The sequence below is a fragment of the Burkholderia sp. 8Y genome (assembly GCF_902506145.1).
Lineage (GTDB): Bacteria > Pseudomonadota > Gammaproteobacteria > Burkholderiales > Burkholderiaceae > Caballeronia.
Window position 1 is genome coordinate 2580 of the sequence record NZ_LR733520.1, and the last position, 55621, is coordinate 58200.

At 63.1% G+C, this 55621-nt stretch carries 56 protein-coding genes and 3 pseudogenes (1 of these 59 running past the window's edge); 40 read left to right on the forward strand and 19 right to left on the reverse strand.

The annotated features are described in order from the left end of the window. Positions 1-146 precede the first annotated feature (146 nt). From GV035_RS10625 to GV035_RS10650, 5 genes are all read left to right on the forward strand, one after another. The gene (locus tag GV035_RS10625; protein WP_159835077.1) at positions 147-476 is read left to right on the forward strand and encodes a (2Fe-2S) ferredoxin domain-containing protein; all 330 of its coding nucleotides are present in this window, start codon (positions 147-149) and stop codon (positions 474-476) included. An 11-nt stretch (positions 477-487) separates the two neighbouring features. Then, positions 488-1114 (forward strand): alpha/beta hydrolase, encoded by a 627-nt coding sequence (locus GV035_RS10630; protein WP_159835078.1) that lies wholly within the window; start codon positions 488-490, stop codon positions 1112-1114. Between the two features lie 420 nt (positions 1115-1534). Continuing rightward, a complete protein-coding gene (locus GV035_RS10640) occupies positions 1535-2767 on the forward strand; it encodes a D-alanyl-D-alanine carboxypeptidase family protein (RefSeq protein ID WP_159835080.1) in 1233 nt (410 codons plus the stop codon). 32 nt (positions 2768-2799) lie between these two features. Then, entirely contained in the window at positions 2800-3717 is a 918-nt protein-coding gene (locus GV035_RS10645; protein ID WP_159835081.1) for a D-amino acid aminotransferase, read from the forward strand. A 10-nt stretch (positions 3718-3727) separates the two neighbouring features. After that, on the forward strand, positions 3728-4042 hold the full coding sequence (locus GV035_RS10650) for a DUF493 family protein (protein ID WP_159835082.1): 315 nt from the start codon (positions 3728-3730) through the stop codon (positions 4040-4042). Here GV035_RS10650 and GV035_RS10655 read toward each other — a convergent pair. Then, positions 4026-4985: a transcriptional regulator GcvA gene (locus GV035_RS10655; protein ID WP_159835083.1), complete on the reverse strand. Its 960-nt coding sequence runs from the start codon at positions 4983-4985 to the stop codon at positions 4026-4028. The genes GV035_RS10650 and GV035_RS10655 overlap by 17 nt on opposite strands. A 123-nt stretch (positions 4986-5108) precedes the next feature. Between GV035_RS10655 and GV035_RS10660 the strand changes: the two genes are divergently transcribed. The 3 genes from GV035_RS10660 (at position 5109) to lipA (ending at position 7308) form a co-directional block, all read left to right on the forward strand. Continuing rightward, complete coding sequence (locus GV035_RS10660; protein WP_159835084.1) at positions 5109-5435, forward strand: DUF2917 domain-containing protein; 327 nt, start codon at positions 5109-5111, stop codon at positions 5433-5435. 71 nt (positions 5436-5506) lie between these two features. Then, positions 5507-6310 (forward strand): lipoyl(octanoyl) transferase LipB, encoded by an 804-nt coding sequence (gene lipB, locus GV035_RS10665; RefSeq protein ID WP_159835085.1) that lies wholly within the window; start codon positions 5507-5509, stop codon positions 6308-6310. Continuing rightward, positions 6307-7308 carry a lipoyl synthase gene (lipA, locus tag GV035_RS10670; RefSeq protein WP_159835086.1) on the forward strand — a complete coding sequence of 334 codons (1002 nt, stop codon included), beginning with the start codon at positions 6307-6309 and terminating at the stop codon, positions 7306-7308. The genes lipB and lipA overlap by 4 nt, the downstream gene beginning before the upstream one ends. 290 nt (positions 7309-7598) lie before the next feature. On the opposite strand, the gene GV035_RS10675 is transcribed toward lipA, so the two are convergent. Continuing rightward, positions 7599-8825 (reverse strand): right-handed parallel beta-helix repeat-containing protein, encoded by a 1227-nt coding sequence (locus GV035_RS10675; RefSeq protein WP_236572579.1) that lies wholly within the window; start codon positions 8823-8825, stop codon positions 7599-7601. A 1237-nt stretch (positions 8826-10062) separates the two neighbouring features. On the opposite strand from GV035_RS10675, the gene GV035_RS10680 reads away from it, so the two are divergent. Genes GV035_RS10680 through GV035_RS10690 form a run of 3 tightly spaced genes read left to right on the forward strand, consistent with a single transcriptional unit; the run spans position 10063 to position 14718 of the window. Beyond that, complete coding sequence (locus tag GV035_RS10680; protein ID WP_159835087.1) at positions 10063-11349, forward strand: dicarboxylate/amino acid:cation symporter; 1287 nt, start codon at positions 10063-10065, stop codon at positions 11347-11349. Positions 11350-11372: 23 nt separating this feature from the next. Beyond that, complete coding sequence (locus tag GV035_RS10685; protein ID WP_159835088.1) at positions 11373-13355, forward strand: sensor histidine kinase; 1983 nt, start codon at positions 11373-11375, stop codon at positions 13353-13355. Between the two features lie 22 nt (positions 13356-13377). Further along, entirely contained in the window at positions 13378-14718 is a 1341-nt protein-coding gene (locus GV035_RS10690; RefSeq protein ID WP_159835089.1) for a sigma-54-dependent transcriptional regulator, read from the forward strand. Positions 14719-14776: 58 nt separating this feature from the next. Here GV035_RS10690 and GV035_RS10695 read toward each other — a convergent pair whose 3' ends face one another. Beyond that, entirely contained in the window at positions 14777-15313 is a 537-nt protein-coding gene (locus tag GV035_RS10695) for a TlpA disulfide reductase family protein (RefSeq protein ID WP_159835090.1), read from the reverse strand. A gap of 184 nt (positions 15314-15497) precedes the next feature. Here GV035_RS10695 and GV035_RS10700 point away from each other — a divergent pair, with 184 nt between their 5' ends. Continuing rightward, positions 15498-16061: a hypothetical protein gene (locus tag GV035_RS10700; protein WP_236572580.1), complete on the forward strand. Its 564-nt coding sequence runs from the start codon at positions 15498-15500 to the stop codon at positions 16059-16061. Between the two features lie 364 nt (positions 16062-16425). Here GV035_RS10700 and GV035_RS10705 read toward each other — a convergent pair. The 8 genes and pseudogenes from GV035_RS10705 to GV035_RS10740 all read right to left on the reverse strand — a co-directional run. Further along, a pseudogene (locus GV035_RS10705) lies at positions 16426-17736 on the reverse strand (YifB family Mg chelatase-like AAA ATPase); the annotation flags it as partial. A 64-nt stretch (positions 17737-17800) separates the two neighbouring features. After that, on the reverse strand, positions 17801-18202 hold the full coding sequence (locus tag GV035_RS10710; RefSeq protein ID WP_159835092.1) for a TetR family transcriptional regulator: 402 nt from the start codon (positions 18200-18202) through the stop codon (positions 17801-17803). After that, positions 18195-20072 (reverse strand): integrase, encoded by a 1878-nt coding sequence (locus GV035_RS10715; RefSeq protein WP_159835093.1) that lies wholly within the window; start codon positions 20070-20072, stop codon positions 18195-18197. The genes GV035_RS10710 and GV035_RS10715 overlap by 8 nt, the downstream gene beginning before the upstream one ends. Next, positions 20069-21763: a hypothetical protein gene (locus tag GV035_RS10720; protein WP_159835094.1), complete on the reverse strand. Its 1695-nt coding sequence runs from the start codon at positions 21761-21763 to the stop codon at positions 20069-20071. The genes GV035_RS10715 and GV035_RS10720 overlap by 4 nt, the downstream gene beginning before the upstream one ends. Then, positions 21760-22914 (reverse strand): tyrosine-type recombinase/integrase, encoded by a 1155-nt coding sequence (locus tag GV035_RS10725; RefSeq protein ID WP_159835095.1) that lies wholly within the window; start codon positions 22912-22914, stop codon positions 21760-21762. The genes GV035_RS10720 and GV035_RS10725 overlap by 4 nt, the downstream gene beginning before the upstream one ends. Beyond that, complete coding sequence (locus tag GV035_RS10730) at positions 22915-23205, reverse strand: hypothetical protein (protein WP_236572581.1); 291 nt, start codon at positions 23203-23205, stop codon at positions 22915-22917. Positions 23206-23309: 104 nt separating this feature from the next. Then, positions 23310-23552, reverse strand: a pseudogene (locus tag GV035_RS10735) (magnesium chelatase domain-containing protein); the annotation flags it as partial. A gap of 97 nt (positions 23553-23649) precedes the next feature. After that, positions 23650-23910, reverse strand: coding sequence for an accessory factor UbiK family protein (locus tag GV035_RS10740; RefSeq protein ID WP_159835097.1), 261 nt, complete (start codon positions 23908-23910; stop codon positions 23650-23652). Between the two features lie 399 nt (positions 23911-24309). Here GV035_RS10740 and GV035_RS10745 point away from each other — a divergent pair, with 399 nt between their 5' ends. The 7 genes from GV035_RS10745 (at position 24310) to ptsP (ending at position 31785) form a co-directional block, all read left to right on the forward strand. Further along, positions 24310-24648, forward strand: coding sequence for a P-II family nitrogen regulator (locus GV035_RS10745; RefSeq protein ID WP_014190273.1), 339 nt, complete (start codon positions 24310-24312; stop codon positions 24646-24648). A gap of 30 nt (positions 24649-24678) precedes the next feature. Next, positions 24679-26148 (forward strand): ammonium transporter, encoded by a 1470-nt coding sequence (locus GV035_RS10750; protein ID WP_159835098.1) that lies wholly within the window; start codon positions 24679-24681, stop codon positions 26146-26148. A 296-nt stretch (positions 26149-26444) separates the two neighbouring features. Then, positions 26445-27734, forward strand: a complete 1290-nt coding sequence (gene gshA, locus GV035_RS10755; RefSeq protein WP_159835099.1) for a glutamate--cysteine ligase — start codon at positions 26445-26447, stop codon at positions 27732-27734. Between the two features lie 50 nt (positions 27735-27784). After that, a complete protein-coding gene (gshB, locus tag GV035_RS10760) occupies positions 27785-28741 on the forward strand; it encodes a glutathione synthase (RefSeq protein ID WP_159835100.1) in 957 nt (318 codons plus the stop codon). A 262-nt stretch (positions 28742-29003) separates the two neighbouring features. Continuing rightward, on the forward strand, positions 29004-29492 hold the full coding sequence (locus GV035_RS10765; protein ID WP_159835101.1) for a PTS sugar transporter subunit IIA: 489 nt from the start codon (positions 29004-29006) through the stop codon (positions 29490-29492). 36 nt (positions 29493-29528) lie between these two features. Then, a complete protein-coding gene (locus GV035_RS10770; RefSeq protein WP_159835102.1) occupies positions 29529-29798 on the forward strand; it encodes an HPr family phosphocarrier protein in 270 nt (89 codons plus the stop codon). Positions 29799-30024: 226 nt separating this feature from the next. Beyond that, positions 30025-31785: a phosphoenolpyruvate--protein phosphotransferase gene (ptsP, locus tag GV035_RS10775; protein WP_201303962.1), complete on the forward strand. Its 1761-nt coding sequence runs from the start codon at positions 30025-30027 to the stop codon at positions 31783-31785. A 3-nt stretch (positions 31786-31788) separates the two neighbouring features. On the opposite strand, the gene GV035_RS10780 is transcribed toward ptsP, so the two are convergent. The 3 genes from GV035_RS10780 to gpmA form a co-directional block, all read right to left on the reverse strand. Next, positions 31789-32544 carry a HesA/MoeB/ThiF family protein gene (locus GV035_RS10780; protein ID WP_159835104.1) on the reverse strand — a complete coding sequence of 252 codons (756 nt, stop codon included), beginning with the start codon at positions 32542-32544 and terminating at the stop codon, positions 31789-31791. A gap of 99 nt (positions 32545-32643) precedes the next feature. Beyond that, positions 32644-34227, reverse strand: coding sequence for a S41 family peptidase (locus GV035_RS10785; protein WP_159835105.1), 1584 nt, complete (start codon positions 34225-34227; stop codon positions 32644-32646). A gap of 256 nt (positions 34228-34483) precedes the next feature. Further along, positions 34484-35230 (reverse strand): 2,3-diphosphoglycerate-dependent phosphoglycerate mutase, encoded by a 747-nt coding sequence (gene gpmA, locus GV035_RS10790; RefSeq protein ID WP_159835106.1) that lies wholly within the window; start codon positions 35228-35230, stop codon positions 34484-34486. A 184-nt stretch (positions 35231-35414) separates the two neighbouring features. Between gpmA and GV035_RS10795 the strand changes: the two genes are divergently transcribed. From GV035_RS10795 to GV035_RS10815, 5 genes are read left to right on the forward strand one after another with little or no spacing between them, the layout of a single operon-like run. Continuing rightward, positions 35415-35840, forward strand: coding sequence for a rhodanese-like domain-containing protein (locus GV035_RS10795; RefSeq protein ID WP_159835107.1), 426 nt, complete (start codon positions 35415-35417; stop codon positions 35838-35840). Continuing rightward, entirely contained in the window at positions 35837-36097 is a 261-nt protein-coding gene (gene grxC / locus GV035_RS10800) for a glutaredoxin 3 (RefSeq protein WP_159835108.1), read from the forward strand. The genes GV035_RS10795 and grxC overlap by 4 nt, the downstream gene beginning before the upstream one ends. Before the next feature lie 57 nt (positions 36098-36154). After that, positions 36155-36625, forward strand: a complete 471-nt coding sequence (secB, locus tag GV035_RS10805) for a protein-export chaperone SecB (protein ID WP_159835109.1) — start codon at positions 36155-36157, stop codon at positions 36623-36625. A 39-nt stretch (positions 36626-36664) separates the two neighbouring features. Further along, positions 36665-37663, forward strand: coding sequence for an NAD(P)H-dependent glycerol-3-phosphate dehydrogenase (locus GV035_RS10810; RefSeq protein ID WP_159835110.1), 999 nt, complete (start codon positions 36665-36667; stop codon positions 37661-37663). A gap of 26 nt (positions 37664-37689) precedes the next feature. Continuing rightward, a complete protein-coding gene (locus GV035_RS10815) occupies positions 37690-38220 on the forward strand; it encodes an O-acetyl-ADP-ribose deacetylase (protein WP_236572582.1) in 531 nt (176 codons plus the stop codon). On the opposite strand, the gene trmL is transcribed toward GV035_RS10815, so the two are convergent. Together trmL and GV035_RS10825 are read right to left on the reverse strand one after the other, a co-directional pair. Next, positions 38193-38663: a tRNA (uridine(34)/cytosine(34)/5-carboxymethylaminomethyluridine(34)-2'-O)-methyltransferase TrmL gene (gene trmL, locus GV035_RS10820; RefSeq protein WP_159835112.1), complete on the reverse strand. Its 471-nt coding sequence runs from the start codon at positions 38661-38663 to the stop codon at positions 38193-38195. The genes GV035_RS10815 and trmL overlap by 28 nt on opposite strands. Before the next feature lie 27 nt (positions 38664-38690). After that, positions 38691-39464, reverse strand: a complete 774-nt coding sequence (locus GV035_RS10825; protein WP_159835113.1) for a ComF family protein — start codon at positions 39462-39464, stop codon at positions 38691-38693. A gap of 116 nt (positions 39465-39580) precedes the next feature. Here GV035_RS10825 and GV035_RS10830 point away from each other — a divergent pair, with 116 nt between their 5' ends. The 8 genes from GV035_RS10830 (at position 39581) to GV035_RS10860 (ending at position 46620) form a co-directional block, all read left to right on the forward strand. Then, complete coding sequence (locus GV035_RS10830) at positions 39581-40561, forward strand: methyltransferase domain-containing protein (RefSeq protein ID WP_159835114.1); 981 nt, start codon at positions 39581-39583, stop codon at positions 40559-40561. 269 nt (positions 40562-40830) lie between these two features. Beyond that, entirely contained in the window at positions 40831-41307 is a 477-nt protein-coding gene (locus GV035_RS10835) for a DUF2244 domain-containing protein (RefSeq protein WP_159837814.1), read from the forward strand. 51 nt (positions 41308-41358) lie between these two features. Next, positions 41359-42987, forward strand: a complete 1629-nt coding sequence (gene coxB / locus GV035_RS10840; protein WP_159835115.1) for a cytochrome c oxidase subunit II — start codon at positions 41359-41361, stop codon at positions 42985-42987. Between the two features lie 95 nt (positions 42988-43082). Beyond that, positions 43083-44696: a cytochrome c oxidase subunit I gene (gene ctaD, locus GV035_RS10845; protein WP_159835116.1), complete on the forward strand. Its 1614-nt coding sequence runs from the start codon at positions 43083-43085 to the stop codon at positions 44694-44696. A 62-nt stretch (positions 44697-44758) separates the two neighbouring features. After that, entirely contained in the window at positions 44759-44899 is a 141-nt protein-coding gene (locus tag GV035_RS29090) for a cytochrome oxidase small assembly protein (RefSeq protein ID WP_201303963.1), read from the forward strand. Positions 44900-44951: 52 nt separating this feature from the next. After that, complete coding sequence (locus tag GV035_RS10850) at positions 44952-45473, forward strand: cytochrome c oxidase assembly protein (protein ID WP_236572722.1); 522 nt, start codon at positions 44952-44954, stop codon at positions 45471-45473. A 5-nt stretch (positions 45474-45478) separates the two neighbouring features. Further along, positions 45479-45682, forward strand: coding sequence for a DUF2970 domain-containing protein (locus GV035_RS10855; protein WP_442859589.1), 204 nt, complete (start codon positions 45479-45481; stop codon positions 45680-45682). Between the two features lie 80 nt (positions 45683-45762). Beyond that, positions 45763-46620, forward strand: a complete 858-nt coding sequence (locus tag GV035_RS10860) for a cytochrome c oxidase subunit 3 (RefSeq protein ID WP_159835119.1) — start codon at positions 45763-45765, stop codon at positions 46618-46620. Positions 46621-46748: 128 nt separating this feature from the next. Here the strand turns inward: GV035_RS10860 and GV035_RS10865 are convergent, their stop codons facing one another. Continuing rightward, positions 46749-46958, reverse strand: a complete 210-nt coding sequence (locus tag GV035_RS10865) for a twin transmembrane helix small protein (protein WP_035961831.1) — start codon at positions 46956-46958, stop codon at positions 46749-46751. 131 nt (positions 46959-47089) lie between these two features. Here GV035_RS10865 and GV035_RS10870 point away from each other — a divergent pair, with 131 nt between their 5' ends. The 5 genes from GV035_RS10870 to GV035_RS10890 are packed head-to-tail and all read left to right on the forward strand — an operon-like array spanning position 47090 to position 51139. Then, a complete protein-coding gene (locus GV035_RS10870) occupies positions 47090-47839 on the forward strand; it encodes an SURF1 family protein (RefSeq protein ID WP_159835120.1) in 750 nt (249 codons plus the stop codon). Positions 47840-47861: 22 nt separating this feature from the next. Next, positions 47862-48500: an SCO family protein gene (locus GV035_RS10875; protein WP_159835121.1), complete on the forward strand. Its 639-nt coding sequence runs from the start codon at positions 47862-47864 to the stop codon at positions 48498-48500. Between the two features lie 21 nt (positions 48501-48521). Next, positions 48522-49634 (forward strand): COX15/CtaA family protein, encoded by a 1113-nt coding sequence (locus GV035_RS10880; protein WP_159835122.1) that lies wholly within the window; start codon positions 48522-48524, stop codon positions 49632-49634. A gap of 12 nt (positions 49635-49646) precedes the next feature. After that, positions 49647-50552 carry a heme o synthase gene (gene cyoE, locus GV035_RS10885; protein WP_159835123.1) on the forward strand — a complete coding sequence of 302 codons (906 nt, stop codon included), beginning with the start codon at positions 49647-49649 and terminating at the stop codon, positions 50550-50552. Then, positions 50549-51139: an SCO family protein gene (locus GV035_RS10890; protein ID WP_159835124.1), complete on the forward strand. Its 591-nt coding sequence runs from the start codon at positions 50549-50551 to the stop codon at positions 51137-51139. Before cyoE ends, GV035_RS10890 begins: the two co-directional genes overlap by 4 nt. Before the next feature lie 64 nt (positions 51140-51203). Here GV035_RS10890 and GV035_RS10895 read toward each other — a convergent pair whose 3' ends face one another. Continuing rightward, entirely contained in the window at positions 51204-51500 is a 297-nt protein-coding gene (locus GV035_RS10895) for a YciI family protein (RefSeq protein ID WP_159835125.1), read from the reverse strand. Between the two features lie 200 nt (positions 51501-51700). On the opposite strand from GV035_RS10895, the gene GV035_RS10900 reads away from it, so the two are divergent. After that, positions 51701-52513, forward strand: a complete 813-nt coding sequence (locus tag GV035_RS10900; RefSeq protein WP_159835126.1) for a MetQ/NlpA family ABC transporter substrate-binding protein — start codon at positions 51701-51703, stop codon at positions 52511-52513. Positions 52514-52572: 59 nt separating this feature from the next. Here the strand turns inward: GV035_RS10900 and GV035_RS10905 are convergent, their stop codons facing one another. Beyond that, positions 52573-53499, reverse strand: coding sequence for a bifunctional helix-turn-helix transcriptional regulator/GNAT family N-acetyltransferase (locus GV035_RS10905; RefSeq protein ID WP_159835127.1), 927 nt, complete (start codon positions 53497-53499; stop codon positions 52573-52575). A 332-nt stretch (positions 53500-53831) separates the two neighbouring features. Between GV035_RS10905 and GV035_RS10910 the strand changes: the two are divergent. After that, positions 53832-54572: pseudogene (locus tag GV035_RS10910) on the forward strand (GntR family transcriptional regulator). A 183-nt stretch (positions 54573-54755) separates the two neighbouring features. After that, positions 54756-55621, forward strand: partial view of an N-acetylglucosamine-6-phosphate deacetylase gene (nagA, locus tag GV035_RS10915; RefSeq protein ID WP_159835128.1) — the 5' portion only. The gene runs 241 nt beyond the window's last position; the window shows 866 of its 1107 coding nt (coding positions 1-866); it begins with the start codon at positions 54756-54758; the stop codon falls past the right edge of the window.

Here is a 55621-nt window from a genome sequence, read left to right on the forward strand (position 1 = left end):
GTGGGGAGGGGGGTGGGGTTTAGGCTGGCGTTGGTCGGTCGTTGGGGCGCTCCCGCCAACCGCCCTGCATGGGGGCTGGAGTAGCCGCCCCACACCCCCCGACATCGCTCGCTATAATCGATCGACACCCTCATCGCCGGACGCTCATGGACTCCTTCTACAAGTACCACGTGTTCTTTTGCCTCAATCAGCGCGAACCCGACGCCGCGCGTCCGAGCTGCGCCAATTGCAACGCGCAAGCCATGCAGGAGCACGCGAAAAAGCGCGTGAAGAAGCTCGGTCTCGCGGGCGAAGGCAAAGTGCGAATCAACAAGGCCGGCTGTCTGGACCGCTGCGAGCAAGGGCCGGTCGTCGTCGTGTATCCGGAAGGGACGTGGTACACGTATATCGATGAAACCGACATCGACGAAATCGTCGATTCGCATCTCGCGAACGGGAAAATCGTCGAGCGTCTTCTGATCGATCAACCCGTCTGACGCTCGCCTCCATGAACGCGCAAACAGAGAAATTTCTAATCGACGGCCCGGCGGGCAAGATCGAAGTCGCGCTCGATCGCACGGAGTCCGCGCCGCGCGGCATCGCGCTCGTCGCGCATCCGCATCCGCTCTTCGGCGGGACGATGGACAACAAAGTCGCTCAGACGCTCGCGCGCACCTTCGTGCAGCTCGGCTATACGACGTACCGCTCGAATTTTCGCGGTGTCGGCGAGACCGAAGGCGAGCACGACAACGGCATCGGCGAGCGCGAGGACGTGCTCGCGGTCATCGAACACATGCGCGCGCAGCCCGGCCAGCGCGATGTGCCGATCGTCCTCGCGGGCTTTTCGTTCGGCACCTTCGTGCTGTCGCATGTGGCGAAGCGCATGCAGGAAAGCGGGCAGCCGATCGAGCGCATGGTGTTCGTCGGCACGGCGGCGAGCCGCTGGGAAGTCGCGCCCGTGCCCGAAAACACGCTCGTGATTCACGGCGAAGTCGACGACACCGTGCCCATCGCTTCCGTCTACGACTGGGCGCGGCCGCAGGAACTGCCGGTCGTCGTCATTCCCGGCGGCGAGCATTTCTTCCATCGCAAGCTGCATATTCTCAAGCGCGTGATCGTCGACGCGTGGCGCTAGGCTTTCGCCGCACCGCGAAGCACCGAGCGTCGCGATTCGACTTTTCGCTTAAGGCATCGCCTGAAAAAGCGCGAATCGGTGCTGAATTCGCGCCGATTCGCGGCAATCGCGCGCTTGGCCGCGCGTATAATGGCGCAGAATTTTTTCGCCGCGACTTTCTGTCTTGACGCTGCGGCGAAAAGCCCGACGCCAGAGCGCCGGCTCCGTGCCGGCCCACGCGACGTTCGAAAACAAACGTTTGAGAACCGATGGCGCGGCCGTCTGTCGAATGTGCGCTCCTTCGCCGCGGCACCCCGTGCCGGTTTCCGCCAGCAGGCGAAGAGCGCGACCGGCATGAACGGTCTGCCTGTTCAACCCGCGCTTCGCCGCCTTCGGATCATCCCGGGCGTAGCGCCGATGCTCTTTCTGCCGACCGATCCTATGCGCTTTTTCCCTTCCGGCTTTTCTTTTTCGCCTCTCTCCGCTTCCGCTTCGAATTCCGTCGTTACGCGCCGCGCCCTGAAGGCCGCGATCGTGCTGCCGTCCGTGCTCGCCGCCGCGAGCGCGTTCGCGCAAGTGCCGCCGCCCGCCGTGACGGCGCATTCGTGGGTGCTCGTCGATGCCACCAGCAATCAGGTGCTCGCATCCGGCAATCCGGACGAGCGCGTGGAACCCGCGTCGCTCACCAAGCTGATGACCGCGTACCTCGTCTTCGACGCCCTCAAGTCCAAGAAGATCAACATGGACCAGACGGTCATGCCGAGCGAGGCCGTGCGCCGCGTGAGGACGGACGAGTCGCGCATGTTCATCGAAGCGGAGAAGCCGGTCACGGTGCACGATCTCGTCTACGGCATGATCGTGCAGTCGGGCAACGACGCGGCCATTGCGCTCGCGGAACTCGTCGGCGGCAGCGAGGCCAACTTCGTCAATCTGATGAACGGGGCCGCGCAGCGCATCGGCATGAAGCACACGCACTATGCCGACGTGAACGGCATGCCCGATCCGCAGCACTACACGACGGCGGGCGACCTCGCCGTGCTGTCGACGCGCCTGATCCGGGACTTCCCCGAGTACTACAGCATCTTCTCGGTGAAGGATTTCACGTACAACAAGATCAAGCAGCCGAACCGCAACCGCCTGCTGTGGCTCGACCCGAGCGTCGACGGCCTCAAGACCGGCCACACGAAAGCGGCGGGCTACTGCCTGATCGCGACGGCCAAGCGTTCGCTGCCGGGCATGCCGGACGCGAGCCGTCGTCTCGTCGCGGTCATGATGGGCGAGCCGAAGGAATCGGCGCGCGTGCAGGACAGCCTCAAGATGCTGAACTACGGCTACACCGCGTATGACGCGCTGCGTCTCTTCAAGGCCAATCAGGTGATCGAATCGCCGCGCGTGTACAAGGGCGCGTCGGACAACGTGCAGGCGGGCGTCGAGACCGATCAGTACATCACCGTGCCGAAGGGCCTCGGCGACAAGGTCAAGCCGACCGTCACGCACAACGATCTGCTGATCGCGCCGATCAAGAAGGGCCAGCAGATCGGCACGGTCCGCATGATGGCGGACGGCAAGGACGTCGCGCAGTTCCCGCTCGTCGCGCTGCAGGACGTGCCGCAAGCCGGCCTCTTCGGCCGCCTGTGGGATTCCGCGCTGCTGATGTGGCAAAAGAAGAAGTAATCGCGTCTTTCAGTTCCAACGGAGCGGTTTCCATGACCCCGAGCCAAGCCGACGACTTCAATCCGACGGTCTATCTGAACGGCGAGTGGGGGCCGCTTTCCGAGGCGCGCGTCCCGGTGCTGGATCGCGGGTTCATCTTCGGCGACGGCGTGTATGAAGTCGTGCCGCTCTACGCACAAGGCGACGGCGCGCGCCTGCCGTTTCGCCTCGCGCAGCATCTCGCGCGGCTCAATCGCAGTCTCGGCAAGATCCGCATCGAGAATCCGTTCGACGACGCGGGCTGGCGCGCGCTCATCGCCCGCGCGATCGACGCGAACGCCGGCCCGGGCGACGCGCTCGTCTACATTCAGGTGACGCGCGGTGTCGCGAAGAGACGCGGGCACGCGTTTCCGGCCGGCATCACGCCGACTGTTTTCGTCATGCTGAGCCCGCTTGTGTTGCCGAGCGCCGCGAGCCGCGCGCAAGGCGCGGTGGCCGTGACCGCCGAGGACCGGCGCTGGCTGCATTGCGACATCAAGGCAATATCGCTGCTCGGCAACGTGCTGATGGCGCAGCACGCGGCGGAAAACGACGCCCTCGAAACCATCCAGTTGCGCGACGGCTTGCTTACCGAAGGTTCGTCCTCAAATGTGTGGGTAGCGAAAGACGGCGCGCTGCTGGGCGTGCCGCGCGGCCCGCGCATTCTCGAAGGCATCCGTTACGGACTCGTCGAGGAGCTCGCGGCCGAGGCGGGGATTCCGTTCCAGGAACGCGATATCACCGAGGCCGAGCTGCGCGCCGCCGACGAAATCATGATTAGTTCGGCGACGAAAGAAGTCATGCCCATCACGACGCTCGACGGCCAGGCCGTCGGCAGGGGCCGTCCCGGCCCGGTCTATGCTGCGCTTTATGAAGCCTACCAGCGGGCTAAATCGCGCGAGTTCGCGCAATGGGCGAGCCGCGCCGGTTAAGGAGAAAGCCATGTCCGATTCATTCGATTCCAAGCCGCAGTCGGCCGACCCGACGCAGGCGAGCAGCACCGACGCACTGTTCAACTTCCCGTGCGATTTCCCGATCAAGGTGATGGGCAAGTCGCATCCGGAGTTTCAGGACACCATCGTCACCGTGATCCGCGAGTTCGACAACGAATTCGACGTGACGCGCGTCGAAGCGCGGCCGTCGTCCGGCGGCAACTACACCGGCTTGACGTGCACGGTGCGCGCGCAGAACCGCGCGCATCTGGACGACATCTATCGCGCGCTCACCGGACACCCGATGGTCAAGGTAGTGCTCTGAGATTGCCTGCGGCTGCGGGCGCATCGCACACGGCGGGCGTGCGCTCGTAGAGCAGCCTGAACTGCTCCGCTTCAGAGAAGATCCACTCCCGGAACGCCTGCACGCGCTTCGTCGCCAGCAACTCCGGCGGACACACGAAGAAATAGGTCCACGGACTCGGACCATCCACGTTGAAGAGCCTCACGAGCCGCCCGTCGATGATTTCCTGCATCGCGAGCGAGCGCCGCACGAGCGCGATCCCCTGGCCGTCCATGGCCGCCTGAAGCAGATTCGACGAATCCTCGTACAAGACACCGCGCTTGGGCTCCGGCAGGTCCGGCAGGCCCGCCGCGTCGAACCACGGGCGCCAGAGCTCGTCGCCCGAGCGCAGAAGCGGCATGTTCGCGAGATCGGCCGGCACGCGCGGCAGCGCGCCGCCATTGAAGCGCGGCGAGCACGCCGGAAAGAACACTTCGTCGAGCAACGGCTCCGCGTGCAGGCCGGCATACTTGCCGTAGCCGAAGCGGATGGCCACGTCCACGTCGTCGCGGCTGAAGTCGGTGAGGGCGTTCGTCGACAGCAATTCGAGATCGAATTCCGGATGCTTTTCGATGAAACCGCCCACGCGCGACGTGAGCCACCGCGCCGAAAACGACGACAGCATGGACACGACGAGCCGCCGGTCCCGGTCGCCCGAACGCATGCGCCGCGTCGATTCCGCGAGCGCGACGAGCGCCGCGCGCACGTCCGCCGCGTACTGGCGGCCGCGGTCCGTGAGACGCACGCGCTTGCCGTCGCGGGCGAAAAGCGCCACGCCGAGTTCCGCCTCCAGCGCGCGTATCTGGTGGCTGACCGCGCCGTGCGTGACGAAAAGCTCGTCGGCGGCGCGCGAAAAGCTCTCGTGACGGGCGGCGGCTTCGAACGCTCGCAGCGCGTTCAGCGCGGGAAGCTGGCGGAGGTCCATGTGGATGTTCGCGGATGCGTTTGTCAATGCGGCTCACATAGCGGTGAAAATTGATCGTTTTGTCCAATGCCTTGCCACGCCTACGATTGTAGTCATCGAAACGGTCCGTTGGCGGAGTCGATCATGCGAGAAATATCAACAAGCGTCACGTTCGAAATCAATCCGGGCGAAACGGTGCCGATGCGCATTGCGCGCGGCACGCGGCTCACCGTGCACGGCTGCCCGGTCTGGGCGACGCGCAGCAATGACATCGAGGATTACTGGCTCGCGCCCGGCGACCGGCTCAACCTGCGCGAGCGTGAGCGGCTCTGGCTTTCGGCGGAAGGCGAGAAGCCCGCGTGCGTCGTGTTCACCATCGTGCCGCGCCGCGATGAACGCGCGATCCATTGGCTGTCCACGCGCATCGAGCGCCTCGCGCTGCGCTTTCGCGCCGGATGGCGCACCGTGTAGGCGTGCGCGGCCACGTATCTTCGTCTTCACGGCCGGCGGGCATGGAGCGATTTCGGTAAACTACCGGGACCATGTCCGCCACGCCGCTTGCCATTTCTCCTGAGTTGTCTTCCGAACTTGCCGTCGGCCTGCCTGGCGACGTCGTTCTGCGCTGGCGCGGCCTCGAGCTGTACGGCCAGAGTTTCGATGCGATGCGCGCATTCACCGACGCCCGCACGCCCGAGACGCCGGACGAAATCTGGCTCGTCGAGCATCCGCAGGTGTTCACGCTCGGTCTCGCCGGAGATCCCGCGCATTTGCTGCTCGCCGACAGCGGCATTCCGCTCATCAAGGTGGACCGCGGCGGGCAGATCACGTATCACGGGCCGGGGCAGATCGTCGCGTATCTGCTGATCGACTTGCGCCGCCGCAAGCTGATGGTGCGCGAACTGGTGCGGCGTATCGAAGAGGCCGTGATCGAAACGCTCGCCACGTATAATCTGGCGACCGACCGCAAGGCGGGCGCGCCGGGCATTTATGTCGCCGCGCCGTCGGCGCTTCAGGCGCAACGCGGCGCGGAGGTTCATCTGCATGAACTGCATCGGGGCGCGAAGATCGCCGCGCTCGGGCTCAAGATCCGCAACGGCTGCAGCTATCACGGTGTCAGCCTGAACGTGAAGATGGACCTTCGGCCGTTCCTCGCGATCAACCCGTGCGGCTACGCGGGACTCGAAACGGTCGACATGGCGACGCTCGGCGTCGTGGCCGGCTGGCGCGATGTCGCACTCACGCTCGCCGAAAGACTGGCGCATCAGATAGACGGCACGCCGAGCGCCGCCGCTCAACCGCAAGACGGCACGAGCCGTCCCGCTGCATCTACCGGATCAACCGAATGACTGACGCAACCGCAAACCTGGCTGGCGATACCGCTCCCGCTTCCCCGTCGATGCCCGCGTACGACGCCACCGCGAAACAGAAGGCGCAGGCGAAGACATCGCGCATTCCGATCAAGGTCGTGCCGATCGAGAAGCTGAAAAAGCCGGAGTGGATTCGCGTGCGCACGGCGACCGGCAATTCGCGCTTCAACGAGATTAAGCAGATCCTGCGCGAGCACAACCTGCACACTGTCTGCGAGGAAGCGAGCTGCCCGAATATTGGCGAGTGCTTCGGCAAGGGCACGGCCACGTTCATGATAATGGGCGACAAGTGCACGCGCCGCTGCCCGTTCTGCGATGTCGGCCACGGCCGTCCCGATCCGCTCGATCCCGAGGAGCCGCTGAATCTTGCGCGCACCATCGGCGCGCTGAAGCTCAAGTATGTGGTGATCACGAGCGTCGACCGCGACGATCTGCGCGACGGCGGCGCGGCGCATTTCGTGGAATGCATCCGGCAGGTGCGCGAGCATTCGCCGGAAACGCGCATCGAAATTCTCACGCCGGACTTTCGCGGGCGTCTCGACCGCGCGATCAATATCCTGACCGCCGCGCCGCCCGACGTGATGAATCACAATCTCGAAACGGTGCCGCGTCTATACAAGGAAGCGCGTCCGGGCTCCGACTATCACCATTCGCTGAAGCTGCTGAAGGACTTCAAGGCGCTGCATCCCGAAGTGGCGACCAAGTCGGGGCTCATGGTCGGCCTCGGCGAAACGGAAGAGGAAATTCTCCAGGTGATGCGCGACTTGCGCGCGCACGACGTTGACATGCTGACGATCGGCCAGTATTTGCAGCCGTCGGAACATCATCTGCCGGTGCGCGCGTACGTGCATCCGGATACGTTCAAGATGTACGAGGAAGAAGCGTACAAGATGGGCTTCACGCACGCGGCCGTCGGCGCGATGGTGCGTTCGAGCTATCACGCGGATGTGCAGGCGCATGGCGCGGGCGTGGTTTGATCGCGTTTTCGCTCGCAGCAAAGAAAAAACCCACGGCGACGTGGGTTTTTTTTCGAGCGCGTGAATCGGCGAGGGAGGCGGGGAGGCGGCGCGGCACGCCGATTTCGGCCATTCAGCGGATCTAGTAGCCATGAGCGGCGCGTTTCGCTCGCTGATGAACGGACGCGTCGCAGAAGGCCGATGCGATTGGATACGTCGGCCAGTACGGAAGGTGGCGAGCCGTCTGATTGCCGCCATGACAATGATCTTCTAGCCGCCCGCCGAACCACGCCAGCGACACATCTCCCGCCTTAGCCGATCTTCGGATTCACGACCGACACCTTCGGGCCCTTGCTATCCCAGTCGCCGAGGTACCAGTTCTGCTTCCACACCGGATTGCTGCTGGTGATCGCGCCGGTCACGACGCGGCCATTCAGCTCCAGACCACCGACGCCGAACGGTCCAATCGCGCAGTTGTCGGTATGGTTCGAGATCTGGATGTCGACATTCTTCGCGACCGGTCCGGCGAAGGAGCCGAGGTAGACCTGAATGCCGGGGCCGGCGCAACCCTGAGTCGTCGGGTTGACGATCTTGATGGCCTGAAGCACGGCGGAGTTGTCGTCCGGCTCGATGTCGAGACCGCACGACGGCGCGGTGCCCGAAATGTTCTCCCACAGCGGGCTCGTGAACGTGATGCCGTTGCCCGAGGTGATCGACACGCCCTGGCGGCGGCAGCCGTTGGCGTGGTGGCCGCTGACCGACACGTTGGAGCTGGTCTTGCCCGAGCCGCCCATGCTGTTGCCGATGTAGATGCCGTCGCCCCAGCAGTTGATCGTCGTCGGGTTCGTGATCGTGACGCCCGTTGCGCCCGCGATCGAGATGCCCATGCCGAATTCACCGTAGCCGACGGAGTTCAGTTCCTTGCTGCCGTCGAGGTACGGTGCTTCGATATTCACGTTGCTCACGTCCCACACGCGCATCATCTGATACGTGTCCGTCTTGTGCGGCAGCATCTTGATCGAGGCGCCCTGCGCGAAGCGGATATGCGTGTTCGAGTGCAGCGTGAGACCGGTCGCGTCGATGCGGCTCTTGCCCGTGATGAGCAGAATCTGCCCGACGGAGCCGTCGATGGCGGCCTGAAGCGCCGCGCGGTCGTTGGTCGTGCCGTCGCCCTTCACGCCGAAGGACTTGTCTTGCAGCACGCCGCTCGTGCTGGTCGCGGTGCCTTGCGAGCCGGCGGTTGCCGCAGTGCGCGGGTCCGCGGTGCCCAGGTTCTGCCACGGCGTTGTGCCGCTCTTGTACCAGTTGCCCGCCGAGTTCTTGGCGTAAATCACGCCGTTGAAGTAGAGCATGGTGGTGTACGCGACGGGAGACCCGGTCGACACCGTCGAGCCGTTGCGCGTTGCGTGGCCGCTGACGAGCGTCCAGACGCCGCCGGAGCTATCGGTAATGGATGCCGCCGGCGGAATCACCGTGCCGCTCGACGACGCGGCTTTTGCCACGGCCGCCGCATCGGCGACCGCGTCGGTACCTGCCACTTCGCTGCCGCCGCCACAAGCGGCCAAGGCGGCACTTCCCGCGCCCGCCATCAGGTAGGTCAGGAAATTTCTACGGGTGAGAGGCGCATTGATGTTGCTGGAGACGCTGAGCAGGGAATTATTGCCCCGCGTTTGGAGGAATCGGTTCGACGACACGGCAATTTTTTACGTTTGCTGAAGGAGCCCGAAGTATAGGGTCCGAAAACGACCGCAAACGTTTCTAAACGTAACAGTCCTAAGAAAGCAAGGCTAGCCGTTTAGTCATACCGTAAGCGGAAAAAATCTTCGCGCAATCGTTTGCTTTTTAGCATGAATCGACGCGTTTTCTCAGAGGAATAGCTTTCGATCGGTAATTTTCTTGCGTTGATGCGGAATATAAGTGCCATATGGAGTACATATTGCTCGAATAAATGCGAACGGTCGTGGCAATGCTTCGGAGTACACATTGGCCTTCAACACATCGAACTTCTTGGCGTGTCTGGATCGGCGCCTTCAGATGCGGACATCTTTGCCGCTGACAAACTTCGATTGAGCAATATTTACGCTGGCTCCAGAAGCAGGCTCTATGGTCTCGCTTCACGGCGGTGCGCCAGTGAGTTCGTGCGACGAGCACGACCCGCTGACCATTCATGGCTAAGGTCTGGTTTTCTCGGAAGGGCTGATTGAAGACCGGCGCGGATCAGAACACGCTTTCAAAGCGAGCATCGGTTGGACGAACTACGTGACGCGCAACGACCCGATCAGCCGCGCGCCGCAGTGACGGCGACGCCGCCGCGCGGTTCGTTCGCTGTGCCGAACGGCCGGAGTTGGCTGCCACAGCCTGTCGCCCGAGACTCCGCGAACGCGCTTCCCGAGCGCATGAATCAGCGGGCGAAAGCAGAAAAAGCGTCCGGATCATCAGACAGCGGCCTGCCGCTTTTCCGGAAACCCGGACCGCCGATATCGCGCGGCCCGCGCGACGCCTTGAATTTCAATGACTTACGGGAGCCCGCACACTGGCATCGCCCTTGCGATATAAGAGCCACGGCCCGCGAAGCCGCCCATAAAAGTCAAGGAGACACGCCAATGACCTTTTTCGCACCCAACCGTCCCTGAATCCGTCGACGTAGCGGCTCTCGCTTACGCGACGCGATCGGCTTGCGCGCGGCTTCTCGCCTCGCGTCGCCGTTTTGCCCGCACTTCGCGGCTCGCCGCTGGCGCTTTCGTTGCCAACCGCCTGATATTGCCTGGAACCATCGTGAAGAAACCTTTCCATAAAGTCCTGTACGTGCAGGTGCTCGTGGCCATTGCCATCGGTATTGCGCTCGGGCATTTCTATCCCTCGCTCGCCACCGACATGAAGCCGCTCGGCGACGGCTTCATCAAGCTCATCAAGATGGTCATCGGGCCGATCATCTTCTGCACCGTCGTCACGGGCATCGCCGGCATGGAGGACATGAAGAAAGTCGGGCGCGTCGGCGGCAAGGCGCTGCTGTACTTCGAAGTCGTATCGACGTTCGCGCTGATTCTCGGTCTCATCGCGACGCACGTGCTGAAGCCGGGCGTCGGATTCAACGTCGATCCCGCCACGCTCGATCACAAGGCGATCGACGCCTTCGCCGCGAAAGCCGCGCACGGCCAGAGCGCGGTCGATTTCTTCCTGCACATCATTCCGGACACGCTCTCGTCCGCGTTCGCGCAAGGTGAAATCCTGCAGATCCTGCTGATCGCGCTGTTGTTCGGCGCGGTGCTCGCGCATATCGGCGAGCGCGGCAGGCCGGTGACGAGCTTCATCGAAAGCCTGTCGAGCATCCTCTTCGGCATGGTCGGCATCATCACGAAGCTCGCGCCGATCGGTGCGTTCGGCGCGATGGCGTTCACCATCGGCAAGTACGGCATCGGCTCGCTCGTGCCCATGCTGAAGCTGATCGGCACGTTCTATCTGACTTCCGTCGTGTTCGTCGTCGTCGTGCTCGGCATCATCGCGCGCCTGGTCGGCTTCTCCGTGCTGCGCTTCGTCGCGTACATCAAGGAAGAACTGCTGATCGTGCTCGGCACGAGTTCGTCCGAAGCCGCGCTGCCGCAACTGATGCTGAAGCTCGAAAAGCTCGGCTGCTCGCGCTCGGTCGTGGGTCTCGTCGTGCCGACCGGCTACTCGTTCAACCTCGACGGCACCAACATCTACATGACGATGGCCGTGCTGTTCATCGCGCAGGCGACCAACACCGACCTCACGTGGGGCCAGCAGTTGACGCTGCTCGCGGTGACGATGCTCACGTCGAAGGGCGCGAGCGGCGTGACCGGCGCGGGCTTCATCACGCTCGCCGCGACGCTCGCCGTGGTGCCGACCATTCCGCTCTCGGGCATGGTGCTGATTCTCGGCGTCGACCGCTTCATGAGCGAATGCCGCGCGCTGACGAACATCGTCGGCAACGGCGTGGCGACGGTCGTCGTGTCGGCGTGGGAACGTGAGCTGGACCGCGCCAAGCTGCGGGCAGCCTTGCACCGGACCGTCGATGTGACCGAAGAAGCCGAAACGGTCTGAAGCCGGTCCATAAGAACACGATCATGCGAGCGGCGAAGCCTCCTTCAGCGGACGCTTCGCCGCGGTCGTTTCGGAAGCCTTACCCCGAAGACGCCTATGCCACAATGAGGGATTCTCAATCGCGGGAATCTGCTCACGTGACGCGCCGCATCCTCGTGTTTCTTGCGCTCGCCGCGCTGCTCGCGGCGTCCTGCGCGCTCACGTGGCACGTCGAGCGGCAGCGCGGAATCGACGAATTGCGGCGCAACGCGGCGGCGCGCGTCGACCGCACGACGAACACGCTCAAAAGCACGCTCGACCGCTACGAATATCTGCCGTATCTGCTCTCGCGCCATCCGTTCGTGCAGGACGTGCTCGTCTCGCCCGATGCGCGCAATGTCGATCGCGCGAACCGCTATCTCGAAGACCTCAACCGCCGCGCGCATGCCACGGCGACCTACCTGATCCGCGCCGACGGCTACTGTGTCGCGGCGAGCAACTGGCGCGGGCCGGACAGCTTCATCGGCGTGGAATATCACTTCCGGCCGTATTTCGTCGATGCCGTGAAGGGCGGCGTCGGACGATTCTTCGGACTCGGCACCATTTCGCTGGAACCGGGCTATTACATCTCGCAGCCGGTGTATCAGGAAGGCGGGCGCGATCTGATCGGCGTGGCGGTCGTGAAGCTCAATCTCGAATGGCTGCAAGGCGCGGACGCCTCCGAGCCGCTGCTCGTCACCGACGATCACGGCGTGATCTTCCTGTCGTCGGTGCCGTCGTGGAAATATCACACGGTGCGGCCGCTGCCGCAGAGCGTGGAGGCGTCGGTGTATCAGACGCGTCAGTACGCGCAGCAGCCGATCACGCCGCTGCCTCTGTCTATCGTCGAAACGCTGGAAGGCGGCGCGCAGATCGTGCGCGTCGGCGGCGGACACAACGCGCCGAGCTTTCTCGCGACGCGCCGTTCCATCGGCGAGCCGGACTGGCAGCTCATCACGATGGCGCCGCTCGATCCGGTCGAAAGCGCGGCGCAGACGGCAGTCGTCGTCACGGCGCTCGTCTTCGTTTCGCTGTGTCTGCTCGCGTTCTATTGGCGCATGCGGCGCGCGCGCGTGCGCGAAATGATCCGCAGCCGCGAACTGTTGCAGGCGGCGTACGCGGAACTGAACCAGCGCGTCGCGGAGCGCACGGCGGATCTGTCTGAGGCGAACGCGCAGCTCATGAAGGAAGTCAACGAACGCACGCGTGCCGAGCAGGATTTGCGCGCCGCGCATGACGAACTCATTCAGGCCAGCAAACTGGCCGCGCTCGGGCAGATGGCGGCGGGCATCACGCACGAACTGAATCAGCCGCTCGCGGCGCTGCGCAGTTTCTCGGACAACACGCGCGTGCTGATCCAGCGCGGCGATCAGACGGCGGCGCGCGAAAATCTCGAAGCCATTGCCGCGCTCACCGAACGCATGGGCAAGATCACGAATCAGCTCAAGCTCTTTGTCGCGAAGGCTCGGCCGAAGAACGCGCGCACGGATGTGGCGCGCGCGCTGCGCAACGTGCTCGGCATGCTCGGACCGCGTCTGAAGACCGTCGTGCTCGACATCGCGCCGGAACTGGAAGGCGACGGTCCGCCGGTCATCGTGCGCTGCGAGGATCTGCGGCTGGAGCAGGTGTTCATCAACCTGATCGGCAATGCGCTCGATGCCGTGGCGTCCTGCGATGCCCCGCGCATCGTGATCGAGCTGGATGTCCGCGCGGAGGCCGTCGAAATCGTGGTGCGCGACAACGGACCGGGCATTGCCGCCGACGCGCTGCCGCATCTCTTCGAGCCGTTCTTCACGACGAAGGAGACCGGTCACGGGCTGGGGCTCGGACTCGCGATTTCATCGGCGATTGCGCGGGACTACGGCGGCACGCTCGCCGCGCGCAACCGCGTGGCGCCCATCGTCGCCGACGGTCCGGAAGGCGGCACGCAAGCCGACGCCGATCACTCGCACGGCGCAGAATTCGTTTTGACACTGCGACGCGCGTAGCAACCTGAATCGAGGCAAGACCATGACCACCGGTTTGCAGGTGATCTTCATCGAAGACGACGAGCTCGTGCGCCGCGCGAGCGTGCAGAGCCTGCAACTCGCGGGCTTCGAGGTGGCGGGGCACGGCAGCGTCGAATCCGCCGCGCGTGCCATCGACGCGCATTTTCCCGGCGTGATCGTGAGCGATATCCGTCTGCCGGGCGCGAGCGGCCTCGATCTGCTGGCGCAATGCCGCGAGCGCGCGCCGGACGTGCCGGTCATCCTCGTCACCGGGCACGGCGATATTTCGATGGCCGTTCAAGCGATGCGCGACGGCGCGTACGACTTCATCGAGAAGCCGTTCGCGTCGGAGCGTCTCGTGGAAGCGGTGCGGCGCGCGCTGGAACGGCGCACGCTCGTGCTGGAGAATCAGGCGCTGCGGCGCGAACTCGCGGAGCAGAGCAGCGTCGCGCCGCGCATCATCGGGCGCAGTCCGGCCATCGAGCAGGTGCGCCGGTTGATCGCGAACGTCGCGCCGACGGACGCCTCCGTGCTCATCAACGGCGATACGGGCGCGGGCAAGGAACTGATCGCTCGCAGTCTGCATGAGCTGTCGCCGCGCCGGGACAAGCCGTTCATCGCGGTGAACTGCGGCGCGCTGCCGGAGCCGATGTTCGAGTCGGAGATGTTCGGCTTCGAGGCCGGCGCGTTCACCGGCGCGCAGAAGCGGCGCATCGGCAAGCTGGAGCACGCATCGGGCGGCACGCTGTTTTTGGACGAGATCGAGAGCATGCCGCTCTCGCTGCAAGTGAAGTTGCTGCGCGTGTTGCAGGACGGCGTGCTGGAGCGGCTCGGGTCGAATCAGCCGGTGCGGGCCAACCTGCGGGTGGTCGCGGCGGCGAAGGGCGACATGAACGAGCACGTCGCGGACGGCACGTTCCGGCGCGACCTCTTGTACCGGCTGAACGTCGTGACCATCACGCTGCCGCCGCTCAACGAGCGCCGCGAGGACATCGTGCCGCTCTTCGAGCATTTTCTGCTCGATGCCGCCGTGCGCTACGGCCGGCCCGCGCCGCTCATCACGGACAGGCAGCGCGCCGAACTGATGCAGCGCGACTGGCCCGGCAACGTGCGCGAACTGCGCAACGCGGCGGATCGCATGGTGCTGGGCGTGCTCGACGACGCGGGCGCGTCGCTCGATACGGCGACGCAATCGCTGAAAGAGCGCACCGAGCACTTCGAGCGCGCGGTTATCGGAGAGACGCTGGAGCAGTGCGGCGGCGCGGTCGCGGTGGCGGCGGACCGTTTGCAGGTCGGCAAGGCGACGCTGTACGAAAAGATCAAGCGTTACGGGCTCGCGGCGAAGGGCGATTCGGACCGCTAGAAGGGAAAACGCCCGCGAATGCGGGCGTTCTAGTCTTTTTGCGTGCGACGCGCCGGATTCAGGCCGAGCCGAGCGCCTTGTCCAGCAGCGCATCCAGTTCCGCGAAAGTCGGCTCGCCGACATAGCGTTTGAGGATCTTGCCGTTCTTGTCGACGACAAAGGTGGTCGGCGTCAGTTGCACGTTGCCGAACTGCTTCGCGGCGGTGCCGTCGTCCATCGCGACCTTGAACGGCAGGTTGCGCGTCTGCGCGTAATTGCTGACGTACATGGGCGCGTCGTAGTTCATCGCGACCGCCACGAACTCCAGCCCGCGGCCTTTGTACTTGTTGTACGTGTTGATCATCTCGGGCATTTCCTTCATGCAGGTCTCGCAGCTCGTCGCCCAGAAATTGACGAGATAGACCTTGCCCTTCAGATCCGCCGATGTCGAGATCTTCTGTCCCGACAGCAGCGTGAACGTGGCGTCCGGCACGCGCTGCTGGCCGCCGAAAGCGAAGTAGCCGGTACAGGCGATCACGCCCGCGACGAGCGCCATCACGATATAGCGCAACGGGCTCTTGGCGCGAGCGGGGGTGTCTTGCGTGGTTTGGGACATGGGAAACCTCGGATTGCAGAGCCGAGCGCCCGGGGAAGGAAGGGCGCAACCGCAATAGGAAAGTGCCGGTTATTTTAGCGCCAAACGCCCGGCGGCATCACGACGAAGCGGAAAGCCCGGGATCACGGCGCGATAATGACGCTTTCTCACGCAACGGATCGACATGAAGCACGTTTCTTCTCCCGTGGCGTCGGCGGTGCGCCATTTAGCCTCGCTGTTAGCGTGGCGCGCGGCGATCGCGGCCCTCGCCTGCGGCGCACTGCTGGCGTGCACGCCCGCCTACGATTGGCGCACCGTCATGAACAACGACGACGGTTACGAAGTGACGCTGCCCGCCAAGCCACGCGCCGATGAACGCAAGATCGAGATCGCCGGCCAGCCGATGACCATGCGCATGCAGACCGCCGAGGCCAACGACGCTGTCTTCGCTGTCGGCACGGTCGTCCTGCCGAGCGCCGATCCAGCGCTGCAACGCGCGGCGCTCGACTATCTGGAGCAGGGACTCGCGCGCAACGTGAACGCGCACCCGTCGGCGCGCGCGACGCAAGTCGAACTTGCAGCGGGCGGCCGCGTGCTTGGCAGCGAGATGCAGGTGCAGGGCGCGAGCGGTGAAAAGCGCGAGTCGCGGACCATCCAGGCGCGTTTCGTCGCACGCGGGGCGCATGTTTATCAACTGGCGATCGTCTCCGACAAAGCCCCGCCCGCACAGGAGGCCGACCAGTTTTTCTCTTCCTTCAAGCTTTTTTAGAGGAGATGCTCGAATCATGGAAGCACTGCCTTAAAAGCCGGTTTTGAGCGCGTTTTGGACTGCAAGTCGCTTCGCAGCATCCAGCGGTAATGCGCGGATTTGTCAGGACTTTTTTCCGCTATCCACAATCTCTGTGGATAACTTTGTGGAAAAGAGTGTGCGGTAGGCATCAAATGCCGCAAACATGCGGCTCGCGTTAGTTTGCCTCCGATCACGGCAATTTAGTTAGTTCAATAAAATCAATGAGCTGGCAAATGGCCTTGCCCGCACCGTCTGATCGGATGAAACACACGCGCGGATCGCGTCAGTGTGCATAAGTCAAGACTTGACAAGCAATTTTCCGTTTACGCAGTGAGCGCAAGCCTCACGCGATAGCCAGCGCGCGCCGATATTGAATCGCTTCCGCAACGTGCGCGGCTTCCGGCGTGTCGACGCCCGCGAGATCCGCAATCGTCCGCACGACCTTCAGCACGCGGTAATACGCCCGCGCCGACCAGCCGAACCGCTCTCCCGCCGAGCGTAGCAGCGCCTCGCCGGCGGAATTGGGGCGGCAAACGTCGTCGGCTTCGCGGCCGTCCAGTTCGCGATTCGTCTTGCTCTGTCGGCGCAACTGCGCCTCCCGCGCGACGGCGACGCGCGCCGCCACCTGCGCGCTCGACTCGCCACGCTTCGCACTGCGCGCCGACAGTTCCGCGGGCGAGAGCGCCGGCAATTCGATCTGAATGTCGATGCGGTCGACCAGTGGCCCCGACAGCTTGCGCAGATAGCGCGCCGCACTGTCCGGCGAGCATCGGCAACGGCCGGACGGATCGCCGCGCCATCCGCACGGGCACGGGTTCATCGCGGCGATGAGCTGGCAGGCGGCGGGGAAGTCCGCCTGTTGCGCGGCGCGGGAAATGGTGATGCGGCCGGCTTCGAGCGGTTCGCGCAGCGTTTCCAGCACTTTGCGATCGAATTCGGGAAGCTCGTCGAGGAACAGCACGCCCAGATGCGCGAGCGTGATCTCGCCCGGTTGCGGCGGATTGCGCCCGCCGACGAGCGCCGCCGAACTCGACGAATGATGCGGCGCGCGAAACGGCCGCTGCCGCCACTGCGCCGGTTGAAAGCCGAGCGAGCTCGCCGAGAGGATGGCGGCGGACGTGAGCGCCTCGTCGTCGGACATCGGCGGAAGAAGGCCGGGCAGACGCGCGGCGAGCATCGACTTGCCCGCGCCCGGCGGCCCGACCATCAGCAGATGATGCCCGCCCGCCGCCGCCACTTCGAGCGCCCGTCGTGCGCCCGGATGACCGATGACGTCGGCGAGATCCGGCGATGGCGTGCAAGCCGCGTCGGAAAGCGTCGCGGCACGCGCGGGTCTCAGCCGCGCGTCGGGTACGCCGTTCAGGTGGGCGCAAAGCTCGGGCAGATCCGCCGCCCCGTACACCTCGATGCCCGGCACCAGCGCCGCTTCCGCCGCGCTCGCGAGCGGCACGTAGACCTCGGGCACGCGGGCGCTGGCGGCGTCGGCGGCTGAGTATTGGCGTGCCGCGCCGCAGACCATCGCGAACGCGCCGCGCATCGGCCTGAGCGCGCCGGTCAGCGACAACTCTCCCGCGAATTCACGATCCGCAAGCGATTCCGCGGGAATCTGCCCGCTCGCGGCGAGAATGCCGAGCGCGATCGGCAGGTCTGGTCTTTAGGGGTGTCGTTAACAGTTACCAAAAATCTTCTTGTTTAAAATCAAGATGTTGACGTTCCTATCAGTTTTGAGGGCGGAGGTCCACAATATTGTCGCTACTCCGCTTGGCGCTTAATTCACGATTCGCGATGACGAGCATCTCATTCAGAGTGGCCAATTTCTGCAACCGTGCCTTCACCGCACCAAGTTCGGCGCGAAGCTCGGCGTTCTTTCGACGTTCTTCTGCTAGCTCGTTCCGTTTCGCATCGCGCTGTTGTCGGCTCGAAGCGCCTTGCTTGACGCGTATCTGCTCGGCGATAGACGGATAGTGGTTATGGATAAGCGCAGGCGTGACGCCGGCCTCACGAGCTACGGCCGAAATGCTTAATTTGTCCGCATTGGTACGAGCACGGCCGCGCTCGATTCGATGGATTGCTAACTCGAGTTCTTTTTCACGCGTGGTTGCATGCTTACGGTCACCCATTCTGTGAATCCTCGATAGGGCAGCCCAATTTGGCTAGCACATCGGCACACCGGGAAACGTCTTTTGCAACCCGCGCGCGTCCACTCGGACCGATATCCTCCGCAGATTCTAACTGTCGAAGTTGGTGGAACAGGCTGTGGTAGACATGCGTATGTGGCCGTCCGATAACGGCGCTATTGCACCCATCACCACAGCGCGTAGGTTCAAGGTCGTTGCCTGGGCACAAATTGTCGTCAGCGGTACACCAAGCGTGACCATTGCTCCGTATGGGCGTACTGCGTGCAATCGATGCGACCATCGCAGCATGGTTCTTGAACAGGCCAATGTTTTCATCTCGCGAGCGCCAGTCGACAAGACGAGTCCCGTACCCGCCCGAGAGCGGCTCTGACGCGTCAAGCCAAGTCGAGACGACTGCTTCCTTCAGGTCATCAAGCTCGTCCTCGATTTCGAGATACAGCAGCATCTCTTGAGAGTCGTTAAGTGCATATCCCAACGTCATCTCCATCGACCAATGCTTGAAATGAGCCTTCAAGTAACGAAGGTCACCAAACTGGCTGCGAGCGGCATAGTTCGCAAACTTACGCCGGAACTGGTGGGAGGCTAGGTTCCAGTCGACGCCGCACGCTTTCGCGAATTTCTTAAGGTCGGAGTTGAGCGCATTAAGCGAAAGCGTACGAACTCTGTTTCCTGTGGCCTTGTTCACGCCGACGAACAGGGCATCGAGGTGGTCTTGTGCTTCGGCGACGCGAATATCGTTAACGTCTGCGGATTGATAGGCGGCTATCTCTCCGCGCAACATGTCTTGGTAAGGCGCAGCCCACCGCTCAAGCACGCGCAGCGCTGTGACGGCAGCATCGGGAATCATCCATTCGGTAGCTCCCTCGAATGTTTTTGTGGATTCCGACCTCATCCACCAATATTCCAAGCTGTCGTCGTCGGTAGTGGAGTAGCAGCTGTTAGCACGAAGAAAGGCGAGTTCGTGATTGCGGCACCCGCTGAGACTGGCAATCACCACATAGCAGGCTGCGCGAATGTCGTGGACCTGTTCCACGAACTCTCCATAAGCTCCTTCAAAGCCTAGGTCGCGAAGAGCATCCGCATTACGCCGTTTATCCGGCTTTGCGCCGACCCTGCGTCGCATTTCGTCGCGTAGGTCCAGCAATGGCGGTGCCTCAACCACAGTTTTCCACGCCGATTGAAACAACGTCACAAAGATGTCGTCCGGAATCAGCGGAGTTTTGCGGTCTCGCTTGTCTCGTCCGCCTTTTTTGGAGCCAGAAAGGTGGTGAGAAGACGAGTCTGGCCACGGATGCTCGCGGATAGGGTCGCTTGTGTACTGGCTTAAGTAATGGAGGTCTGTAACGGCTTTGATGCGTTTGTAGAGTGCCGCCGGCGTTAGCGCTTTTCCGCCAGTTTCCTTGCGGGACCGCATTGCGTGAACATAGTTATTGCAAACGAGCGGTGAGATGTCACCAAGTCGAGTGATGCCTAGGTCTTGAATATGCCGGATGAAATAGGATATTTCACGAACGTTCCGATTGAGTGACGAAGCGGCGAGACGCCTGCGGTTGCTGCCTCCCTTTCGCATGTAGCGATAAATCACCTGCTTCATCAGGTCTCGGTAGGACGGTGGAAACATAAAGAAGTCAATCTTCGTTTCAGATTGACGAGTGTTCGTCGTTGCTCCGGTAAGCCACCAAATTTCATCGCCGTATCTGCTTAACACACGCCATTTACCGTTCACCTTCCGAACCGATATGACTAGCTTGTCGCGTTCCAACCCTTTGGGCACGAGCCGAAGGTCGTCGGGTTGTGTTAGCAAGAACGCAGGCGAATCGATTTTCGAGTGGGGCAGTTGTTTGACATTCACGCCGAAAGCTCCTCGACTTCACGAATGATGGCTTCGCTGCGCCAGAAGGGATGCGGGTCCTGTCGTGCACGCTCGCGCTCTCGGTCCACATCGATTCGTTTAAAAACGCCTCTTTTCAGCCCCGCCTGTATAACGTCTCGGTCAATGAGTCGAACGATATGTGCGAACTGCTTTCGCCATCGCCGAGGGTCCATGCGTGCTCTCTCAGACAAAATGCGCCAATAAAAGCTGAATAAGCGATAGAGGTCGTCTCCCGTCACGACATAGTTGCGGCAGCGAAGGCAGTCGAGGAAGTTCGTGCAAATGACATTGTCTCTTTTCGGCGCATACTCGCCGTTGAAGACATCACTGCAGCGACCAACCGGCGTCCTTTCTGTTGCGCCCAAGGTGTTTGTGAGGAGCTCGTTGGTCAAAGCAAGTCCGAGGAACTTCCAATTTTTCTGGGAGTCCTCGCCCGGGCGCAGGTAGCTAATGGCCGCGACCGGCACCGAGTTACCGGCGGCGGCGGCCGTCGAGGCTACATCACCCTCAAGCAGCTCGTACACGCGATTGACGAAGGTTTTTCGGAGTCGGCTTACAGTAATATTCAGAGGTTTCCCGTTTTCATCCTTCAGGTCGTAACGCCGAACCAAGGTTTTAATCGCGAGGGCGAGCGTACCATCCGTCAGCGCCACAATCTCATTGGCTATGCGCTTCACCCGCCCGGTCGTTTTTGCCCGATAGAGCCATACACGATTTTTCAAGTGCCTGGGCGCTTTTTTTCTGAGATTCTCCGACAAGGCGACAACGCGCCGAATTAACTGGGCGACGGTTGGTCGTAGAGTGGGCATTGCTTCCGACTCTTTCGATTCAGCGTGCGTGTCACGAAGCGCCACTTTGCTTATCCTGCGACCGCGCCGCTTAAAGAGCACAAGAAATGTCCTGTCCAGCTTGGGATGGGGCCGTAGACAATCGGGCGGCATCTCAAGAAGAGGTGTAGTGTTCCTGCCGGTGTGGAGTGCAACCACGAGCAGCGCACATCCGACCAAATATCCAGTGAGTTCCACGCCTTCGGAAAATAGCGGCGCCACAGCGTTTCGCACCGCGAGAGTGAACGCTTTTCGCTGAGCCCGCGAGAGAGGCTTTGCGCCCTTCGACTGACGCCAAACTCCAGGAAAGGGATTATCCGGAAACGTCGAATTGTCGCCATCGCGAACTTCTAGAACGAGCCCTCGTGAGCACAATGCTTTTAGAAGCGTTTTGGTGCAGCCGTACCGTGCTTTAGAGGTAACTAACGATGTGCCATCGCTCCTGAGAAAGGCGAGATACCCATCAATTATCTCGCGGTTGATGTCCGCCAGTGTGAGGTCACGACGAAGCGACGAACTTAAAAGAACCAAGTAGTCAAGGAAAAAAGCCGCTCCTAACTTACAGCAGGACACTACAGTGAGCGCAGCCAAATCACCGTCCTGCTTGGCGAAGAACCTCTCTATCTGACGCTGACAAGCATAGGTTATCGCGTCCAATCCGACGCCGTACCATTTCGAGAAGTCGAAAGTTCGCCAGCGTCCGACTTCCGGTGGGAAAGTGATAATGGTGTTTTGGGGAGGGAGAATATTGGGCGAAACAACAGGTTTCCCCTCGATGATTTGATGTTCGATGGTCGGAATAGACAGGTCCGACTTCACGAAGACTTTTCGCTTGCTACTCACGGTTTGACGTCTCCAATGTCGTTAATCTCGTCGTCATAGGCAAGCACAGCTTCGTCAGCCATCTCGTTAATGATGTGAAGATAGACCATGGTGGAGCGCAGCGACGCGTGGCCCAACTGCTTCTGAAGGAAGACGAGTGGCTCAACCGTATTGCGCTTTCGGTTTCGAGATAAGACAGCCAGTGTGTGAGTCGCGTAGGTATGCCGGAGCATGTGAGGATGAGTCCTAAGGCCGATGCTTCGCCCCAATGCTCTGACCATCGCTTCGATTCCCTTCCCGTCCTGCGACCATGGCTCGCCATCCTGATTCAGGAACAGCTGGGTCGGTTCGATTGAAGCCAAGGATGCACGGGCACCACGATGCAGCACGACGTAGCGATGAAGATTCTTCATGAGCCTTCGGCTCATGTAGATGTCCCTGGGTCGTGACCCCTTCGTCTGCATGCCGCTGCCATCGGAAGGGTCAAGGCTGACGCGGACGTTTCTTGAATGAATTCCGACCTTGTCAGGGTCATAGACGTAAGAAACTGGGAAGGTGGCCAGCTCTTCACGTCGTAGACCTGTCCTCAATGCCATTCTGATAATGACATGATGGTGTTCGTTGACGGCCGCCGCCAGCAACCGGTCCGCCTCGTCCGAAGTGAGAAACTTCGGCAGATTGGGGTGCTTTCGGGGCATTACAGAGCGGACTTCCTGCCCCCTGCGGGTGTTGCTCACATGCGCGAAAAAGCCTGTGTCCGCAGGCGCATGACGCAGCTCATACGAATATGGAAGGATGGGCACCCATTCACGTCGAACTGCGAATTCGTAAAATTCGCAAATATAAACTAGCCGTTGCCGTACGGTATTGCGCGCTAGGTTTGCGACGTTGGTACAGTAATCACGGTAGCCAGCTACCAAGTTCTTGTCCTCGCCGCGCATCACGTCTCTCCAGTCGAGTTCGTGGGCTTCGAGAAAGCCGAAGTAATCGTACAAGGCTCGGCCAATCGCCTCCCACGACTTTGCTGAACCGATTTGACCTCTGAGGAGATAGAAGCGAAGGAACTCATTTGCTTCCACGCAGCTTTCCATGCTTTCCCAGAGAAGAATTGGGAACCCCGGACGCGGTAGCCCGCCAAGGATGTAGTCGCTCGTTGCGGGCACGAGAAACACTTAGATTCCTCGCTCTCGTAGCAAGCGTGCAGCTTGCAGAAAGGTCAATGCCCGGAGATGCATTGCCAGGTCGATGGCCCCGGCACCTCCTGTTTCGTCGCGTGTATCAAAGAATCGGGAGTCGGTGCAAAGAAGCTCGAAGTGGCGCTCACCGACGATGAGATGCCATCGAGAAGACTTGGGGCTTTTCGTCGGAACAAAAGCGGAATCTTTTTTAACGTGGTCGGCAAGTAACGGAAGCAGCGCGCTGGCGTCAAGGTGGCGCCACCTAGCCAGTTCGGAGTTATCCACAGCCCGTCTCGTCATGTAAACCCTCCCCGGACCCCACCCGCTGCTCGTCTCTACGAGACTAATACAAAACAGAAAAACAAGTAACAGAAACCACACCCCATAACGAAGCGGCCCGACTCCTTCGGCAAGTCGGCGGGCGCGAGATTAACGGTAATGCGGCTGACGGGAAAGTCGAAGCCGCAGTTCTGCAACGCGGCGCGCACGCGCTCGCGGCTTTCGCGGACTTCGAGATCGGGCAGACCGACGATGGAGAACGACGGCAGCCCGTTGGCAAGATGCACTTCGACGACAACTTCCGGCGCGCGCCCAGGCGCGGGCGCGCGGCTGCGTACCACGGCAAGCGACATGTTTTCACCTGAAACGGCGCGCGCCGGAAAACGGCTGCGCCGGCAATAAGACTAGGACTTCACGGCTCGCCGGCCGGGTACCAGAAGGAAAGCGCGCTCAGTCTTGCGCGGCGCCCGTGCTCGTGAGCCGCTGCTCCAGTTGCGCGACACGCTTTTCCAGTTCTTCAAGCCGCGCGCGCGTGCGTACCAGCACTTGCGTCTGGGTATCGAATTCTTCGCGCGTGACGAGATCGAGCTTCGAGAAGCCCTGAGAAAGCATCGCCTTCATGTTTCTTTCGACGTCCTTCGCGGGCGAGTTCTTGAAGAGTTCGCTCATCTTCTGCTGCAGGTCGTTGAAAACGTCGTTGGGCTGTTTCATCGTTTCTCCCTTCTTGCACAAATAAAGTGCATTCATTGTTAGGTCAGTGCCCCGAAACATCGAATGATCGAACTTGGTGCGCCCGCGTTTCTAGCGAGCGCGCGCCGGGGCCATCTCACAGGCGACGCGATTTTAGCGCCGGCTCGCAGCTGCGTTCGCCGTCCATGCCCTTTTTACGGACCTCGCGACCACTCTAGCAACGAACCGGCCCCCGCGCCAGCACACGCAGCGCGCGTTGGCCGTTCGGCAGAGGGCGCGGCGCGCTGATTCGCGGTATCGCCGGAAAGCCTTGCCAGTACTCGCTTGGCATACGAGTTGCATAAGTGGCGCGACCTTTTCGGCACGCTTTTTCAGCGGAACGGCAGGCTCCAAGGATCGGGCAACCACAGCGAGGGACTCATGAAACTCATTACCGCAATCATCAAGCCGTTCAAGCTCGACGAAGCGCGCGAGGCGCTTTCGGCCATTGGCGTTTCGGGCATCACCGTCACGGAAGTGAAGGGCTTCGGCCGCCAGAAAGGACACACCGAGCTGTATCGCGGCGCGGAGTACGTCGTCGACTTCCTGCCGAAAGTGAAGATCGAAGCAGCGGTGTCGGACGACATCGTGGATCAGGCGATCGAAGCCGTGGAACGTGCCGCGCGCACGGGCAAGATCGGCGACGGCAAGATCTTCGTCACTGCAATCGAACAGGTGATTCGCATCCGTACCGGCGAGACCGGCGCGGACGCGCTCTAAGAAAAATCGGCGATAAGAGGAACCAGCAGAATGCGCAACTTTTTGATGTCATTGATGGTGGCGGGCGCGCTGATCGGCGCGAATGTCGGCACCGCACTCGCAGAGGACGCGTCCGCACCGGCCGCCGCCTCGGCACCCGCGTCCGACGCCGCTTCGACGGCAAGCGCACCCGCCAGCGCGAACACGGCGATGGCGTCGTCGGCGCAAGCCGCCGCTGCGGCATCCGGCGCATCGGAGGCTGCGCCCGCCGCGCCGACCGAGCCGTTCTCCGTCGATTCGTCCAAGATCAGTTCCGGCGACACCGCGTGGATGCTGACGTCCACGGCGCTCGTCCTGTTCATGACGATTCCCGGCCTCGCGCTCTTCTACGCGGGCATGGTGCGCAAGAAGAACGTGCTCGCGACCGCCATGCAGAGCTTCGCGATCTGCTGTCTCGTGACGATCCTCTGGACGGTGGTCGGCTACAGCATCTCGTTCACGCCGGGCGGGTCGTTCATCGGCGGCTTCTCGCGCGTGTTCCTGCACGGCATGGCCTACATCAAGGGCGACAAGGCGACGACGCTCACCGTCAGCCATCTCGCCTCGACCATTCCGGAGTCGGTCTACTTCGCGTTCCAGCTGACGTTCGCGATCATCACGCCGGCGCTCATCACCGGCGCGTTCGCCGACCGCATGAAGTTCTCCGCGATGCTCGTCTTCATGGCGTTGTGGTCGCTAATCGTCTATTCGCCGATCGCGCACATGGTCTGGGAACCGACCGGCTGGCTCGCGACGGCGGGCGTGCTCGATTTCGCGGGCGGGACGGTGGTGCACATCAACGCGGGTATCGCGGGTCTCATGTGCTGTCTCGTGCTCGGCAAGCGCGTCGGCTACGGCCGCGAAGTGATGGCACCGCACAATCTCGTGCTCTCGCTGATCGGCGCGTCGATGCTGTGGGTCGGCTGGTTCGGTTTCAACGCGGGCTCGGCGGTCGCGGCTGACGGCCGTGCGGGCTTCGCGATGCTCACGACGCAGATCGCCACGGCATTCGCCGCTTTCGGCTGGATGTTCGCGGAATGGATCACGAAGGGCAAGCCGTCGGTGCTCGGCATCATTTCGGGCGCGGTGGCGGGGCTCGTCGCGGTGACGCCGGCTTCGGGCTTCGTCGGCGTGACGGGCGCCATCGTGATCGGCATCGTCGCGGGCGTGGTCTGCTTCTGGTCGGCGACGTGGCTCAAGCACAAGTTCAACTACGACGACTCGCTCGACGCGTTCGGCGTTCACGGCGTGGGCGGGATCATCGGCGCGTTGCTGACGGGCGTGTTCGCGGTGAAGGACATCGGCGGCTTCGACGGCAGCGTGCTCGTTCAGGCGAAGGGCGTGCTCGTCACGCTGGTCTACTCGGGCGTCGTGAGCTTTGTCCTGCTGAAGATCATCGACATGACCATGGGCTTGCGCGTCACCGAAGAACAGGAACGCGAAGGTCTGGATGTGACGCTGCACGGCGAACACGTCGAATGACACATTTGCCGCAGCCTGCGCGTTTTCAATTACGCGCGCGCTGTGGCAACCAGAACGAGCGCAGCGACTTGGCCCGCCTTCATGGCGGGTTTTTTTTGCCTGAATGAGCAATTAAAAACCGCGCGTCCGGGTTTCGTCCATTGGAACTCGCGGCGCGTTGCCTGACCTGGCGCAGGAGACCTTGGTAATTGGCGGCCCATCCCCAATTAGGCAAAACAATTGCTCTACAATCTTTCGTCTCCTATCGGCCGGGAAGTATCGCTCCGGTCCCGTGCAAAGCTGTCCGCGAGAAATCAATGGTTCCGCACTTAGTTACGGCGTTGAGTGGCCCTCTGCTCGATCTCGAACGGAAAATCCTCGAGGCCACGCCAGCCATCGAGCGGTGGTTCCGTCTCGAGTGGCAGGAGCACACGCCGCCGTTTTACTGTTCCGTCGATCTGCGTAACGCGGGGTTCAAGCTCGCGCCCGTCGACACCAATCTGTTTCCCGGCGGCTTCAATAATCTGCCGCAGGAAGTGCTGCCGCTCGCCGTGCAGGCGGCGATGGCGTCCATCGAGAAAATCTGTCCCGATGCGAAGAATCTGCTCGTGATTCCCGAGCGCCATACGCGCAACGCGTTCTATCTGGAAAACGTCGCGCGGCTCGCCGCCATCATGCGGCAGGCGGGGCTGAACGTGCGCTTCGGCACGCTCGATGAAAACATCCACGGCCCGGTGACGATTCCGCTCGCCGATGGCCAGAAGATCGTGCTCGAGCCGCTTGAACGCACGCCGCGCAGGCTGGGGCTGAAGAACTTCGATCCTTGCTCGATTCTGCTCAACAACGACCTGTCGGCGGGCATTCCGCCGGTCCTCGAAAATCTGCACGAGCAGTATTTGCTGCCGCCGCTGCACGCGGGCTGGGCCGTGCGCCGCAAATCGACGCACTTCGCCTGCTATGACGACGTGGCGAAGAAGTTCGCCAAGATGGTCGAGATCGATCCGTGGATGGTGAACCCGTACTTCGCGCACGTGGAAGGCGTGGACTACGAGGCGCGCACGGGCGAAGAGGCGCTCGCGGACGCCATCGACGGCGTCATCAAGAAGATCGCGAAGAAGTATCGCGAATACGGCATCAGCGAGAAGCCGTATGTGGTCATCAAGGCGGATGCCGGCACCTACGGCAAGGGCGTGATGACCGTGCACGACGCGAGCGAAGTCGCGGCGCTCACGAAGCGCGAGCGGGCGAAGATGAACGACGCGAAGGACGGCCTGCAAGTCCACGACGTGATCGTGCAGGAAGGCGTGCATACCTTCGAACGCGTGGAGAACGCGGTGGCGGAGCCGGTCGTGTACATGATCGACCGGTATGTGGTCGGCGGTTTTTATCGCGTGCACGATTCCCGGGAGCGCGACCAGAACCTGAACGCGCCGGGCATGCACTTCGTGCCGCTCGGCTTCGAGCACACGGCGCTGCCGGACGCGCACGCGAAGCCGGGCGCCGCGCCGCCGAACCGCTTCTACATGTACGGCGTGGTCGCGCGGCTGGGGCTGCTCGCGGCGTCGGTGGAACTCGAAAAGACCGATCCCGAAGCCATTCAGGTGTAAGTGCGCGGCTTGCGGTAAGCTCGCAGGCCGCGAGAACCCAAGCGAAGACCATGGACATTCTTTTTATCGCCGACCCGCTCGATCACTTCAAGATCTACAAGGACACGACCTACGCGATGATGGCCGAAGCCGCGCGCCGCGGTCACGCGCTATACGCGTGCGAGCCGCAGCATCTCGCGTGGACGGGCAACGCGGTCGAGGCGAACGTGCGCCGCATCGAGATTATCGGCGACGAAGCGGACAGCGACCGCTCGCCGTGGTTTTCGGCGGCGGAGCCTGAGAATCTGCCGCTCGCGAAGTTCGGCGCGGTGCTGATGCGCAAGGATCCGCCGTTCGATCTCGAATACGTGAACGCGACCTGGCTGCTGGAAATGGCCGAGCGCGCGGGCGCACGCGTGTTCAACAAGCCGCAGGCAATTCGCGATCATTCGGAGAAGCTCGCCATCGCGGAATGGCCGCAATTCGTCGCGCCGACGCTCGTCACCCGCGACCCGGCGCGCCTGCGTGCATTCCACGCCGAGCACGGCGATGCCATTCTGAAGCCGCTGGACGGCATGGGCGGCATGGGCGTGTTCCGCGTGAAGGCGGACGGCATGAATCTCGGTTCGATCATCGAGATGCTGAGCGAGAACGGCGCGCGCATGGTGATGGCGCAGAAGTTCATCCCGGAGATTTCCGACGGCGACAAGCGCATTCTGGTGATCGGCGGTGAGCCCGTCCCGTATTCGCTCGCGCGCATTCCTCAAGGCAGCGAAGTGCGCGGCAATCTGGCGGCGGGTGGGCTCGGCCGCGCGCAGCCGCTGACGGCGCGCGACCGCGAGATCGCCGAGACGCTCGGGCCTGTGCTGAAGGCGCGCGGACTGTTGCTCGCGGGCCTCGACGCGATCGGCGACTACCTCACCGAAGTCAACGTGACGAGCCCGACGTGCTTTCGCGAAATCATGGATCAGACCGGCTTCGATGTGGCGGGCATGTTCATCGACGCGCTGGAGCGGGCAGTCGGCTGACGGTCGCGTTGCGCGTTGTGTCGAACATAGCGTTTTGCGCACTGCAAAACGCGCGTTGCCAGCACTGTTACAATTGACTTCCCGACGGCTTGCGAACCAAGGCTGGATCAGATTCAGCAAGCCGGCAGTACGGGAAGCGCCGTCAGCGTCACCGGTTGATTTCCCGGCCGGACGGACGCATATACGGCGCGTAACACGCGGCGCTCGCGCGTTTTCGAGCGATCTCTGACGTATTCGTCGCTACAGAGGCAGCAATCCCGACATGGCTGGCATTCTGATCATCGCGCACGCACCGTTCGCCACCGCGCTTCGTGAGTGCGTCGCTCATATTTACGGCGGCTTGCCCGCGCGTATCGGCGTCATCGACGTGACCGCCGACTGCGATCCGGTCGAAGTTCGCGCGTTCGCCCGCTCGGAAATCGACCGCCTGAAAGAAGGCAACGGCGCCATCGTGCTCACCGACGTGTTCGGCGCGACGCCCGCGAACATCGCGGCGAGCCTCGCCGAACCGGACGTGCGCGTTCTCGCGGGCGTCAACTTACCGATGCTGGTGCGCGCCGTCTGCTATCGCGCGACGCCGCTCGACACGCTCACCGAAAAGATTCTGCAAGGCGGCTCGAAAGGCATACAGGAACTGGATGCGTCGACGCCGCTCAATCCCTGCGCGCTCGCAACCAAAGCGGCCGGCTCGCCCGATCCGGCGTGTTCCGCGAGCGCCGATCTCGCCGCCGCGAAGGCCGCCAGCCACTGACGCCGCTTCCCTCATCCACTCGCGTTTCGGAGCATCATGCAGCAACAGGAAACAACCATCGTGAACAAGCTCGGGCTGCACGCGCGGGCGTCCGCCAAGCTGACGCAACTCGCCGGCAATTATCAGTCCGAGATCTGGATGAGCCGTAACGGCCGCCGCATCAACGCGAAAAGCATCATGGGCGTGATGATGCTGGCAGCCGGAATCGGCAGCACGGTGACGATCGAAACCGAAGGCCCGGATGAAGCCGAAGCCATGCAGGCGATTCTCGGCTTGATCGCCGACAAGTTTGGGGAAGGGCAATAACGCATCACCGAAAGCTGTACGCAAACAACGAAAAGCCGCGCATCGACGCGGCTTTTTTGTGCCTGCTTCGTCCGGTCACGCGGTAACGCGGGGAAATCGGCTTGTTCCTGCCGCGACAGGCCGTGCAGGGACTTTCGATAGGTTCGAACTTATAATTGCCTGTGCGGCCAAGCGCCCGCTGCGGGTCTGAGAGACCGCGGTTACATCACAACTAGAGGAGGTGCGCGTGTCTTTCACGCTGCATGGAATTCCCGTATCACGAGGCATCGCTATCGGGCGAGCGTATCTCATTGCGCCGGCCGCGCTCGACGTCGCCCATTATCTGATCGAGCCGGATCAGATCGACGCGGAAATCGCGCGCTTCGTGGCGGCGCAAGCTGCCGTGGCCGCCGAACTCGCGGCGTTGCGTGAAGACCTCGCCGCCGACGCGCCCACCGAAATGGGCGCGTTCATCGACGTCCATACGATGATCCTGAACGACGCCATGCTCGTGCAGGAAACCATCGACCTGATTCGCACGCGCCGCTACAACGTCGAATGGGCGCTCGCCGAACAACTCGAGATTCTCGGCAGCTACTTCGACGACATCGAAGACGAATACCTGCGCGAGCGCAAGGCGGATATCCAGCAAGTCGTCGAGCGCCTGCTGAAGGCGCTGGCGGGCGCGCCGACGGCGGCGTCGCTCGTCGTCCACACGGCCGCCAGCAACGGACACAACGAGATGATCGTCGTCGCGCACGATATCGCGCCCGCCGACATGCTCCAGTTCAAGACGCAGGCGTTCAAAGGCTTCGTGACCGATCTCGGCGGGCGCACGTCGCATACGGCGATCGTCGCGCGCAGCCTGGGCATTCCGGCGTCGGTCGGCGTGCAGCAGGCGAGCGCGCTGATCCGGCAGAACGATCTCATCATCGTGGACGGCGATCATGGCATCGTGATCGTCGATCCGGCGCCTATCGTTCTCGAAGAATATTCGTATCGTCAAAGCGAAAAGCTGCTGGAGCAGCGCAAGCTCCAGCGCCTCAAGTTCTCGCCGACGCAAACGCTCTGCGGCACCAAGATCGAGCTGTGCGCGAACATCGAATTGCCGGACGATGCGCAAGTCGCGGTGGAAGCCGGCGCGATGGGCGTCGGCCTCTTTCGCACCGAATTCCTGTTCATGAATCACAAGGATCGGCTGCCGGAGGAGGAGGAGCAGTTCGAGGCGTACAAGCGCGCGATCGAGTTGATGAACGGCAAGCCGGTGACGATCCGCACCATCGACGTGGGCGCGGACAAGCCGCTCGATTCGATGACCGGCGGCGACGGCTACGAAACCGCGCCGAACCCGGCGCTCGGCCTGCGCGCGATTCGCTGGAGCCTGTCCGAGCCGCAGATGTTCGTGACGCAACTGCGCGCCATTCTTCGCGCATCGGCGTTCGGCCCGACCAAGATTCTTATTCCGATGCTGGCGCACGCGCAGGAGATCGACCAGACGCTCGACCTGATCCGCGAAGCGAAGCGCCAGCTCGACGACGCGGGCATCGCGTACGACCGCAAGGTGCAGGTCGGCGCGATGATCGAGATTCCGGCGGCGGCCATCGCGGTGCAGTTGTTCCTGAGCCGGCTCGATTTCCTGTCGATCGGCACCAACGATCTGATTCAGTACACGCTCGCCATCGACCGCGCGGACAATTCGGTCGCGCATCTGTACGATCCGCTGCATCCGGCGGTGCTGTATCTGATCGCGCTGACCTTGCGCGAGGCGAAGCGCGCGGGCGTGCCGGTTTCGGTGTGCGGCGAGATGGCGGGCGACCCGACGATCACGCGCCTGCTGCTCGGACTCGGACTGACCGAGTTTTCGATGCATCCGAGCCAGTTGCTCGTCGTGAAGCAGGAGATTCTGCGCTCGAATCTGAAGGCGCTGGAGAAGCCGGTTGCGGACGTGCTCGCGGCTTACGAGCCGGCCGAGCTTCAGGCCGCGCTGGCGCGTTTGCAGAAAGCCTGATCCTTAGATGTGACGCGCGCCGCAGACCGGGCAATCCGGCTGCCGCGCGATCTTCATCGTGTTCCATTCCATGCGCAGCGAGTCGAGCATCATCAGCCGGCCAGCGAGCGTTTCGCCGAATCCACCGATCACGCGCAGAGCTTCGGCGGCCTGCATGGCGCCGATGATGCCGACCGTCGGCGAGAACACGCCCATCGTCGAGCACGCCACTTCCTCGAACCCCTGATCCGGCAGAAACACGCACGCATAGCAGGGCGACGCGGGCGAGCGAAAGTCGAACGTGCTGATTTGTCCATCGAAGCGCAAGGCCGCGCCGGACACGAGCGGCACGCCATGCGCGACGCACGCGGCGTTGATTGCGTGGCGCGTCGCGAAGTTGTCGCTGCAATCGAGCACGACGGCGGCGCGCGGCACGTTCGCGTCGAGCCAGGCGGCGTCGGCGCGTGCGTTGATCGCTTCGATTTCGACGTCCGGATTCAGCGCGTTCAGCGTCTGTCGCGCGGACTCGACCTTCGGCTGACCGACGGAACGCGTCGCATGCACGATCTGTCGCTGGAGATTCGTGAGATCGACGGTATCGGCATCGACGAGCGTGATCGTGCCGACGCCCGCTGCGGCGAGATACATCGCCGCTGGCGCGCCGAGTCCGCCCGCGCCGACGATGACCGCGCGGGCATCGAGAAAACGCTGCTGCGCTTCGATGCCGATTTCATCGACGAGAATATGGCGGGAATAGCGAAGGAGTTGGTCGTCGTTCATCGAGCGGGGAGCGCGGAGGGCTCAGGTGGCTTTCGGCGCTGCGACGGGGCACCGGACAAACACGCTTCGCGGCGCGATGCCGCGAAGCCCCACATCAACTCACTTCGACTGCTGAGCCGTCGGCGACGAAGCCGGCACTGTGCCCGACGCCGGCGACGAGCCCGGCGTGGCCGGCAACGCCGGTTGCGCGACCACCGGCGCCGATGCCGAACGCGCCGGCTTGTTCTGCGCGAGCTTGCGTTCGCTGAACGACTTCGATTCGACGACAGTCTTGCCTTCCAGCTTGTTCAGCGCCTGCTGAAGCATGAAGTCGTCGTTGCTGCCGAACTCCACCGGCTTGCGGTCGCGGTCCTTGCGGCGCTGCTCGGGCGTCTTTTTGTCGTTCTGCTCTTCCAGCAAACGCAGTTGCTCCAGACGATCCTGCTCGCGCTGGTCCTGTTCCTTCTTCTCGTTCGGGTCCTGCGTGTTCGCGAGGTGATTCGAATAGTCCACTTCGCGGGTCACGAGCGCGTCGTCCGGGTCGCCGTCCGCGTATTGATCGACCGGCACGTCGGGGCGCACGCCCTGATTCTGGATCGACTTGCCGCTCGGCGTGTAGTAGTACGCCGTCGTCAGGCGCAGCGCGGTGTCCGCGGTCATCGGACGAACCGTCTGCACCGAGCCCTTGCCGAACGTCGTCTTGCCGACGATCAGCGCGCGATGATGATCCTGCAGCGCGCCCGCGACGATCTCCGAGGCGGAAGCCGAATACGCGTTGGTCAGCACGACCATCGGCACCTTCTTGAAGATGTCCGGCACGCTCTTCAGCGGGTCGGAATCGAAGGACGGCAGGCGGTAGTTGTCGTAGGTGTCGCGGAACGTCTGCTTGGCGTCCGCGATTTGTCCATTCGTCGAGACGACGACTGCGTTGTCCGGCAGGAACGCGCCCGCGACGCCGACGGCGCTTTGCAGCAGACCGCCGCCGTTATTGCGCAGGTCGAGCACGAGGCCCTTCAAGTTCGGCTGCCGGCGCGCGAGGTCTTGCAGCTTCGACGCGAGATCCGGCACCGTGCGCTCCTGGAAGCTCGTGATGCGGATATAGCCGTACCCCGGCTCCGGCACCTTCATCTTGACCGACTGCACGCGGATCAGCGCACGCGTGACGGTGAGCGGGAAGGTGCGGTCGTCGCTCTTGCGGAAGATGGTCAGCGTGACCTTCGTGCCCGGTTCGCCGCGCATCTGCTTGACGGCCTTGTCGAGCGTCATGCCGCGCACCGGCTTGTCGTTGATGCGCGTGATGAGGTCGCCCGGACGAATGCCGGCGCGGAACGCGGGCGTGTCCTCGATCGGCGAGATCACCTTGATGAGCCCGTCTTCCGACGAAATTTCGATGCCGAGGCCCGCGAAGCGGCCCTTCGTCTGTTCCTGAAGCTCTTCGTAGTCCGTCTTGTCGAGATACGACGAGTGCGGATCGAGGCTCGACACCATGCCCTTGATCGCGGCGGTGAGGAGCTTCTTGTCGTCGACGGGTTCGACGTATTCGTGCTTGATCTGCCCGAACACTTCGGCGAAGAGCCGGAGTTGATCGAGCGGAAGCGGTGACGATGCGGCTTGCTGCGCGGACGCGGAAATCTGCAAGGTTGCGAGAGCGCCGGCAGCAACGCCTGCGGCGATCAGGCCGAAGTTTTTCAGGTTCTTTCGCATAGAAGAGTGCGTGCGGAATCGAATGGGCTGCATCGTGGGTGACGGGCCAGTATACCCGCTCGCTTTCAAAGGCGACTTAAACGCAACTTAAATGCCCGGCGCCTTGGCCGACGACAGCCTTCGCTCGCCGATGCACGCAGCGGCGCCTGTCGGCGGCGACGGCCCGACGTCAGCCACGCGCCATGCGGGCCTTCGAATGCGCGACGGGCGCCGCCAAGCGACGCCCGTCCAGGCAAAAAACGGCTCGATACGCGCCTTAGCCCGCCTTGCCCTGCTTCGCGACCGCGGCCTGGGCGGCGGCGATCGCGTCCGGATCGCCGAGGTAGTAGTGCTTGATCGGCTTTAGGTTTTCGTCGAGTTCATAGACGAGCGGCACGCCGTTCGGAATGTTGAGCCCGACGATGTCCGCGTCGGAAATGTCGTCCAGATACTTCACGAGCGCGCGCATGGAGTTGCCGTGAGCGGCGATCACCACCTTCTTGCCCGCCTTGATGGCCGGCGCGATCGACTCGTTCCACACCGGCAGCACGCGCGCGACGGTGTCTTTCAGGCACTCGGTCAGCGGCAGTTGCTCGCGCGGAACCTTGGCGTAGCGCGGATCGTTGAAGGACGCGCGTTCGTCGCTCGGGTCCAGCGCGGGCGGCGGCGTGTCGTAGCTGCGGCGCCAGATGAGAACCTGTTCGTCGCCGTACTTCTTGGCGGTCTCCGCCTTGTTGAGACCGGCGAGCGCGCCATAGTGGCGCTCGTTCAGACGCCACGAATGGACGACCGGGAGATACATCAGGTCCATCTCGTCCTGAACGTGCCACAGCGTGCGAATGGCGCGCTTGAGCACCGACGTGTACGCGATGTCGAACGTGTAGCCGGCCTCGCGCAGCAGCACGCCCGCCTGGCGCGCCTCGCGGTTGCCCTGTTCGGTGAGGTCCACGTCGACCCAGCCGGTAAACCGGTTTTCCTTGTTCCACGTCGATTCGCCGTGGCGGATGAGCACTAGCTTGTACATGTTTGATAGGTCGGTCAGTTGAAAAATCGGGTGCCCGATCGCACTCCGTCATCCTGCCCTCACGCGTGGAGTGCCGCCATCGGCCGGATGGCCAGGGCCATCGCGGGAAAGGGTTATTTTATAATGCGCGGATTGCCCTCATTTTCCTTTCTTCCTTCTCTACTATCTTTCGGCGGCCCTAGACGTGAAGTTCTTCACCGATTACTCGAATATTGCACTCATCGTCATTGCGCTCGTCTCGGGCGCGCTGCTGCTCTGGCCAACCATCACCCGACGCGGGCGCGGCGGCGTTTCCGCGGCGGAAGCCACCACGCTCATCAACCGGCGCAACGCCGTCGTCGTGGATCTGCGGCCCGCTGCCGAGTTCGCGAAGGGGCATCTGCCGTCGGCGCGCAACGTCGAGGCGGCGGAGCTCCAAGCAAAAATCGGCCAGATCGCGAAGAATAAGAGCAATCCGGTCGTGCTCGTCTGTCAGACCGGCCAACAGTCGCAGCGTGCGAGCCGCGCGGTGTCTGAAGCCGGCTACGCTGAGGTCCACGTCTTGCAAGGCGGGGTTGATGCCTGGCAGAAGGCAGGAATGCCGGTCGTGAAACAAGGAGCCGTCAAGTGAAAAAAGTCGTCATGTACAGCACCCAAGTGTGCCCGTATTGCCAGATGGCCGAACGTCTTTTAAAGTCCCGCGGGGTCGAAATTATCGAGAAGGTGCTGATCGACCGCGAACCGGGCCGCCGCGAAGAAATGATGTCGCGCACCGGGCGCCGCACCGTGCCGCAGGTTTATATCGGCGACACGCACGTCGGCGGCTACGACGATCTTTCGGCGCTCGACCGCAAGGGTGGTCTCGTGCCGCTGCTCGAGTCGGCCTGACATCACCACACACTGCCCGGCCACGCGCCGGGCAACCGAATCACCTAGGAAATTACTATGTCCGACGAGAACAACCAGCCGTTTTTCAACATCCAGCGCATTTACCTGAAGGATATGTCGCTCGAGCAGCCGAACTCGCCCGCCATCTTCCTCGAACAGGAAATGCCGTCGGTTGAGGTCGAAGTCGACGTGAAGGCCGACCGTCTCGCGGAAAGCGTGTTCGAAGTGCTGGTGACGGGCACGGTCACGGCGAAGGTCGCGGACAAGGTCGCGTTCCTGATCGAGGCGAAGCAGGCCGGCATTTTCGACATTCGCAATATTCCGGGCGAGCAGATCGACCCGCTCGTCGGCATTGCATGCCCGACCATTCTGTTCCCGTATCTGCGCTCGAACATCGCGGACGCCATCACGCGCGCCGGCTTCCCGCCGATCCACCTGGCGGAAATCAACTTCCAGGCGCTGTACGAACAGCGCATCGCCCAGCTCGCGAGCGCCCAGGAAGGCGCGGCGAACGGCGCGACGCACTGAGCGTCACGCCGCACTGACTCTGCCGAACCGGAGCCGAGCATGAAAGTAGCCGTCCTCGGCGCCGGCGCGTGGGGCACCGCACTAGCGGGCCACCTCGCGACGCGGCACGACACGATGCTCTGGGCGCGCGACGCCGCGCTCATCGAATCCCTTTCCCACTCGCACGAAAACGCGCGCTACCTGGCGGGCGTCGCCTTGCCGCGCGCGCTCGCATTCGAAGCCGACTTCGATGTCGCGCTCGCGCATGGCGCCGCGCCCGACGCGCTGTGCGTCGTCGCCACGCCCGTCGCGGGCTTGCGCTCGCTCTGTCGCGCGATGCGGCAGGCGGGCGTGGTTCCCGCGCATATCGTCTGGTTGTGCAAAGGTTTCGAGGCGGACACGCAATGTCTGCCGAACGAGGTCGTCGCGGCGGAACTGCCCGCGCACAGCAGCAACGGCACGCTGTCGGGGCCGAGCTTCGCGCGGGAAGTCGGGCGCGGCCTGCCGGTCGCGCTCACCGTGGCGAGCGCATCCGCGCAACTTTGCGCGCAGACGGTCGCCGCGTTCCATCACGGCGCCATGCGAATCTATACGGGCGACGACGTGATCGGCGTCGAAGTGGGCGGCGCGGTGAAGAACGTGCTCGCCATTGCCACCGGCATCTCCGATGGCCTTGGCCTCGGCCTGAACGCGCGCGCGGCGCTCATCACGCGGGGGCTCGCGGAGATGTCGCGGCTCGGCGTCGCCTTGGGCGGTCGCGCGGAGACGTTCACGGGCTTGACGGGTCTGGGCGACCTGATCCTGACCGCCACCGGCGACCTGTCGCGCAACCGCACGGTCGGCGTGCAACTGGCGTCCGGCCGCACGCTCGACGAGATTCTTGCCGCGCTCGGCCATGTGGCCGAAGGCGTGCGCTGCGCGCGCGCGGTGCTGTCGCTCGCGCAGTCGCGTGGGATCGACATGCCGATCACACACGCGGTATGCCGCGTGCTCTTCGAAAACGTCGCGCCGCGCGACGCGGTGCATGCGCTGCTCAGCCGGGACTCGAAGGCGGAATAGCGCGACGTTTCTTTTGGAGACGCGCCTTGGCAAAGCTCGAAGCTGTCCTCGTCGACATCACGACGCTTCACGTCGATGCCATCGTCAACGCGGCGAACAAGTCGCTGCTGGGCGGCGGCGGCGTCGATGGCGCGATTCATCGCAAGGCGGGCAAGGGCCTGTTGCGGGAATGCGAGACGCTCGGCGGCTGCGAAACCGGCGACGCCAAAATCACCAGCGGTTACGAGCTTCCCGCGAAGCATGTGATTCACGCGGTCGGGCCGCGATGGAGCGGCGGCAAGCGCAACGAAGCGCAACTGCTCGCGAACTGCTACCGGCGTTCGCTGGAACTTGCCGCCGAGGCACGTTGCGCGTCCATTGCGTTTCCGGCGATCAGTTGCGGCATTTATCGGTTTCCCGTCGAGGATGCGGTGAGGATTGCGGTGTCGACGGTCATCGACACGTTGCCGCTTGCGCCTTCAATCCAGCAGGTCGTCTTCGCGTGCTTCAGCGACGACATGCTCGCACTCTATCTCGCCGAACTCGACGTTCACGCGCCGCCGTCGAAACCGGATTGACGCCACGCTTCGAACGTCACGATCGCCACCGTATTCGACAGATTCAGGCTGCGATTGCCAGGACGCATCGGCAGCCGCACGCGCTGTTCTGTCGGAAAGCGTTCCAGCAATTCCGCCGCCAGACCGCGCGTCTCTGCGCCGAACACGAACCAGTCGCCGGGCTTGAAAGCATGATCGAAGAACGGCGTCGAGCCGCGCGTCGTAAAGGCGAACATGCGCGTCGCGTCGGGCGATTCCTTGGCTAAGAACGCGTCCCAGTTCGCGTGGACGCTCATTTCGGCGTACTCGTGATAGTCGAGGCCGGCGCGCCGCATCTTCGCGTCATCGAGGGGAAAGCCTAGCGGCTCGATCAAATGCAGCCGCGCGCCCGTGTTCGCGCACAGGCGGATGACGTTGCCGGTGTTCGGCGGGATTTCAGGTTCGACCAATACGACGTTGAACATGGATTGCAGTGCTTGTGGCTGACGAAGTTAGTCTTTCGGGGTGCGCAGCGCGACGAAGTTCGTCACGCGCCGCGCGCCCGCGAGCTTGAGCGTGCGGGCGAGGGCATCGAGCGTCGCGCCGGATGTCATCACGTCGTCCACGACGCCGATGTGTTTGCCGCGCACGTCGCGCTCAACGACGAACGCCGACGCGACGTTGCGCCTGCGGGTATCGGCATCCAGCCGAGACTGCTGCGCGGTATGAACGGTCCGCACGACGAGCGCCGGATCAGCCGGTACGCCAAGGCGCCGCGCGAGCGGACGCGCAATCGCCCACGCCTGGTTGTAGCCGCGCTCGACGAGCCGCTTGCGCGACAGCGGGACCGGCACGATCACATCGGGCGTCGGGAGCGTGCTGTCTTCGAAAAGCGTGTGCAGATGGCGCGCGAACTCCGCGCCCGCAGCAAGACGCGCGCGAAACTTCAACTCGACCGCCAGTGTATCGAGCGGCGCGCGATAGTCGGCGATGGCGAGCGTGTCGTTGAACGCGGGCGGATTCTCAAGGCACGCGGCGCAATGCACGCGCGTGTCTTCGCGGTCGCGCCGCAGCGTGGACGGCGCGAGCGGCATCGCGCAGGTCGCGCATCGGAAACGCGGCTCGTTCCAGTATTGTTCGTCGCAGCCGGCGCATAGCAATTGCTGCGACACATTGCCGCATAACGCGCACAGGTTAGGCAGCGCGAGTTCAAACGCGCGCTTCGCCACGGCTGCAAAGCCTGAGGCGCGCGCCGTGGATGGCAGCAACTCGCGAAGGACGTTCATGGCTAAAAGCGGTGAGGCAGGCTCGGTTGGGCTGACGCCGAGGCACGCGCAACGGATGCGCCGGGCCCATTTCAAGACGACCGAGTATACTTCGCACTCTTCGCGAACAGATCGTCATGTCCCCAACGTCTTCCAGAACTGGCCGACCGGCCTATGATCCGCGCCGTTTGCGCGAGATCTTCGACCGTCGCGCCGCCGCTTTCGACGACGTCGCGTTCCTGCCGCGCGAGATCGCGGATCGCATGCGCGAGCGTCTCGATTACATCAAGGTCGCGCCGGCGCGCGTGCTCGATGCGGCCTGCGGCGCGGGCGCGGACCTGCCGCGCTTGCGGGAGCGGTTTCCGGAGGCGTCGGTGCTCGGCGTCGATATCTCCGCCGCGATGCTCGCGCGGGCGCACACGGCCGACGCCGCGGAAGCGGAAAGCGGCGCGGGCTGGCGGCGCTTCTTGCCGACGACGCTCGCGAAGGCGTTCGGCGCACGCGGCCCGCAACTCGCGCAGGCCGACTTCTCGGCGTTGCCGTTCGCATCGGCCGCGTTCGACATGCTGTGGTCGAATCTCGCGCTGCACTGGCACTCGCGCCCTGACCTCGTGTTTCCGGAATGGCAGCGCGTGCTCAAGGTGAACGGCTTGCTCATGTTCAGCACCTTCGGCCCCGACACGCTTCGTGAACTCGCGGCGGCGTATCGCGAAGCCGAACGCACGCTCGACCTGCCGCCGATGCCGCACACCATCGATTTCGTCGATATGCACGATCTCGGCGATATGCTCGTCGAGAGCGGTTTCGAGATTCCGGTGATGGATCAGGAAGTGCTGACGATCACCTATCGTTCTCCCGAATCGCTGCTCGCGGATGTCGCGCGCTGGGGCGCGTATCCGTTCGAACGGGAAGCCGCGAGCGGCCGCGCGGACGCGCAAGCCTTGCGCGGCGCGGTGCACCGGGCGCTCGACGCCTTGCGCCGCGACGACGGCACGATCCCGCTCACGTTCGAAGTGATCTATGGTCACGCGTGGAAAGCGGTGCCGCGAACGACGGCGGAAGGGCATGGAGTCGTTCGGCTGGAAGACATCGGACGCGGGCCGAAACCGCACCGCTGAGGCGTGACAGAGAAGTTTGAGGGGCGGTTCGGTCGAGCGGTAAAGAGGGTGCGTGTTATGTCATAGATTTGCACCCGACGGACACGCGAAAAGGTGCGTCAATTCCGCGCAGAAGCTTGTGCCATCTGGCTTTGCGACGTATAGACCCTTGCTTGTGGATGCTACCCAACCCGCCTATAATGCGTCAGTTTGTCGCCCGAACTGACACAAATTTGGGCGAAATCCGAGCAAAAGTATGTGATTGCGTGTGCGGACGGATGGAGGCAGCGATGCAGGTCAGCCAGACGCTGACGGAGTCGGAGCCGGTCATCAAGGACTGGCTGATGAAACGCAACTGCTCGGTGTCGCCGCGTCAGTTCGTGGGCTTCTATGCGTCGCTGGCGCTCTTTTCGCTGGCAGTCGCAACGCCGCTTTTCCTGAATGGCGCCTGGCTGGTGCTGCCGTTCACCGGAGTCGAGTTGACAGTCGTGACCGTCGCGTTCCTGATTCATGCGCGACACGCCGTCGATTACGAACGAATCCGGCTGTTTCAGAACCGGTTGTTGATCGAACAGATGAACGCCGAAGAATTGACGCGGTTCGAGTTCAATCCGCGCTGGGTGCGGGTCGAAACGGGCGCGACGCCGAGGGAGCCGCTCACGATCGTATCGCGCGGCCAGTCGGTGAAAGTCGGACAACACCTTGCACAGCATCGTCGCAAACAATTTGCTGCCGAACTGCAGGCGTCACTGAGACGCCTGGCTTGAGGAGGAACTGGGCGTGGCAGGCGCGATGCGCAACGGGGGTCGAGGGTTTGAATGGAAATTTTGGGTAAGGATGCTATGAAAACAATCAAGCGAGCCCTCTCGGGCGTGCTGGCGGCGGGCGCACTGCTCAACGCCGGCGTAGCCCTGGCGGTCAACGACAGTCCTGGCGGTCCCGCTGTGAATGAGATCAATTTCCAGCAGCCAGTGACGAAGATCGCCGAGGAGCTCTACGGCGTCCATATCTTCATGCTCATCATCTGCACCGTCATTTTCCTTGGCGTGTTCGGGGTGATGTTCTATTCGATGGTCAAGCATCGCAAGTCCAAGGGTTTCAAGCCTGCGCACTTCCATGAAAGCACCACGGTCGAGATCATCTGGACCATCGTGCCGTTCATCATCGTCATTCTGATGGCGCTGCCGGCCACCAAGGCCGTCGTCGCGATGAAGGACACCACCAACGCCGATCTGACCGTCAAGGTCACGGGCTACCAGTGGAAGTGGGGCTACGACTACGTGAAGGGCCCGGGCGAAGGCATCAGCTTCCTCTCGACGCTGTCCACGCCGCGCAGCCAGGTCAACGGCCAGACGCCGATTTCGGATACGTATCTGCAGGAAGTCGATAACCCGCTCGTCGTGCCGGTCGACAAGAAGATCCGCATCATCACCACCGCGAACGACGTGGTTCACTCGTGGTACGTGCCGGCGTTCGGCGTGAAGCAGGACGCGATTCCCGGCTTCGTGCGCGACACGTGGTTCAAGGCGGAGAAGGTCGGGACGTATCGCGGCTTCTGCACGGAACTGTGCGGCAAGGAGCACGCGTACATGCCGGTCGTCGTGGAAGTGCTGTCCACCGACGACTACACGAAGTGGGTCGACGCCCAGAAGAAGAAAATGGCTTCTTCCGCCGACGATCCCAACAAGACCTACACGATGGACGAGCTGAAGACGCGCGGCGCGCAGATCTACGCGTCGAACTGCGCGGTCTGCCACCAGCCGACCGGCAAGGGCGCGGGCCAGTTCCCGGCGCTCGACGGCAGCAAGGTGGCGAACGGTCCGATCGCCGGTCACGTGAACATCGTGCTGCACGGCAAGGGCGCCATGCCGCCGTGGCAGACGACGCTCAACGACGTGGAAATCGCATCGGTCATCACGTACGAGCGCAACACGTGGGGCAACCACACCGGCGACATCCTGCAGCCGAAGCAGGTCACGGACGCGCGCAACGGCAAGATGCCCGAAGGCGGCGATCACACGGCGGCGGCGGGCGGCGAAGCGGCGAGCGGCGCGGCGGCATCGGGCGCGGCCGATGCCAGCGCGCCGGCTGCGGCGTCCGGCGAACAGACGGCGCAGGCATCGCAGGCGGGCGCGCTCCCGGCCAGCATCTACTTCGAGACGGGCAAGAGCGATCTGCCCGCCGACGCAAACAACGCAGTGCAGGCCGCCGCCGCTTACGTGAAGGCGCATCCGGACGCGAAGATCGCGCTTTCCGGCTTCACGGACGCAACCGGCGGCGCCGACCTCAACGCGGATCTCGCCCGGAAGCGCGCACAAGCCGTTCGCGACGCGCTGAAGGCGGCAGGTGTCTCGGAAGAACGTATCGTGTTGAAGAAGCCCGAGTCGGTCACGGGCGGCACGGATGCGAAGGAAGCACGCCGCGTCGAAATCAGTCCGGCTGCTTGACATGTCGCGCGTGCGCTTCTCCTTCGCTCAAGGCAACGGAGAAGCACGCGGGCAACGCCAAGTGCCTCGAGTATTCGCTTTAGGAGATGATTGTCATGTCTAGCATCGGACACGATGTAGTCGCGGGTCACGACCACGCGCACGACGACCATGCGCATGGAACACCGCATGGTTGGCGCCGGTGGCTTTTCGCCACCAACCACAAGGACATCGGTACCTTGTATCTGCTGTTCTCGTTCATCATGTTCCTCTCCGGAGGCGTGATGGCGCTCGGCATTCGCGCCGAGCTGTTCGAACCGGGCCTGCAGATCATGCGCCCCGAGTTCTTCAACCAGCTGACCACCATGCACGGCCTCATCATGGTGTTCGGCGCGATCATGCCGGCGTTCGTCGGCTTCGCGAACTGGATGGTGCCGCTGCAGATCGGCGCATCGGACATGGCGTTCGCGCGCATGAACAACTTCAGCTTCTGGCTGCTGCCGGTCGCGGCCGTGCTGCTCGTCGGCTCGTTCTTCGTGCCGGGCGGCGCGACCGCCGCGGGCTGGACGCTGTACGCACCGCTTTCGACGCAGATGGGCCCCGGCATGGACTTCGCGATTTTCGCGGTCCACATCATGGGCGCGTCGTCGATCATGGGCGGCATCAACATCGTCGTGACGATTCTGAACATGCGCGCGCCGGGCATGACGCTCATGAAGATGCCGATGTTTGCGTGGACGTGGCTCATCACCGCGTACCTGCTGATCGCCGTGATGCCGGTTCTGGCTGGCGCGATCACGATGGTGCTGTTCGACCGTCACTTCGGCACGTCGTTCTTCAACGCGGCGGGCGGCGGCGATCCGGTCATGTACCAGCACATCTTCTGGTTCTTCGGCCACCCCGAGGTGTACATCATGATCTTGCCGGCGTTCGGGATCGTGTCGCAGGTGATCCCGGCGTTCTCGCGCAAGCCGCTCTTCGGCTATAGCTCGATGGTGTACGCCACCGCTTCGATCGCGATTCTCTCGTTCATGGTCTGGGCGCACCACATGTTCGCTACCGGCATGCCGGTGACGGGCCAGCTCTTCTTCATGTACGCGACGATGCTGATCGCGGTGCCGACGGGCGTGAAGGTGTTCAACTGGGTCGCGACGATGTGGCGCGGCGCGCTGACCTTCGAAACGCCGATGCTCTTCGCGATCGGCTTCCTGTTCGTGTTCACGATGGGCGGCTTCACGGGCCTGATCCTTTCGATGGCGCCGCTCGACATCCAGATGCACGGCACGTATTACGTGGTGGCGCACTTCCACTACGTGCTGGTGGCCGGTTCGCTTTTCGCGCTGTTCGCGGGCTGGTACTACTGGTCGCCGAAGTGGACGGGCTGGATGTACAACGAAACACGCGGGAAGATTCACTTCTGGGCGTCGATGATTTTCTTCAACGTCACGTTCTTCCCGATGCACTTCCTGGGTCTCGCGGGCATGCCGCGCCGCTATGCGGACTACCCGGCGCAGTTCACGGACTTCAACCAGATCGCGACCATCGGCGCATTCGGTTTCGGTCTCGCGCAGGTGTACTTCCTGTTCGCGGTCGCGCTGCCGACGTATCGCGGCGGCGGCGAGCACGAGAAGGCCAGCGACAAGCCGTGGGATGGCGCGGAAGGGCTCGAATGGACCGTGCCGAGCCCGGCGCCGTTCCATACGTTCGAGAACCCGCCGACCGTCGAGTAAGTCGTCTCCCTGTTCTGTGAGGCTTCCACGCGAAGCCTCACAGATTTCCCGAGCAAGAACGCATGGCCCCGAATCCACAAAAAAGACGCTCCCGCGAGGAAATCCGAGCGGGCAACAAGCGGCTCGGTCTCATCATGATGCTGATCGCCGCCGTCTTTTTTCTGGGTATCGTCGTCAGGCAATACCTGTTGTCGCGAGGCTAATGTGTCCACTCAGCAGGAAGATTCGCATATCGACCGCTCGTTCAACCGGTCGATGCTGCTCAAGCTGTTCGTCGTCGCGGCGATGATGTTCGGCTTCGGCTTCGCGCTGGTGCCGATGTACCGCGCGATCTGCCAGATCACGGGCATCAACAATCTCGTGCAGCGCGATGTCGGCGCGCGCGAGGCAAAGAACACGCAGGTCGATGCGAGCCGCACCGTTTCCGTCGAATTCGATGCCAACGCGCGCGGGCCGCTGCGGTTCAAGCCGGAGCAGTCGAATCTCGACATTCACCCCGGCGAAGTGATGACGGTGATGTATCAGGTGACGAACGAGCAGGGGCGCACGGTGAAGGCGCAAGCCATTCCGAGCTATGCGCCGAAGCAGGCCACCGAGTTTTTCAAGAAGATCGAATGCTTCTGTTTCACCCAGCAGACGCTCGCGCCGAACGAGACGAAGCGCATGCCGGTGGTGTTCGTCGTCGATCCGAAGCTGCCGAAGGACGTCAGGACGATCACGCTGTCGTACACGTTTTTCGAACTCGACGCGCCAAAACTGGCGGCCAAGGGAACATGAACATCATGAATGGACAGACGCAGAAGAGCGGCGGCTTCCTCAAGCTCGTGAAGGCGGTGTTCTGGTCGTTCTTCGGCGTGCGGCGGCGGGCGGACCTGGAAAACGACGCCGCGCAGTTGAACCCGCTGCATCTGATCGCGGCTGGCGTGATCGGTGCTGCGCTTTTCATCGTCGTGCTGCTGGTGATCGTGCGCGCGGTGGTTCGGTAGGCCCAACACGAAACGCGCTCGCGCCGGACGGCGCTGCGGCAAAATAATTCAAGCAACTGGATCGAAGTGGAGAATCAACGATGAGCGGTCAAAACGAGAGCCCGTACTATTTCGTGCCGCATCCGTCACGGCATCCGATCATGGCTGCGTGCGGCTTGCTGGTAATGCTGTCGTCGCTGGCGGCGTGGGTCAACGGGCAGTCGTTTGCGCCGTTCACCACGTTCCTCGGCCTGCTGTTCCTGCTGTTCGTGCTGTGGCACTGGTTCGGCGACGCGATCTCCGAATCGGAAGGCGGCATGTACGGCAAGCGCGTGGATGTGTCGTACCGCTGGAGCATGAGCTGGTTCATCTTCTCCGAAGTCATGTTTTTCGGCGCGTTCTTCGGTGCGCTCTTCTATGCGCGCGCCATCGCGCTGCACGAACTCGGCAGTCTCGATTACAAGCTGATCTGGCCGGACTTCTCCGCCGTCTGGCCGAACAACGGTCCCGCCGCGCTCGTCCCGCATTTCCGCGCGATGGTGCCGTGGCCCCTGCCGACCATCAACACGGCGCTGCTGCTTTCGTCGGGCGCGACGCTGACGGTGGCGCACCATGCGCTGCGCGAAGATCATCGCAAGAAGGCGATCGGCTGGCTCGCGGCGACCGTGCTGCTCGGCATGATCTTCCTGTTCTGCCAGGGCTACGAGTACTTCCACGCGTACAACGAACTGAACCTGACGCTCTCATCCGGCGTGTACGGCTCGACGTTCTTCCTGCTGACGGGCTTCCACGGCTTCCACGTGTTCCTGGGCGGCACCATGCTCGCCGTGGTGATGGTCCGGCTGATTCGCGGACACTTCACGCCTGAGCATCACTTCGCTTTCGAAGGCGCCGCGTGGTACTGGCACTTCGTGGACGTCGTGTGGCTCGGGCTTTACGTCGTCGTCTATTGGCTGTAACTGCGCTTCTCCGCGGGCTCAGGCTCGCAGTGCAAGCACGCCGCCCCGACGTTCGAGGGCGGCGTTTTGTTTTGTTCCGTGGCGATGCCGCGACAATACGCCTCGTTCTTGCGAACCTTCGCGGCGGGTTATCGTCCGAGAGGAATGCCCGTCGACTGAATCCAGCCCATCCAGTGCGCGAACAGGATGAACAGGAAGAGCGAAATGGACAGCCCGACGCGCATGGCGAGCGACCACACCATCCGCTTGGTCTTGCCGCGGTCGGTCATCATGAAGTACAGCGCCGAGCCGAGGCTGCCGAGAATGAGGATGAAAGCGATGGCGACGATAATGTGCATGAAACCAGCCGGCAAAGTTGCTCAACTTGCCCGGATAACGCATTGAGCAGTATGGAAACGAGTCATCTCATTATCTCACTCGAAGCATTCCGCCGTGCGGCGGCGCACAGCTTCGCGCGGCGGCCGCGGTCATGAAAATTCGCTTCTGGCCCACGCTTCTCATTCTGATCGTCGTTGCCGTGACCGTGCGGCTCGGCTTCTGGCAGCGCGACCGCGCGCATCAGAAAGAGGCGCTCAACGCGCGCATCACGGCGTTCGAAAATGCGCCGGCGCAGCGCGTGGGCGTCGCTCCGATACCGCTGAAATCCGTGGAGTTCCATCGCGTGAAGGCGCGCGGCGAGTTCATGCCGGAGCGCGTCGTTTATCTCGATAATCGTCCGTATAACGACCAGCCGGGCTTTTACGTCGTGATGCCGCTTAAACTCGAAGGCGGCGGCTACGTGCTCGTCAATCGGGGATGGTTGCCGCGCAACCTGGCTGACCGCACGGGCATCGAGCCGTACGAGACGCCGACGAGCGTCGTCGAGGTCGAAGGCATCGCGCGCGCCAATCCGTCGCAGGCGTTCGAGCTGGGCGCGGGCGGATCGGCGACGCATCAGCAGATTCGCCAGAACCTCAGCATTCCGGCCTTTGCCGCTGAAACCGGGCTCACGTTTCAGCCGTTCGTGATCCAGCAGACGAACGACACGCACGACCGGCTCGTGCGCGACTGGCCCGCGCCGACGCAGGGCGTCGAGCGCAACTACGGCTACATGCTCCAGTGGTGGGGCATGGCCGCCGCCGCCGTGGGCTTCGGCCTGTACGCCGCGCGCCGCGCCGCGAAGAAAGGCGGCACGCGTCTGGTGGACGACCCCGACGACGAAGCCGTGGACCACGCGTGACTCAACTCTCACTGAATTCTTGATGCCATCTCAACGTCCCACGACTGCCGACAGACCCCGCACGCCCCCAAGAGGATCATGGATCAGCGGCCGCTGGATGCTCGTGCTGCTCGCGCTCGTCTGCGCGGCGCCGGTCATCGCTTCGTATCTGATGTACTACGTGTTCAAGCCGGCGGGCGGCACGTCGAGCTATGGCGCGCTGATCGAACCGCAGCGGCCGATTCCGGCGCAACTCGTTGTCACGGACGAAAAAGGGCAGGCCATGCCGCTCAAGTCGCTCGAAGGCAAATGGCTGATGATCACCGTCAACGGCAGCAATTGCGACGAGCAATGCGTGACGCGCCTCTACTTCATGCGGCAGGTGCGGGTGCTGCAATCGGCGGAGCGCGAGCGTGTGGTCAACGTCTGGCTGCGCACGGATGACAATCCCGTCGCGGATGTCATCAAGACGGCGTATCCGCAGCCGGACACGCGCATGCTGATCGCGAATCCGCGCGCCATCGCCGACTGGCTGCCCGCTGCGGACGGCACGAAAATCACGGACCACATCTATCTGGTGGACCCGAACGGCAATCTGATGATGCGCTTCCCGAAGAATCCCGATCCCAAGAAGATCAACGCGGATCTGGCGAAGCTCCTGAAGTGGTCGCGGATCGGATAAAACGCGGGTTGAAGGTGAAACATGAGTTATGTATTGCAATTGGGGCTGATCGGCTTGTGCATCGCGCTTTTGCCGCTGTCCTTCGTCTGGGTGAAAGCCGATGACAACAAGTTCCGCAAGCTCGTCTGGCTGACCACGTTTCTGACGCTCGATCTCATCATGTTCGGCGGCTTCACGCGCCTGACCGATTCCGGCCTCGGGTGTCCCGACTGGCCCGGCTGCTACGGCACGTCGTCGCCGTTCATCGCGCACGCGCAAATTGCCGCCGCGTATCAGGCGATGCCCACCGGCCCCGTCAGCATGGTCAAGGCGTGGATCGAGATGCTGCACCGCTACTTCGCGATGGCGATCGGCGTGCTGATCATCGCGCAGGTGGTCATCGCGTGGACGGCGCGCATCAAGCGTCGTCCGCTGCACGTGTCGCCGTGGTGGCCGACCGGCATCCTGCTGCTGATCTGCCTGCAAGGCGCGTTCGGCGCGTGGACCGTCACGTTGAAGCTGCAGCCGGTCATCGTCACGACGCATCTGTTGCTCGGACTCGCGCTGCTCGGCGCGCTCGGCTGGCTCGCGGCGCGGCAGACGCCGATTCCGTCGCTCGATTCTGCCGCCGCGCGCTGGATGCCCGCCGCGCTCTTCGGGCTTGCGCTGCTGGTGGTGCAAATCGCGCTCGGCGGCTGGGTGAGCACGAACTATGCTGTACTGGCCTGCACCGACTTTCCGCTCTGCAACGGCCAATGGATTCCGCCGATGAACTTCGAACACGGCTTTCACCTGTGGCGCGCGCTCGGCATGACCGGCGACGGCGACGTGATCTCGCAGGACGCGCTGGTTGCGATTCACTGGACGCACCGCACATTCGCGGTCGTCGTCGTGCTGTATTTGCTGTGGCTGGCCGCGAAACTGCGCCGCTTCGAATCGCTACGCACGCCGGCGAACGGCGTGCTGGCGGTCATCGTCATTCAATTCCTGACCGGTATGTCGAACATCGTGCTGCAATGGCCGCTGCCGATTGCCGTCGCCCATAACGGCGGGGCCGCGATCCTGCTGCTTCTGCTCGTCATGCTAAACTTTCGAATCTCTTCCAGCCGTCCCGGCCGCGCCGCGCTTCCCGCACGCGACGTCGTTTCAGCGTGATGGCTCATGCCCATGGATAGCACGACACTCAATTCCCCCCTCGGCAGCCGCGTCTCGCAATACATTGCGCTGACCAAGCCGCGCGTCACCCAGCTCGCCGTGTTTTGCGCCGTCATCGGCATGTTTCTGTCGACGCCCGGCATGGTTCCCTGGACCAAGCTGCTCGGCGGCGCGGTCGGCATCTGGCTGCTGGCGGGCGCGGCGTTCGCCATCAATTGCCTCGTCGAACAGAAAGTCGATGCAAAGATGCGCCGCACCGCGTGGCGTCCTTCGGCGCGCGGACAGATCACGAGCGCGCAGATTCTGATGTTCTCGGCGGTGCTGGGCGGCATCGGCATGTGGACGCTGTACCGCTTCACCAATCCGCTGACGATGTGGCTCACGCTCGCCACCTTCGTCGGATACGCGGTCATTTACACGCTGTTGCTGAAGCCCTATACGCCGCAGAACATCGTGATCGGCGGCGCGTCGGGCGCCATGCCGCCCGCGCTCGGCTGGGCAGCGGTCACGGGCGCGGTCCCGGGCGACGCGTGGATTCTCGTGCTCATCATCTTCGTCTGGACGCCGCCGCATTTCTGGGCGCTCGCGCTGTATCGCCGCAAGGACTACGAGAACGCCGGCCTGCCCATGCTGCCCGTCACGCATGGCGAAAAGTACACGCTGCTGAATATTTTTCTCTACACCATCGTGCTGTTCGCCGTCACGCTGATGCCGTTTATCTCCGGCATGAGCGGCGTCGTGTATCTGGCGAGCGCAGTGGCGCTGGGCGGCGTCTTTCTGGGCTATACGTGGAAGCTGTATCGCGAATACTCGGACGCGCTCGCGCGCAAGACCTTCCGCTACTCCATCGTGTATCTGTCGCTGCTCTTCGGGGCGCTGCTCGTCGATCACTACGTGCGCACGGTGATCGGCGCATGAGGCATATCGTTCTTCGGTTGCTCGCGCTGTTCGCCTGCGCGGTCGCGCTGTGCGCGTGTGAGAAAGCGCCGGATTTCAAGAATCTGGACATCACCGGCAACAAGCAGTTCGGCAGCGATTTTGCCTTGCCGGATACGGCCGGCAAAACGCGCACGCTCGCGGATTTCAAAGGCAAGGCAGTGGTGCTGTTCTTCGGCTACACGCATTGCCCGGACGTTTGCCCGACGACGCTCGCCGAACTATCGCAAGCCATGCAGCAGCTCGGCGACAAGGCGAAAGACGTGCAAGTGCTGATGGTCACCGTCGATCCCGCACGCGATACCTCCGCACTGCTCGGCCAGTACGTGACGGCGTTCAATCCGACGTACATCGGCTTGCGTCCGGCCAATGACGCCGAGCTTCAGAAAGTCGCGAAGGACTTTCGCGTCTACTACGCGAAGGCGGCGGGCAAGACGCCCGGCGACTACACGATGGATCACACCGCCGCAAGCTACGTCTTCGACAAGGACGGCAAGCTGCGGCTTTTCGCGCGCGATGGACAAGGCGTCGAGCCGTGGGTGCACGATCTGAAGCTGCTGATCGACTGAGCAACGGATCATTCGAAGCGGCCTGCGGGCCGCTTTTGCTTCATGGCTTCATGGCTTCATCGCTTCATGGCTTCGATGGTTGCGGCACATTCCACCTCGGCGCGAGGCGCGCCGCGTTGAACTCGGTGATCTCGTAATGCGCTAGTTGCTGCCGCGCGAACGGGTCTTCCGCGATGATTTCGTCGAGCCACGCGCGATCGACACCTGACGCGATGATCACGCCGCCGTCGTGCGGCACCTTTGGCCCTGCCATCACGAAAACGCCCGCCGCGAAATACCGTTCGAGGAAGCGGCGATGTTCTTCCAGTGCATCGTCGATTTCGGCAAGCGCGCCGGTGTAACGCAGGTTGATCACGTACATGTAAGCCGCCGTCGGGAAGTGAGTCGCAACTCCGATTCTAAGCGGACCCTGAGCCGACCGCGCGCCGGATATTCACATGAGGAATCTGTATTTCCGCCCGCGCCGCGCCTGTGCGAGCATGCGCCGCTCCGGCCGGATTGCTCGCGCCGGAGCCCGTATCACGTTATCCCGCAGTCATTTGCATTCGAAACAGGAAGACCATGCAGCGCAGAAATATGCTTAAAGCCCTGGCGGCCGTCGTGGCGTCGGCCGCGTTCGTCACGAGTTTCTCGGCACACGCCGACGACAAGGTCATCAAGGTCGGCACGATCAGCGGGCCCGACGCCCAGATCTGGCAAGTCGTGCAGAAGGTCGCCAAGCGCGAGGGGCTCAGCGTGAAGGTGATCGAGTTCAACGACTACGTGCAGCCGAACGCCGCGCTCGACGCCGGCGATCTCGACGCCAACAGTTTTCAGCATCAGCCGTATCTGGACAGCCAGGTCAAACAGCGCGGCTACAAGATCGTGAGCGCGGGCCTGACCTACATTTCGCCGCTCGGCGTGTACTCGAAGAAGTTGCAGTCGCTGAAGGACCTGCCGCAAGGTGCGAAGGTCGCGGTGCCGAACGATCCGTCGAACGAGAATCGCGCGCTCTTGCTGCTGCAGTCGCAAGGCGTCATCAAGCTGAAGGCGGGCGCGGGCGCTAACGGCAATAACGCGACTGCGCTCGACGTCGCCGAAAACCCGAAGAAGATCAAACTGGTGGAACTCGACGCGGCGCAGTTGCCGCGCACGCTCGCGGATGTCGACGCCGCCGCGATCAACACGAACTTCGCGCTCGCCGCAGGTCTGCAGCCGACGAAAGATGCGATCGCGCTCGAAGACGTGCATAGCCCGTACGCGAATCTCATCGCCGTGCGCGCGAAGGACAAGGATCAGCCGTGGGTGAAGAAGCTGGTCGCAGCCTACCAGTCGGACGATGTGCGCCAGTTCATGAAGAGCGAATTCAAGGGCTCGGTCGTGCCTTCGTTCTAAGCGGCGGCACCCTGCGGTCGAAAACGGCGTCCCCCCCGGACGCCGTTTTTTTTGCGCGCTCAGTCGGCGTAGATGCGGCGCAACTCGCGCTCCCAGACGAGGGTGGCGTCGTCGCCCTGTTGCGCCTTGAAGCCGGTCCGCATGAAAAGCCCGCACAGATCTTCACGCGCCTCATCGAGCCGGCACACGACGCTGGCGTAGCCCGCGCCCTGTGCGAAGTTCGTGCACGCGGCGACGAGTTGCTCGCCGAGACCGCGGCGGCGCGCGCCCGGCTCCACGAATAACAACTCGATGCACGCCTGACCCTCGGAGGCGGCGGTGAGGAGCGCCGCGCCGACGCGCGCGTCGCCTTCCTGTTCCGCGACCCAGCACGCGATGCGCGGCGTGTCCCTTTGCATCGCGCCGAGAAAGCGCGACACGACCCTGGCGGCGTGCGCTTCGTAGGCGAGACTGGCGCGGTCGGGCACGTCGAGGTGGGCGTGGCGTTCGATCATCCAGCCGAAATCGCCGCAGCGAGGGCTGCGCAGGCGCGTCGCGACATGGTGCGACGACGGCGTCAGAAGCCGCTCGATGTCGGCCATCGCGAGCGACAAATGCTCGATCTCACCCGGCCCCAGCGAATTCAGCAGCGACGCGGTTTCCGCGGAGACGTGCAAATCCAGTTCATCGACCTTGGCTTTGGCCTCGGGCGTCATGGTCAGGATATGCGCGCGCCCGTCGGATTCGTTCTTGCGCCGCACGACCAGACCGAGCTTCTGGAAATTGGTGATGAGCCGGCTGAGATATCCGGTGTCCAGCCCAAGGTTGCGCGACAGGTCCGCGGCGGTGTGCGCGCGTTCGTGCGCGAGTTCATGAAGAATGCGCACCTCCGTCAAGGAGAAATGGCTCTTGTGGAGGCGCTCGTGAAAAGCGCCCGCATGGCGCGCGTAAAACCGGTTGAAGCGTCGCACGGCCTCGACAGCCCGACTCGGATCAAAACATCCCATTGTGGCTTTGCTCTCTCAAAAATATATGGTTCTTTTGAATTAGTTGCGATTCCGAACTAATGGCGCATTGTGCCAAAGAAAGCACGATCGTGCGAATACGAAAATGCCCGAATTTTCACGGACTTGCGGCAACGGCTATGGATTGGTTCCATTCCGTCCGCTATGCGGGTAAGTCCCGATGGCGTCAAAGCTGCGAAACTACCATTCAAACGAGTTGTAACTTATTGATTAAAAGCAAGATTTGTCGTCCGTCCAAAGCCGTTAGGCTCGCGTTGACTGGTATTATGTTGGTTATATAATGGGCTCCAGTCAGGGCGTCGTGAGGTCTTTTCTTGAGACAAAATTGGAAAGATCTCACGCCGCACAGTGACAGCGACACGCCGCTCTATCTCCAACTGGCCGCGCGTCTTGCATCAGCCATTCACGCGGGCGCGTGCTCGGCCGGCGAGGCGCTCCCCTTCGGAGCGCACGTTGTCCGAGGGCGTCGGTGTGTCGCGTGTCGCGTGTCACGGCGCGCAAGGCCATCGCGTTGCTCGTCGAGCAGGGACTCATCAGGCGGGTGCGCGGAGCGGGCAGTTTCATCACGCCGCGTGGCAGATCCGTTGTCGAGACTGACCGGCTTCACGCGAAAGATGGAACAACGCGGCTTCTCGCCCGATTCTGTTTGGCTCGGCCGCGGACTGCGAATCGCCAGTCGCGAAGAAACCGTGCGTCTCGGGTTGTCGCCCGGCGCGGCGGTGGCGAGTCTCAGGCGATTGCGGCGGGCGGACGGCATCGTGATGGCGGTCGAGCAATCCACGCTGCCGGCCTGGCTCGTGCCGGAGCCGCTTCTGATCGGCGCGTCGTTGTGCCGGTATCTGGAGGAGCGCGGGCAGGCGGTCGTGCGCGCATTGCAGCACTTTCGCGCGGTGAACGCAGGCGCGGACATCGCGCGGCTGATGGGCGTGGCGCCGGGAGCCGCGTTGCTCGTGATCACGCGTATCGGCTATGCGGCGAATCAGCGCGCGATCGAATTGATGGATACGTATTGCCGCGACGACTACTACGACTTCGTCGCGGAGCTGCATCGATGAGCGCCGGCGCAGCACGGCCGGCATCGTCAGGCATCGAAAGAAGAGAGCAATAAAGAGAACGAGAGGACCAAAAGAAGCCGTTCGCCGGCCGCGCACCGAACCATCCGCGCGGACCAGCGTGCTCGCAGCACGGCGCGGACCGCACCTGAACCTCATGACGCATTGCGCACTCCAGAGAACTTCATGCTGAAAGGAAACATACTGACGAACGACGGCTGGATTCACGGCACCGTGCGTTTCGAGAACGGCCGCGTGACGGCGCTCGAAGGTCACATAGCCGATCCGTCGTCGAATGACGCGCCCTATATCCTGCCGGGCTTCATCGATCTGCACGTGCACGGCGGCGGCGGCCGCGACATCATGGAAGGCGGCGACGCGGCCGATACCGTCGCGCGCCAGCACGCGCAGCACGGCACGACCAGCCTTCTCGCCACCACGATGACCGCGCCGCGCGACGAACTCATGCAGGTCGTCGCCGGTCTCGGCGAACAGGCGAAGCGCCGCGCCGCGAGCGGGGCGCGCGTGCTCGGCGTGCATCTCGAAGGCCCGTACATCAATCCGGGCAAGCTCGGCGCGCAGCCGGACGCAGCCGCCGTCGCCGTGCGCGACGAAGTGCTGAAGTATCTGGAGCTCGCGCCGATCCGTGTCGTGACGATCGCGCCGGAGATTTCGGGCCATCTCGACATCATCTCGGAAATGGCGGCGCGCGGCGTGCGCGTGCAGCTCGGCCATTCGCTCGGCACGTACGACGACGCCGTCAACGCGCTCAAGCACGGTGCGCGCGGCTTCACACATCTCTTCAACGCGATGTCGCCGCTGCATCATCGCGATCCCGGCATGGTCGGCGCGGCGCTCGCGCATGCGGAGTACGCCGAACTGATTCCCGACCTGCTGCACGTTCACCCCGGCGCCATTCGCGCCGCCATGCGCGCCATTCCGCGTCTCTATGTCGTGACCGACAGCACCTCGGCAGCGGGCATGCCCGACGGCGAATATCGCCTCGGCAGCCAGCACGTCACCAAGTGCATGGGCGGCGTGCGTCTCGCGGA

Coding starts and splice junctions, on each gene's coding strand:
- GV035_RS10695 (WP_159835090.1), bottom strand. CDS start 15,313: ATGTCCCAAACCACGCAAGACACCCCCGCTCGCGCCAAGAGCCCGTTG.
- coxB (WP_159835115.1), top strand. CDS start 41,359: ATGGAAATTTTGGGTAAGGATGCTATGAAAACAATCAAGCGAGCCCTC.
- GV035_RS10825 (WP_159835113.1), bottom strand. CDS start 39,464: ATGAACGTCCTTCGCGAGTTGCTGCCATCCACGGCGCGCGCCTCAGGC.
- GV035_RS29090 (WP_201303963.1), top strand. CDS start 44,759: ATGGCCCCGAATCCACAAAAAAGACGCTCCCGCGAGGAAATCCGAGCG.
- GV035_RS10890 (WP_159835124.1), top strand. CDS start 50,549: ATGAGGCATATCGTTCTTCGGTTGCTCGCGCTGTTCGCCTGCGCGGTC.
- GV035_RS10625 (WP_159835077.1), top strand. CDS start 147: ATGGACTCCTTCTACAAGTACCACGTGTTCTTTTGCCTCAATCAGCGC.
- trmL (WP_159835112.1), bottom strand. CDS start 38,663: ATGTTCAACGTCGTATTGGTCGAACCTGAAATCCCGCCGAACACCGGC.
- GV035_RS10780 (WP_159835104.1), bottom strand. CDS start 32,544: ATGAACGACGACCAACTCCTTCGCTATTCCCGCCATATTCTCGTCGAT.
- gshB (WP_159835100.1), top strand. CDS start 27,785: ATGGACATTCTTTTTATCGCCGACCCGCTCGATCACTTCAAGATCTAC.
- GV035_RS10810 (WP_159835110.1), top strand. CDS start 36,665: ATGAAAGTAGCCGTCCTCGGCGCCGGCGCGTGGGGCACCGCACTAGCG.
- lipA (WP_159835086.1), top strand. CDS start 6,307: ATGACTGACGCAACCGCAAACCTGGCTGGCGATACCGCTCCCGCTTCC.
- GV035_RS10865 (WP_035961831.1), bottom strand. CDS start 46,958: ATGCACATTATCGTCGCCATCGCTTTCATCCTCATTCTCGGCAGCCTC.
- secB (WP_159835109.1), top strand. CDS start 36,155: ATGTCCGACGAGAACAACCAGCCGTTTTTCAACATCCAGCGCATTTAC.
- GV035_RS10765 (WP_159835101.1), top strand. CDS start 29,004: ATGGCTGGCATTCTGATCATCGCGCACGCACCGTTCGCCACCGCGCTT.
- GV035_RS10875 (WP_159835121.1), top strand. CDS start 47,862: ATGCCATCTCAACGTCCCACGACTGCCGACAGACCCCGCACGCCCCCA.
- GV035_RS10685 (WP_159835088.1), top strand. CDS start 11,373: ATGCGAGCGGCGAAGCCTCCTTCAGCGGACGCTTCGCCGCGGTCGTTT.
- GV035_RS10830 (WP_159835114.1), top strand. CDS start 39,581: ATGTCCCCAACGTCTTCCAGAACTGGCCGACCGGCCTATGATCCGCGC.
- GV035_RS10640 (WP_159835080.1), top strand. CDS start 1,535: ATGCGCTTTTTCCCTTCCGGCTTTTCTTTTTCGCCTCTCTCCGCTTCC.
- GV035_RS10905 (WP_159835127.1), bottom strand. CDS start 53,499: ATGGGATGTTTTGATCCGAGTCGGGCTGTCGAGGCCGTGCGACGCTTC.
- GV035_RS10860 (WP_159835119.1), top strand. CDS start 45,763: ATGAGCGGTCAAAACGAGAGCCCGTACTATTTCGTGCCGCATCCGTCA.
- GV035_RS10880 (WP_159835122.1), top strand. CDS start 48,522: ATGAGTTATGTATTGCAATTGGGGCTGATCGGCTTGTGCATCGCGCTT.
- gpmA (WP_159835106.1), bottom strand. CDS start 35,230: ATGTACAAGCTAGTGCTCATCCGCCACGGCGAATCGACGTGGAACAAG.
- GV035_RS10650 (WP_159835082.1), top strand. CDS start 3,728: ATGTCCGATTCATTCGATTCCAAGCCGCAGTCGGCCGACCCGACGCAG.
- GV035_RS10835 (WP_159837814.1), top strand. CDS start 40,831: ATGCAGGTCAGCCAGACGCTGACGGAGTCGGAGCCGGTCATCAAGGAC.
- ctaD (WP_159835116.1), top strand. CDS start 43,083: ATGTCTAGCATCGGACACGATGTAGTCGCGGGTCACGACCACGCGCAC.
- GV035_RS10895 (WP_159835125.1), bottom strand. CDS start 51,500: ATGTACGTGATCAACCTGCGTTACACCGGCGCGCTTGCCGAAATCGAC.
- lipB (WP_159835085.1), top strand. CDS start 5,507: ATGTCCGCCACGCCGCTTGCCATTTCTCCTGAGTTGTCTTCCGAACTT.
- GV035_RS10710 (WP_159835092.1), bottom strand. CDS start 18,202: ATGGGTGACCGTAAGCATGCAACCACGCGTGAAAAAGAACTCGAGTTA.
- GV035_RS10850 (WP_236572722.1), top strand. CDS start 44,952: ATGCTGCTCAAGCTGTTCGTCGTCGCGGCGATGATGTTCGGCTTCGGC.
- GV035_RS10740 (WP_159835097.1), bottom strand. CDS start 23,910: ATGAAACAGCCCAACGACGTTTTCAACGACCTGCAGCAGAAGATGAGC.
- GV035_RS10660 (WP_159835084.1), top strand. CDS start 5,109: ATGCGAGAAATATCAACAAGCGTCACGTTCGAAATCAATCCGGGCGAA.
- GV035_RS10745 (WP_014190273.1), top strand. CDS start 24,310: ATGAAACTCATTACCGCAATCATCAAGCCGTTCAAGCTCGACGAAGCG.
- GV035_RS10690 (WP_159835089.1), top strand. CDS start 13,378: ATGACCACCGGTTTGCAGGTGATCTTCATCGAAGACGACGAGCTCGTG.
- GV035_RS10900 (WP_159835126.1), top strand. CDS start 51,701: ATGCAGCGCAGAAATATGCTTAAAGCCCTGGCGGCCGTCGTGGCGTCG.
- GV035_RS10855 (WP_442859589.1), top strand. CDS start 45,479: ATGAATGGACAGACGCAGAAGAGCGGCGGCTTCCTCAAGCTCGTGAAG.
- GV035_RS10750 (WP_159835098.1), top strand. CDS start 24,679: ATGCGCAACTTTTTGATGTCATTGATGGTGGCGGGCGCGCTGATCGGC.
- GV035_RS10870 (WP_159835120.1), top strand. CDS start 47,090: ATGAAAATTCGCTTCTGGCCCACGCTTCTCATTCTGATCGTCGTTGCC.
- GV035_RS10770 (WP_159835102.1), top strand. CDS start 29,529: ATGCAGCAACAGGAAACAACCATCGTGAACAAGCTCGGGCTGCACGCG.
- cyoE (WP_159835123.1), top strand. CDS start 49,647: ATGGATAGCACGACACTCAATTCCCCCCTCGGCAGCCGCGTCTCGCAA.
- GV035_RS10630 (WP_159835078.1), top strand. CDS start 488: ATGAACGCGCAAACAGAGAAATTTCTAATCGACGGCCCGGCGGGCAAG.
- GV035_RS10655 (WP_159835083.1), bottom strand. CDS start 4,985: ATGGACCTCCGCCAGCTTCCCGCGCTGAACGCGCTGCGAGCGTTCGAA.
- GV035_RS10785 (WP_159835105.1), bottom strand. CDS start 34,227: ATGCGAAAGAACCTGAAAAACTTCGGCCTGATCGCCGCAGGCGTTGCT.
- GV035_RS10645 (WP_159835081.1), top strand. CDS start 2,800: ATGACCCCGAGCCAAGCCGACGACTTCAATCCGACGGTCTATCTGAAC.
- gshA (WP_159835099.1), top strand. CDS start 26,445: ATGGTTCCGCACTTAGTTACGGCGTTGAGTGGCCCTCTGCTCGATCTC.